We start from the raw sequence: 57,671 nt of genomic DNA on the forward strand, positions 1-57,671 counted from the left end.
TTTTTGCACTTTTATAAGACGCTTTCTTTGCTTTTCTGCTTCACGTTGTTCCTTTGCAAGCACTTGTTTTTCTTGTTTACGCAATTCATATGACAATTGAATTGCTTCTTGTGCTTTCGTAAGGCGAGAAGAGCTTATTTCCTTCGCTGCCTGTCTTATAATACGCTTTATATTTTTCGGACGCCTCTTCTCTCTAACCTCGACTCCGCACCGAGCAAAGGCTTGGAAATAAGATAACATCTCCTCATTTACAAACGAAATTATTTCTTCGTCTGATGGTTCAGCCCCAAAAATATATCGTGCTCCGTACAACTTTCCTTTTTCATCTTGTGTAATAATTCCTACAAAGTATTGTCCATCATGATATACTGTCAATTCCATGCGACAGCCCCTCCTGAAAAAAATTAGAAATACTGGACATCCCGGAGGGGAAGGTTACTGACATATTACTATGTGTCCGGACTACCAACCGGAGCTGTGTTTTTGCATTTCTACTACCAGTATACAATACATTTATTTGAATTTTATCATTTCTGCATATTCTGCAATCATTTTTTTATGTGATCCTACAATATAATCAGGTAACTCTGTTATCGGAAAGAATTTAAGCTGGACTGCCTCTTCTTTATTCACAGATAATAACCCCTCATACTCATTTGTGTAATAAGCGGTTGTTACAGATTGAAACTCATCACCATTGGCTAATTTTATAAAGTAATTTGCTCCAGAAAACACGTTAATGAGCTTTAAATGTTTTACATAGATTCCTGTCTCTTCATACACTTCCCTGCACGCTGTTTCTTCTGGTGATTCCCCAAGTTCCATTAGGCCGCCAGGTAAACCCCATTTCCCATACGGTTCTGTTCGTTGTTGCAACAAAACATGTCCATCTTCATTCAATACGAGAACAACAGCACCAACTAAAATTAAAGGGCGATGACCAACTACTTTCCGTAATTCTTCTACATATCCCATCGAAACAAACCCTTCTTTTTGTATTTCGTTGTCCACACCATTGTATCATATGCAAGAAATGGTAAAATGCTCATATTATTCATTTATTAATAATATATTAATTTTCTCATTTTCATCTATCGTTGCTAATTGTACCGATTCAATTAATATTTTCTTTGATAACTCTTCCTTTGCCCATGTTTCCGTTTTTCCTAATAAAGCGAGTACATCTTTCTGGATGTTCCCATTCTTCACAAGAATAAATGAAATTGGCGATTTTTTACCTCCTACTTTCATATCAAGCCGTGACACCGTTTCGTATTCTGGATATTGAAAGACTGAAATAACCCCACTTGCTTCCCACAATGCTAATTTGATCGTCTCAATATCGCTAATATTTTGCAAACGCAGTTCAGAAAATAAATACTCTACTGTAATTCTTGCTTTTTTCAAATTACTAAATTCTATTGAACCGTTATGTATAAGAATAATCGGCGCTGGTTCTAAAAAACGTCTCCAGCGATCCCATTTTAACATTAAAATTGAGCTTACAATATGAAAAACAACGAGCATAAATGTCGTAATCATCGATCCGAGCAAACCCACTTTTTCATCAGATAGCGCATTGGAAAGATTTCCACCTAACAATAGTACTAACACAACATCTAAAAAGCGAAGTTGTGCAATAGAACGTTGCCCCATAGCTTTGGCAACAAGAATTAAGAAAATATAAGCTATGATGGCCCGAATGATCCATTCTATATTAGAAAGATGGGGTGCCCCATCAAAAATATGCATATGCATGAATTTGCACTCCTTAATCATCACAAACTTTCTCATCTTAGTTTGTGATGATTACGAGCATCTATACAAAAAGCTGATTCGTATGCAAACGAATCAGCTTTTATATAAAAATCAACTAACTGAAAACATATACTTTTTATAAGTTTTCCGCACTGATAAAACGAGTCCCATCATCATCATATTCGAGAACAACGAACTTCCTCCATATGATAAAAACGGAAGAGCGATTCCTTTTACAGGCATTAATCCAACAATCATCCCAACATTTTGGAAAATTTGTACGGTTAACACACCAATTACTCCCGCGCATAATAACGTTCCAAATAAATTATCTGCTGAATAACCTATTATAATTGTGCGATATAGAAGGAGAAGGAACATAAATACAACAAAAGCAGCGATTAAAAATCCACCTTCTTCAGCAATGGTAGCAAAAATGAAATCCGTATGTTTTTCCGGGATATAGACGTTTCCATATCCAAATCCTTTTCCGTCCATTCCCCCACTACCTACTGCTAAAATAGATTGTTGCGTTTGATACCCTTGATCCGCATGTTCAAATGGATCTAACCACCCTAAAATACGTGATTGTTGATGGGGCTTTAACAGCGTAACTAACTTGTTAAAAAATATGCCTGGATATTTTACATATATAAAGATTAGCGTAGATAATACAGCCACAGGAATGACTGTACATAATGCAATTAATTTTTTTTGAATACCTGACATAAATAAAATACATGCAATGCCTGCAGCGTATAAGAAAACCATCCCCGTATCAGGCTGACTATATACAAGCAGAGCGGGTGGAATGGATACTAAACTCACTTTACCTACCAATATTAAATCTGTTTGGAAGGTTCGTGCCATATATTTTGCATTATGCTTCACTGCTAAACTGGCAATTAAAATTAGGAGCGCAATTTTAAAGAACTCTGACGGTTGAATTGCCCCAAGAACCGGAACCCTAAACCATCTTTTTGCCCCTAAAATTTCAGGCGTTAACGCTTTAAATGGCGAGATTTTAAGTATTATAATGGAAGCAAATCCAACAATATAAAAGGGCCACGCTAATTTTTGCAATTGATCTAAATCAATGCTTGCAACAAGTAATAATAACATAATACCAATTACATAGTTAATCCCCTGCTTCATTGCAAAATTTGAATCTCCATATTGTCCTGTTTGCTGACTACTATATATGGCGACTATACTCGTGACACATAATATACATAAAATCAATATTAACTTAACATCTAAACTCTTTAGAAACTCGGTACTTCTCTTCATGACATCCTCCTGAAACATTGTTACCGTAAGATAAAAAACCAGGAGTCAACATTCTTTATGTTTTGACGACTGATTGCACATTAATCGATAAAATACTTATATAGAATAACTTTATTTTTCAAACAATACAATACATTATAATGCAGTTTCATCAGTAAGATTTGCCAAAAAAGCATTCTTTTCTTATTGTATATCCATATACAATATAGCAGCAATGTATTTTTATAAATTCATAATACATTGTAGTCCATTGTCAGATTGCTGGAAAATATTTCATTGAAGGAAATAGAAGACTGTTCTTTTAGAGAATATAAAAAAAGCTCGCGTTTGCGAGCTTTTTTATTAATATACAGATGTATTATCCGCTGATACATTTTCAAGAATTTCTTTGACACGTCCTAAGAATTTACCACAAATTAAGCCATCCAATACACGATGGTCTAATGATAAACATAAGTTAACCATATCGCGTGCACCAAACATACCGTTATCCATAATCACTGGACGTTTTACAATAGATTCTACTTGTAAAATAGCTGCTTGTGGATGGTTAATAATACCCATCGATTGAACTGAACCAAACGATCCCGTGTTATTAATTGTGAATGTACCGCCCTGCATTTCGTCCGCTTTTAATGATTTTGTGCGTACTTTCCCTGCAAGTTCTGTAATTTCACGAGCGATTCCCTTAATTGTTTTCTCATCCGCTTGTTTAATAACTGGTACGAATAGTTCACTTTCTGTTGCAACAGCGATAGAAAGGTTAATATCTTTTTTCTGAACGATTTTATCGCCAGCCCACATGGAGTTAATTTGTGGGTATTCTTTTAATGCTTGTGCAACTGCTTTTACGAAGAATGCAAAGAACGTTAAGTTGAAGCCTTCACGTTTTTTGAACTCACCCTTAATTGAATTACGATATGATACAAGGTTTGTTACATCTACTTCAATCATCATCCATGCATGTGGTGCTTCATGTTTACTACGCAACATATTTGCAGCGATTGCTTTACGCACACCAGTCACTGGAATTTCGATATCTCCAGGTACAGTCGGTACAGATACTGGTTTTGCCGCTTCTGCTTTTGGCGCTGATGGTGCAGGTGCTGATTTTGGTGCTTCTTGTGGAGTCGGTACAGATACAACCGCTTCCTCTTTTTTCGCACCTACTTGCGGGATATGTCCAGATTCCACAAGTTTCAGGATATCTTTACGTGTAATACGGCCATTTGTCCCCGTACCTTCTACTGCATCTAAATCAATATTATGTTCACCTGCAAGTTTTAATACTGCTGGTGAGAAACGTGGTTTACCATCAGTTGGTTGCTTCACTTTTGGTGCTTTTTCAGCTGAAGCAGTTTCTACTTTTGGTTCCTCTTTTGTTTTCTCTTCTACAGTTGTCGCGGCTACTTCATCTGCGCCTTCTACTTGAATGACACAAACAACCTCACCTACAGCTAACGTATCACCTTCACCAGCGATTAACTCTTTCACAATACCAGTGAAAGACGATGGTACTTCGGCATTTACTTTATCAGTCATTACTTCTGCAAGCGGATCATATTTATTTACGTGATCGCCAACATTAACGAGCCATTTACTAATTGTACCCTCTGTAACGCTCTCCCCGAGCTGAGGCATTGTAATATTTTCTACAGCCATGTATAGTCCCCCCGATTAAAATTCCGCAAGTTCACGCATTGCTTTTTCAACTTTATCTGGATTTACCATAAAGAATTTTTCCATTGTTGGTGCGTATGGCATTGCTGGAACGTCTGGACCTGCAAGACGTGCAATTGGTGCATCTAAATCAAACAGACAGTTTTCAGCAATAATTGCTGCCACTTCACTCATAATGCTTCCTTCTTTATTGTCTTCTGTTACAAGAAGAACTTTACCAGTTTTTGAAGCAGCTTCAATGATTGCTTCTTTATCTAATGGATATACAGTACGTAAATCAAGAATGTGTGCAGAGATACCATCTTGCGCTAACTTCTCAGCTGCTTGAAGAGCAAAGTGAACACATAATCCGTACGTGATAACAGTAATATCATCACCTTCACGTTTTACATCTGCTTTTCCAATTGGTAATACGTAGTCATCTTCTGGCACTTCACCTTTAATTAAGCGATATGCACGTTTATGCTCAAAGAATAATACTGGATCTTCATCACGGATTGCTGCTTTTAATAAGCCTTTTGCATCATATGGTGTAGAAGGGATAACAATTTTTAAACCTGGTTGGTTTGCAAACATCGCTTCTACAGATTGCGAATGATACAATGCACCGTGAACACCGCCACCAAATGGCGCACGAATTGTAACTGGACAAGTCCAATCGTTGTTAGAACGATAACGAATTTTTGCTGCCTCAGAAACAATTTGGTTTACTGCTGGCATGATGAAATCAGCAAACTGCATTTCAGCGATTGGGCGCATACCATACATTGCCGCACCAATTGCTACCCCAGCAATTGCAGATTCTGCAAGCGGTGCATCAAGCGCACGATCTTCACCGAATTGATCGTACAAACCGTGTGTCGCTTTAAATACGCCACCTTTTTTACCAACATCTTCTCCTAAAACGAATACTTTCTCATCGCGTTCCATTTCTTCGCGCATTGCTAATGTAATAGCATCAATATAAGACATTACAGCCATGAAACGTTCCCCCCTATTCTGCGTATACGTGCTTCAATGCATCTTCAGGTGCTGCATACGGAGCATTTTCTGCATATTCTGTTGCTTCGTTTACGATATGCATAATTTCGTCTAACATTTGTTTTTCAAATTCCTCAGTTAACACGCCAACTTCTTTTAAATAAGCTGCAAATGTTATAATTGAATCTTTTTTCTTCGCTTCTTCTACTTCTTCTTTATCACGATAAACACGATCATCGTCATCACTAGAATGTGCTGTTAAACGATATGATACTGTTTCAATTAAAGTTGGCCCTTCACCACGACGACCGCGGTCTGCCGCTTCTTTTACAGCTTTATATACTGCAAGCGGATCGTTTCCGTCTATTGTATATCCAGGCATACCGTAACCAATTGCACGATCTGATACGTTTTTACATGCTAATTGTTTTTCAACTGGAATAGAGATTGCATATTTGTTATTTTCACACATGAAAATAACAGGTAGTTTGTGTACACCAGCAAAGTTTGCACCTTCATGGAAGTCACCTTGGTTTGAAGAACCTTCTCCAAATGTAACGAACGTTACTAAATCTTTCTTCTCCATTTTTCCAGCTAGTGCAATACCAACTGCATGTGGTACTTGTGTTGTTACTGGAGATGACCCTGTCACAATACGATTTTTCTTTTGACCGAAGTGACCAGGCATTTGACGACCACCAGAGTTTGGATCTCCAGCTTTCGCGAAAGCAGACAACATAAGTTCTTTAGCTGTCATACCAAACGCTAGTACAACACCCATATCTCGGTAGTATGGTAATGCATAATCTTTCTCTCTATCCAGAGCGAACGCCGCTCCAACTTGTGCAGCCTCTTGTCCTTGACAAGAAATTACGAATGGAATTTTACCTGCACGGTTTAATAACCACATACGTTCGTCTATTTTTCGCGCAAGTAACATCGTACGGTACATTTCTAATACTTGCTCATCACTTAAGCCAAGCTCTTCATGGCGCTTTTCTTTTACTTCTGCCATTTTTCATAACCTCCTAAATCCACATTTTTATGCGTGTAACGCTCTTCCATCTACAGCAAGTGCTGCTTCACCAATCGCCTCAGATAATGATGGATGCGGATGAATTGTATGTGCTACTTCCCAAGGTGTTGCATCAAGTACTCTTGCAAGACCCGCTTCAGAAATCATATCTGTCACATGTGGTCCAATCATATGAACACCAAGAATGTCATTTGTTTCTTCATCAACTACAAGTTTTACAAATCCATCTGATTCTCCGTATACAAGTGCTTTTCCAATGGCACGGAATGAGAACTTACCTACTTTTAACTTATAGCCTTTTTCTTTCGCTTCTTGTTCTGTTAAACCAACAGAAGCAACTTCTGGACTGCTATATACGCATTTTGATACCATAGAGTAATCAATTGGTGTAACTTCTTTCCCTGCAATATGTTCTACTGCAACAATTCCTTCATGAGAAGCAACATGAGCAAGTTGCAAGCCACCAATTACATCACCAATTGCGTAAATATGCGATTCTTTCGTTTGATAAAATTCATTTGTTTGAATGTATCCTTTTTCCACAATGATATCCGTATTCTCTAAACCGATATTTTGCGTATTGGCTTGTCTTCCTACAGATACAAGCATTTTTTCTGCTTTAAATTCTTTATTCTCACCGTTATGTTCAGCTTGAATTGTTACTCCATTATCTTTTACCAATGTTTCTGGTAATACTTTTGCACCAGTTACCACTTTAATACCTTTTTTCTTGAATAGACGTTGCATTTCTTTTGAAACGTCCTGATCTTCTAGTGGTAATATAGTTTTCGCATACTCTAGCACTGTAACTTCTACACCGAAGTCAGCAAGCATAGATGCCCACTCAATACCAATTACACCGCCACCAACGATAATAATTGAGCTAGGAAGCGTTTCCATTTTCAGAGCATGATCTGAAGACATTACGTACTCTCCGTCTAACTCTAATCCTGGTAATGAATTTGGACGAGAACCTGTTGCAACAAGTACATTTTTCGGAATCAACATTTCATTCTCTTCACCGCTTGCCAATTCGACTGAAATTGTTCCTGGCATTGGAGAGAAGATAGATGGTCCAAGAATCCGGCCGATACCTTCAAACACATCAATTTTACCTTGCTTCATTAAATGTTGAACGCCCTTGTGAAGCTGCGTTACAATCTTTTCTTTACGCTCTTGTACTTTTGCAAAGTTTAATTCTACATTGCTCGTTACAACGCCAAACTCTTCACTCTTTTTCGCAGTTGCATATACTTCTGCACTACGTAGCAATGCTTTACTAGGAATACACCCTTTGTGCAGGCAAGTACCGCCAAGATTATCTTTTTCAACAAGCGCTGTTTTTAGCCCTAATTGTGATGCGCGAATAGCAGCAACATATCCACCAGTACCGCCGCCGACGATGACTAAATCATATTCTTTTGCCATTATCTCAACCCCTAGCTACCGTTTCTTTTTCTCGTACAACATACTCTTTTGGATCTTCTTCTTCACGCAATACACGAAGCGCGCCTTCTGCTAATGCTTGCAATTCATCTTCTCCAGGATGTACAATCACATCTGCAATCCAATGAACACGATCTTTAATCTCATCAACAAGAATTTTGCTGTATGCAAGTCCTCCAGTTAAAACGATTGCATCGATTTTTCCATGAAGAACACTGCTTGCTCCGCCAATCTCTTTCGCCACTTGATACGCCATTGCTTTATAAATAAGAGTTGCCTCAGGGTCACCTTTTTCGACCATGTTTTCAACTTTAATTGCATCGTTTGTACCAATCAGACTCACTAATCCGCCTTGCCCAACAATCTTTTTCATCATTTCATCACGGTAATAGTCACCAGAGAAACACATTTCTATTAACTGACCAACCGGCACTGTTCCAGCACGCTCTGGACTAAATGGACCTTCTCCATTTAACCCATTATTTACGTCAATAACTTTCCCTTGCTTATGAGCGCCAACTGTAATTCCGCCGCCCATGTGTGCAATTAATAAGTTTAAATCTTCGTATTTACGGCCAAGTTCTGCTGCAACTTTACGCGCCACTGCTTTTTGGTTTAACGCATGAAAAATACTTTTTCTCTCCATGCCAGAAATTCCGCTAATGCGAGCGATTGGCTCCATTTCATCAACAACAACCGGATCAACAATGAAAGCTGGAATATTTAACCCAGAAGCAATTTCATACGCCAAAATGCCGCCAAGGTTGGAAGCGTGATGACCACTATATCCATTTTTCAAATCTTCTAACATATCTTCGTTTACTGTATACGTACCGCCTTCAATCGGACGAAGTAATCCTCCGCGTCCGCAAACAGCATTTAATTTTGAAATATTAATACCGTGCGAATGTAAAACCTCTAAAATTGTTTCTTTTCGAAATTCATATTGATCAATAATTCGTTTATATTCCCCGATTTTATCCACATCATGACGGATCGTTTCTTCTAAAACAGGTCGTTCATTATCAAAAACACCTATTTTCGTAGACGTACTACCAGGATTAATAACAAGGATTCGATTTAAGGACAATGTTGCTACCTCCACCTTTAAAAAATTCAAAAGGCAGTGGAGACCTCATAAGAGGTATCCACAGCTTTTGTAGAAGTTGTATATGATAGATTAGCGACGGCTAATAATGTCGTGACCGTTACGTAAGTATGTGCTGCGAGTATTTTTTAAACTTGCAATACGCTCTTCAGCTAGACGATCTGCTGCAACATAAGTTGGTACACCATCACGTTTTGAAATTTCAATTACTTTTGCAATTGTGTCATAAATAGACTCTACTCGTTTTAATGCACGTTCTCTATTGTATCCATATAATTCATCCGCTACGTTAATTACACCGCCCGCATTAATAACATAGTCTGGTGCATATACAATTCCCATTTCATGAACGATGTCACCGTGACGATCTTCTTTTAATTGGTTGTTTGCAGAACCTGCGATTACTTTCGCTTTAAGTTGTGGAATTGTTTCGTCATTTACTGTTGCACCTAGTGCACATGGTGCATAGATGTCACATTCTACACCGTAAATTTCATTTGGTTCAACTGCTGTTGCACCAAATTCTTCTACTGCACGTTGTACCGCTTCTTTATTAATATCTGTAACGATTAGTTGTGCTCCTTCAGCGTGTAAATGTTTGCATAAGTGATATGCTACGTTACCTACACCTTGAACAGCAATTACTTTACCTTCTAAGCTGTCTGTACCAAATGCTTCTTTTGCTGCTGCTTTCATACCACGATAAACACCATAAGCAGTAACAGGAGATGGGTTACCTGAAGAACCGAATGAAGGTGAAATACCTGTTACAAAGTCAGTTTCTTCATGGATAATATCCATATCATCAACAGTTGTACCAACATCTTCTGCAGTAATATAACGACCGTTTAATCCTTGAATGTAACGTCCTAGTGCGCGGAACATCGCTTCACTTTTATCTTTACGTGGGTCACCGATAATAACTGTTTTTGCACCACCTAAGTTTAAACCAGCTGCTGCATTTTTATATGTCATCCCTTTTGCAAGACGCAATGCATCTTCAATCGCCGCTTCTTCAGAATCATATGTCCACATTCTCGTTCCACCAAGAGCTGGTCCAAGTGTTGTATCATGAATTGCAATGATTGCTTTTAATCCAGATTCTTTATCTTGACAAAATACTACTTGCTCATAATCATATTTCTCTAAGTATTCGAAGATTTCTAATGTCATTGTCATTTCCCCCTAATTGTTTTACCCTTTTGGTTTATTTAGAAGCAGTCGCAACTGCTAAAGCTAATGAATATACTTTTGTTTCTGCTGAATCAGCACGAGATGTTAAAACAATCGGTGCTTTCGCGCCAGCAATCATCGCTCCTACCTTTGCATTTGCAAAATAGACAAGCGATTTATATAGCACGTTTCCAGCTTCAATCGTTGGGACGAGTAAAATGTCTGCCTTACCTGCTACATCACCTACTATGCCTTTATGCTCTGCTGCAATTTGTGATACAGCATTATCTAAAGCAAGCGGTCCATCGACGATACAACCTTTAATTTGTCCACGACGATTCATTTGCGTTAACATTGCTGCATCGATTGTCGCTTGCATCGCTGGATTAATAACTTCCACCGCTGCGATTGGAGCAACTTTCGGCAATTCGATTCCTATTGCCTGGGCAACTTCAACAGTATTTTGTATAATAGCAGCTTTTTGCTGCACATCAGGTGCAATATTCATCGCTGCATCTGTAACAAAAATAAAGCGATCATAATTTGGAACTTCAAACGCTGCAACATGCGATAACACACTGCCTTTTCGAAGCCCCCACTCTTTATTTAATACTGCTTTTAAAATATTTGCTGTTGGGATGTTTCCCTTCATAAGTACATCTGCTTCACCACTTCTTACAGCTTTCACAGAAAGTTCAGTGGCCTCAGCATTTGATGATGCCGAAATTACTTGAACATGTTCTGAAACTTGTAAGTCATGCTCTTGTAGCATACCCATAATTTTTTCTTGATTTCCATATAGACGAAATTGAGCTAGCTGTAATTGGATTGCTTTGGCTACAGCTTCAATTACTTCATGATCTTCAGCTACTGCTACAGCCACAGTTTTCTTAGGTTGTCCTGCCGCTTGATCAATTAGGTGTTTTAACTTCATATTTTGTAATCAACCCTTTCCGTCGTCCCTCGTATATTCTATAAGCAAATACCGTGCCAACTTTCAAAATTGGTCATACCAATTTTGAAAACGCATACAAAATGCAGTAAAATCAGTACTTTAGAAAATTACATAATATTCTGTCTTAAAATGTCGTTTTTTCGAAACCATGCAATAAATTGCATGGTGCGCAATTTATTGCATGCTATTTCTTGCATGGTCATACTTTTCTAACTTGTAATATAAATTTCGAACTGATATCCCTAACGCTTTTGCCGTCTTCGTTTTATTCCCATCAAATTTCTCTAAATATTCACTTATAATGTTCCCCTCAAACTCCATAACTAAATGTTCTAGCGACTTCTCTTCTAACTCAGGCAATAGATTCGTTCCTTTTAACTCCACTTGACCTTCCTTATGCAAAGGAGGTAAATGATGTACATCAATATACATTTCATTATAGTTCATAAAAATAATTGCCCGTCCCAAAATATTCTCAAGTTCCCTGACATTCCCCGGCCAATCGTACGATTGCAAATATTCAATAGCAGATTCCGTTAAACCTTCGATATTCCGGCCATAATCTTGATTAATTTTTTGAATCAATCGTTCCGATATAGCCGGAATATCTACCTTTCGTTGACGCAGAGATGGAATTTGAATCGGAATTTTATTTAGGCGATAATATAAATCTTCCCTGAATTCACCTTCCAAAATTGCTTTTTCTAAATTTACATGCGTCGCCGCAATTACCCGCACATTAATAGGAATCGCTTTCGTTCCTCCTACTTTCATAATTTCTTTTTCCTGCAAAACGCGTAATAATTTTGCTTGTGTATTCGCAGAAAGCTCTCCAATCTCATCTAAGAAAATACTCCCATTGTTCGCTTCTTCAAAGAAACCACGTTTACCGCCTCTTTTCGCACCAGAAAACGCACCTTCTTCATAACCAAACAATTCACTTTCTAATAACGTTTCTGAAATAGCTGCACAGTTCACTCGGACAAACTTATTATATTTCCGATTACTTCCATTGTGGATTGCATGCGCGAATAGCTCTTTCCCGGTCCCTGATTCCCCGCGCAGCAATACAGTTGCTGGTGTATTCGCTCCAAGCTTTGCTTGTTCAATTGCTGCCATCGTCTCATCAGACGTTCCTACAATATCCTCGAAAGAATATTTCGCTTCTAGCGTCCGAATAATTTGCCTCGCTCGGTTTAATTCATGAGTTAACTTTTGAATTTCGGATACGTCACGAATAACACCAACGCTTCCCTTCAATATCCCATCAACAATAATCGGCGCAACATTTACAATTACATCGCGTTTTTTCTGACCAATTTTCATATGAATCCCTCGTACCGCCCTACGCGTCCGAAGTACTTTCATATGCATACTCTCCCCTTCTACAATATCAGTCGTTGCAGGTTTTCCAATTATGTCATCCTCAGCAAGTCCTGTTAACTTCGTATAAGCAGGATTTATAACAAGGCCTCTTCCTTTCTCATCCACAACAGAAATCGCTTCCTCAGATGAATGAATGATTGCTTCTAATAATGTTTGAATTTCTTTTAGATCTGTAACTTCTTCCGCCAAGTCTACAACTTCTGTAATATCTTTGAAAATTGCAAATGCCCCTTGAACCTCTCCATCCTCTTTCAAAATAGGAATGCGCGTTGTAATAATCTTCTTCCCATTTCCTAATGTCAACTCATGATTCACTTCTATTTGTTTTGTTCGTATAATTCGAAGTAATTTACTAGTTGGGATTACTTCGAAAATGTATTTCCCCACTGCTTCCTCGGCTTTATAACCTGTTATACGTTCTGCACTTTTATTAAATAATTTCACATAACCTTCTGAATCAATGACAATCATTCCATCATGAGTAGAATTTAAAATTAAATTCCCTTGCTGCGTTTGTTCTTTCAATTTTCCGATTAAATCTTCTTTCTCATGAGCCAACTTCGTAACGATTTTCGCAATATCCCCTGGTATAAGTAGTGTAGTTGCTTGTTTTTTCGCTAAAAGAACCTTATGTAAATGATAATCACCACTCATATCAAAAATCACATCCACACCGACTGTAAGAAACGGATCTAACTCTTCTCCAACCGAAATACCCTGTTCTTTTGCGAACTGTAACCCTTTTGCCTTTGGGTTTATATCGATAACACCAATAACTTCAAATATATTAGAATATTGAAGCAAACCGAGAATTGTACTTCCACCTTCGCCCGCTCCAATAATTAACACTTTTTGTTTCACACTTTACACTTCCTTTCGAAGTATCTCTGCAAAATTTTTCACACCTTTATCTTACTCGTTCAGCAACTACTTGACAAATACCCTTTCCATATAACATCATTTAATATATACGAAATTATCTGAAAAGGAGCGTTACCTATGCAACGTTACCTCGCTCTTCTATTAGCACTCCTCCCTATTTCATTAGCAGTGCTAGGTATAAAATTAATGAGAGATACTGTATTCGGTATTCTTTTCTCTCCCATTCCGGTATTATGGCTACAATTTTTAATGGGTATATTCTGCTTTGCAATCGGTTTTTATCTCTTTGGCGGCTTCGTATTGTACCGTGATCGTAAGCGAAATAAAGTACAAACTCGTTTTCGCAGATAAGTAAACAAAAAATGAGACCTTCTCTAAAGGTCTCATTTTTTCACTTGCAATAAAGTTCTAGCCGTTTCCGGATAATCAGTAATGATCGCTGATATATCCATATCAAAATATTTACGCATGATAGTCTCCTCATTTATCGTATAAGGGCGAACTTCAACTCCACTTTCCATTGTTAACTCAGCGATCGCATCAGGAAGATAACGGTAATTCGGGTGAATTGCAGTAGCTCCCATCTTTTGCGCATAAGCCCATGGGCTATGTAAACCTTCGCGGTATAAAATCGCCGTTTGAATATCCGGAGCCATCATATGACATCTTTTCATACTGTAATGATTAAAAGAAGAAAAGATAACCCGATTTTCAAGACAAAATTTTCGTACAAGCGTTATAACTTCTTCTTCTAAGCCTCGATATGCAATTTTATTATTTTTAAATTCAATATTCAGCAGCAACTGATTAGATTGTAACCATTCTAACACTTCTTCTAACAAAGGAATCCGACAAAACCCTACCTTTTCTGAAAACTTGTAGCTAGCATCTAATTTTCGTAAGTCCTCGTATACATACTTACGAACGGCTCCCTTTCCATTCGTTGTACGATCGACAGTTTCATCATGAATCACAACGACTTTCCCGTCCTTCGTAAATTGAACATCTAATTCTATCCCATCTGCCCGAAACGATTCAGCAGCCTCAAACGAAATCATTGTATTTTCTGGATACGTCCCCGCTGCACCGCGGTGCGCAAATATAAGAGTCATCCTCACTCCCCCAATCTTATGCTATACTATACGAAAAAGGAGGTACTTCTATGAAACCATTACAAATTTCTCCAGACACTGCAATCCGACTTTCAAAAGCTCTTGGTGTTCCACTTGAGCAAATTATGCATATGCCACAACACATTTTAGTTCAAAAGTTAGTGGAATTAGAAAAACAAAATAAAGATAAAGAATAATATAGTCCTGTTTTACAGGGCTTTTTATTATCTCTATCCACCATACTTCCACCCATATCTTTCATAATATCATAAGCAGATTCTTATATAAACTTTAGAAATACACCAATAACAGCATCCATTTTAATAAAGTGAAACACCTTCATAGACTGCCCCCCTTGAATAACAAGACTTTTTAATCCCCCTCTTACAACTAGTCACGAAGAGCTCACTAACTAAAACAAGGAGGAGAGATACTATGAGTACCTCTCCTCCTTGTTTATTACTTTATTTTCAATAAACTATATCGTTATTATTTATCTTTTTTATGGTTTATTGATGTTTTGTTATGTTCTGTTTTCACCCATGTATGCTGCTGTTTCCATTTAATTAACCCAACAATTTGAGCATAGACAAACGTATATGCATAATAGAAAATCGAGAAACTCATTTGAATTAATTTATATTTTCGATTTGTATCTACCTTAACCGCATAATACATGCACACAACAAATTGATAAACAAATAGTACTAATGAAAGAATACTTGCTCCCAAAATCACCGCGACTAAACTTTGCCCAATACCAGGGATATCTTGATATGATTGCGTCGCAACCATATATCCCAAAGCAATTAAAAGCCCGATTAAAGTTATCGTCATTTGAACCGCACGTGTCATACCAAATAGATAAAACAACTGGTCAATAATTTTGACTTTACCTTTTTCGGTAAACAGCTTTTTCACCATCGGCTTAAAATTAGTGAAGGCTACATACCAATGCCCTTGGGACCAACGTGTACGTTGCTTAATACTAATTTTAAAGTTATCTGGTTTTTCATCGTATACACGAACAAAGTGATTCCACAATACTCTTCCGTTATCTTTAACAATTTCCATTTCTAATTCTAAATCTTCTGTTAAAGAATCAAAACGGAAACCACCATGTTTCATTAAATATTCCATTTTAACAATGAATCCAGTTCCACCAATAGCATTCGGTAAACCTACGCGATATTTTGCCAATTGGAAGAAACGGTTTGTTAAATAATAGCTCATCGCGTACCCCAATGATAAGTTGGTCGCTGAGTTTTTGGAATCTAAATAAATTTGAATTGCTTCAGGTTTATCCTTAGCGATGTACTGAGAATTTAATTCTTGTAAAACATTAGAATCCACGTGATTATCAGCATCTAGAATCATTAAACAGTCGTATTTTTCACTCAACTCTTCAAATCCTAAATAACGTAGTGCATATTGCAATCCTGCTGGTTTACCTACTCCCTCACGCGGAAATAGTTGTTCACTGGTATTTACATATTTCATGCCCTTTTCTTCACAAATATCACCAGTTCTGTCAGTACTATTATCATTTACAACATAAATATCGTATAAATCATCTCGATATTTAATTTTTCTCAAATTATCGATAGTCGAGCCAATTACCTTCTCTTCATTATGGGCTGCAACTAAAATTAAAAATTTTGTCTTATCTTCTATTAATTCGTAGTCTCGTTTTGCTTTACCGAATCCGAAAAGTGATAATATTACATAATATACAGTGTTAATATTAACGTATATTGTAATTATCGAAAATAAAGCTAATAAAACGGTAACCACTTTCCCACTCAAAAATTCCATATTCAGCCTCCTAAAAGCCTTTCAATACACAATATTATTATTATAAACGCTTCCACCATAATAATCTACCAAATTTAATATTTGGCGCAAGCATTTGCAATGAATAAACCTCTCTCACCGCAACAGAATCTATTTTATATAAAAAGAGTGCATATCTCAAGTCTATTGTTTTCTTGTTAATCGCCCTTTAGCTAACCACCAAATTCCACTAACTAACATAACATCTAAACAAACTGTGAATAAAAATAAGTGTTTAGCGAAATCTCCCTCACCACTTCCGATAAATGGTACAACATAAGAAACCATACCAATTACAGCTACAGCAGTAAGCAGGTCTGGAATAAGTCGCTCACCATGTGTCCTAGCTCGTCGATATTCTAATAAGATTCCTAACCCATATAAAATATACAGTAGTACAATCCATATAAACCCTTGAGGATGATATTGCTCTTTCACATGGCTCCATAATGAAAACGTTTCTACTTGAGCCGCAGGAGTTGGATTCTCTTGCTTTTCATAATTACCTAGAAAAGCAATTCCATCAACGGATGGACGAATCGTCCAAGCATATTCAGCCGTTGCTTCTAGTTTACTCCAAAGCCTTTGAGGATGAGTTAAATAAAACTTAGCGATATCTGGAAATTTTATTTTACTATATAACTCTTCATACAGTTTTGGATCTTCTTGTGGTATCACAGCATTAGACCAAAAATGCGTTCCAGCATTCACAGCAAGCTTTGGATCGACTCCAAGATCACGTAAGTCTTGTTCTGGGGTTGGAGAATCTTTCAGAACACCATAAAAGACTGTTTGATATATATTAATTTTATCAATCCAAGCGGGTGAACTTTTATAACAAATAAAAGATAAAATTAAAAGCAGCGCTGTCATTGATACAATTATACTTCTCCATATTGTATCCTTTCGCATAAACCATAATCTAATCGTAAGCAACGCTGCTATAAAACCCGCTGGCGTATATTGAGTTTTAGAACAAGCGAGCATAATTATCGAAATATAAAATAATATAACTACCCAAACAGAAGGGTGTTTCTGACGTGCCAGCTGGATCCCAAATGCGATTGTCAAAAATAGAAAAACATACGTAACCGCTTCTCCATACATAGAGTTGAAATATAATATATATCCAATATCAGCAAAAACAACTATTATTATCGCAACAAGTACACCATTAACAACTCTATTATTCGTTTTATTTAATTTAACAATTAAGTATAGAGCTAAAAGAAAAAGTACAATATATTCTACTGCTAGAACTCGTATATCAAACCAAGGGCCAGGCAGTATTTTCCCAATCCATAAGGCCGGTATCATAAGAATTAGCTGTGAAGAAACATAGTCACCTGACGCTGGATTAACATAAGCATATAGGTGATGAACAAATGAAAAATATCTATCTATCCTTGCTTCATTTGGATCCGGATACGCTAATCCAATTTGAACCATAATACGTTCAAAATCCCCATTATCAGCTAAACCAATAATTGGCTTAATAAGTAACAAACTTATCATCAATACCGCTGCGACAATTACCGCGATTACTTCCCATTTCAACCATTTCTTATACATTTCTTACCTCCTTTATACATGCTATATCTATTTATTATCAGATGAAAAACAAATTAAAGTGTATCTTTTCAACTTCTGTTAACTATAATTTATAGCTCCACTTATCAAGTTCGAATTTAGCCATCTGAATACAAAGATATTAATAACCAATAACTCCATATCTAAAAATCCATTTCAACTATACTCGAGCTTACAGGTCCAAGAAATTCAATCGAAATGACATAGTAGCTAACACCAAGGTCATATATAATCGACCAACTGCATTTTTAATAAACATCTACATAAACTCCCAAATTTTACTATATTATAATTTTCACAAAAATGATATAGGAGCACAAGTTCCCTCCTTCAATCGTTCTGACAAAAGCTCACTCTCTCCTTAAACTAACATATTTAAAAACAAAAAAGACCAATGAAACAGCCAATTCATTGATCTTCTTTATATATATTACCTTTAAGTTATTAATTCTAATCCTTATGCTAGATTTCACGAAAATTCTTCCTATATGATGAAACCTATTTCAGCTAGCCTTATGTTCAAGTCTCAGCTTATCCGCAACCATTGCGATGAACTCAGAATTCGTAGGTTTTGCTTTTGACATCGATACAGTATAGCCAAACAAGGACGAGATTGAATCAATATTCCCACGACTCCAAGCTACTTCGATTGCATGACGGATTGCGCGTTCCACACGGCTTGCTGTCGTATTATATTTTTTCGCAATATCTGGGTATAAAACTTTTGTAATAGAACCAAGAAGTTCAATATCGTTATATACCATAGAAATTGCCTCTCGCAAATACATATATCCTTTAATATGAGCCGGTACACCAATTTCGTGAATAATACTCGTAATACTCGCATCTAGATTCTTCGGTTTTCCATCTACTGTTGTTGCAGATCGGAAAGATGGTAGTGGACGTTTAATTGTAGCATTCGCTTTACCGCTAACTTGACGAATATTCCCCGTTAAATTTTCCATATCAAATGGCTTTAAGATAAAATAAGAAGCACCTAAATCAACTGCTTTTTTCGTTACATCTTCTTGTCCAAATGCTGTTAACATGATAACATTTGGCTGCTTTAGCCGTTCAATATGTCGCATTTTCTCTAATACAGCTAAGCCATCTAAATGGGGCATGATAATGTCTAAAACGAGTACATCTGGTTGTTTCTCTTTCAATAAATTCAAGCACTCTTGACCATTATAAGCTATTCCGATTACTTCCATATCATCTTGAGCAGCAACATAACTTTCTAACATTGATACCAGTTCCTTATTATCATCCACAAGACACACTTTAATTTTCTCCACAGCTTTTCCTCCCTTACCGAATCGATTCTCCCGACATGTGTAAGCTTCTAGGCTACATGAATTGTTCGACAATTGTGTGAAATTTCCCTTTTAAAGTTTCTTAATTTCCGATAAAATCACAAAAAAATATGTTTATCGTTCATTTATTTTCTTTCTTTACACATTCCATCATAGGATTACAACGAAACGTTCACTCTTTTCTTTTATTTTACAACAAAAAACAGCTCTTGCGGAACTTTTACAAAATTTCAACGAATTTCTCAAAAAAAGCAAGCTGATATAAGTCAGCTTGCTTTCTTCTCTTGCTCATAAATATTAATCCCTGCTTCATGAAGCATCCATTCAATATGAACACCATATCCTGAAGTTGGATCATTAACAAACACATGTGTAACAGCACCAATCATCTTTCCATTTTGAATAATCGGACTACCACTCATTCCTTGAACAATACCACCCGTTTTTGCCAACAAACGTTTGTCTGTAACTTTTACAACCATTCCTTTTGTAGCTGGAAACTTTTGTGGTACCGTACTTACGATTTCAATATCAAATGCCTCTACTTTATCTTGATCGATAACCGTTAATATTTTCGCTGGTCCTTCTTTCACTTGATGTGATAATGCGATTGGCATAGCTTCATCCATTATGCCATTTTTCACACCCGTATTTAACTTACCAAAAATACCAAACGGACTATTTATTGTAATATTACCAATCACTTCACGATCTGGTGAAAATCTTGCTAATTTTTCTCCTGGATTTCCATGACTACCACGTTCAATAGACGTAACTGTCGAACGAACAATCTGTCCATCCTCTACTTGAATTGGCTTTTTCGTGTCATTATCAGAAATAACATGACCAAGCGCTCCATATTTCATGGAATCCGCATGAACAAAAGTCATCGTTCCAATACCAGCAGCTGAATCACGAATATATAAACCAATACGATAAGATGACTCACCACTATCTTTTTCCGGTGTTAGTTTGGTACGAATATATTTACTATCTCGTAATAAAACGAGGTTAAGCGGCTCGCCTGTTTTTCCACTATCGTGAATGAAAGGTGCCACATCGCTCATTCTTTCAATTGTTTTCCCATTAATTTCAGTAATCATATCCCCAACCTGTACACCAGCTGCTTCTCCAGGCGATAATTTCCCTCTTTCTGTTTGAATTAAATGATGCCCAACAACAAGTACACCTTTTGTATTCAATTTCACTCCAATTGATTGCCCACCTGGAATTACTTTGAAATCTTTCAATACTTTAATATTTACCTTTTTTACTGGAAAGCCAGCAAGTTGAAAAACCATATCTGCTTCACCGTTTTGGTGCGAATTTACTACAAGTCCAGATTTCTGTTCTTTATTTGAACTTACTGTAAAAACATTATGATTTGTCGATGAAGCCTGAAAAACTGGAAACGATGCTATTTCTGATTGTTGTCCCTCAAAAATAACGAGTTGCTTTGGGGATGAAATAAACGTACGAAGCGGTTTAAAACATCCGATAAAAATTAATGAAACAAGGAGACAAAGACCTATTATTTTTCGGAATTGCTCTAATTTCAATTCGTTCACTCTCCTCGCTCCTACCCCACATTCAGCCTAACGACTTCACCTTTTAATCTCTCCTTGCAACGCTTTGTTTATAACCGGAAGAATTAAGAAATCATCATTTGAACAAAAAAGCTATCCATTATTGGATAGCCTCTGCTGTCTGTTTAAAATGATGCGCTTGCGTAAGTAACTCTTTTGCATGTTCCGTCGTTAAGTCGGTAATTTCCACGCCAGAAATCATTCGAGCAATCTCCGTTACTTTATCTTCTGTACTTAATACAGTAACTGATGTAATCGTCCGATCATTCGCTACTTGTTTACGGATAAATAAATGCGAATCCGCCATCGAAGCTACTTGAGGTAAGTGCGTAATACAAAGTACTTGCGAGTTTACAGATACACGATAAATTTTTTCTGCAATCGCTTGTGCCACTCGCCCACTCACTCCTGTATCTACTTCATCAAAAATAACAGATGCAACACCTTGATGCTTAGAAAAAATACTTTTCAGAGCTAAAATAATACGGGATAATTCTCCGCCAGAAGCTACTTTTGAAAGTGGCTTTAATGGTTCACCTGGATTTGTTGAAATGTAAAATTCCACATGATCATATCCATCTATTGTAAGCTTCACCGGCGTCCCATCAACAAGTGGATCATCCATGATTCCTGCTCTTTTCGCAATCCTCACTTCAAATTTTGTTTTTTCCATATATAGTTCTTTTAATTCTTGGTGGATTGCGTTCGTAAGATGATCTGCAAGCTGATGACGCATATCACTCAATAGCGTCGCTTCCTTCAAAATCACGCTTTCTAATTCTTTTAATTTCTTTTTCGTCGTTTCAATATGTACATCTTTATTTTCAATTGTAAAAATTTCTTGCTCTATTTTATCAGCATACGCTAAAATCTCTTCTACAGTATTTCCATACTTTCTCTTTAGCATACGAATTTCATTTAAACGTGTTTCAATTTCATCTAAACGATTCGGATCATACTCCATCATATCTAACTTTTCCCGAAGCTGATAGGCAACTTCTTCTAATAAGTAGTAGCTATTCGCAATCGAATCATGATTCGATTGATACGCCTCATCTAAATGCGTAATACTCTCCATTTGTCCCATTGCATTTCGTACATGGTCAAGTCCACTACCATCTTCGCTTAATGAACGATACGCATCACCAAGTGCTTTATAAATCTTTTCGAAATTTGAAATTTTTAATTTCTCTTCCGTCAATTCATTTTCTTCATCAGCTTTCAAATCTGCTTTACAGATTTCTTCATGCTGGAATTGAATTAAATCTAACCGATGCGCCATCTGTTGCTCATTCTCTGTTAAAGATTTAAGTTGTTTTTTTAACTGCTCATACTCACCATATACACCTTGATATATTTCTAATTGATTCGAAATACGATCTCCATCGAAATGATCAAGCATAAACAAATGCCGTTCCTCATTCATCAAATCTTGCGTTTCATGTTGTCCATGAATATCGACAAGCGTTTTCCCGATTTCTTTTAATAGACTCAATGTGACAAGCTTACCATTTACACGGCATACACTTTTTCCGTTCGCAGCAATGTCACGCTTTAAAATAATCATCCCATCTTCAATTTCAATATCCAGCTCTTCAGCCTTCGCAATACACGGATGTTTATCATCCTCTATATAAAATAAACCTTCAATTTCAGCTTTCTCTGTTCCATATCTAACAAACTCCGCTGAACCACGGCCACCAACAAGTAAGCTAATCGCATCAATAATAATTGATTTTCCGGCACCCGTTTCACCACTTAAGACTGTTAAACCTTTTTGAAAAGAAATATTTAATGATTCAATAATAGCAAAGTTTCTAATCGATAATTCCGATAACAATGCCCCATTCACCTCGTTATAAACTAATCCCCTACTAAGGGCTTTCACTGAGCATTTTTCACTCAAATAGTTATTGTTATATCATTTACTCTTCTAGCCCGCTCCATTGTACCAAACATTCGTTTTACGGGTCAATCCATCGATTTCCTCATTTCAATCTAAAAAATTACTATATCTCACTTCACATTCATCCATTTCTCCTAACAAAAAAATATCTTGTTTACTTTTTGCTTTTAGCAAAAAAGTAAACAAGATCCTTTTTACAACATATTTAAGAACCGATCTGATACAACACCTGTATCTTCTGGCGTACGGCAAATGATTAAGCAAGTATCGTCACCACAAATAGTTCCAATAATCTCGTCCCATTCTAAATGATCAATAAGTGCTCCAAGCGCGTGCGCGTTACCAGGTAATGTTTTTAACACAAGCATATGGCCTGCTGTGTCTAACTTTACAAACGAATCCACGAGATTGCGTTTTAATTTTTGCAACGGGTTAAACCGTTGATCTGCTGGTAAGCTATATTTATAGCGACCATCATGTAATGGCACTTTTACTAAGTGCAACTCTTTAATATCACGTGATACAGTTGCTTGCGTTACATTAAAGCCTTCATTACGTAAAATATCAACTAGTTCATCTTGTGTTTCAATTTCTTTATTCGCGATAATTTCTCTGATTTTAATATGGCGCTGACCTTTATTCATACATTTGCACCTCACACTATCTCTTACCATAGTTTAAACATTGGTATACTTCACTTATTTATGTTAACGTATAATCGTTTACTTGTACATAATTGTTTTTACAATCATTATACAATTCCAACAAAAAGAGGAACAACAACTGTTATTCCCCTTTCCCTTTTTGTTTTAAAACCTCATGAGCTTCTGCTACCACTTGTTTTGCAGAAACTAGAGAATGATTCTCACCACTCTCACGCTCACCATGCCATTTTAAATGAATTAAAAACTCAATATTTCCGTCCCCACCTGTAATTGGGGAGAATGTTAAGTTTTCAACATCATATCCTTCCTTTATTGCGAAATCAATAATCATTTCTACAACAGCTTCATGAACTTTACGATCACGAACAATGCCTTTATTCCCAACCTGCTCTCTCCCAGCTTCAAATTGTGGTTTAATTAAAGCCGCAACATCACCATTTGAAGTCAATATCGTTTTTAAGACTGGAAGAATTAATTTTAATGATATAAATGAAACATCAATGCTAGCAAACTGCGGCAATCCACGCTCTAAATCAGCGGGTGTTACATAACGAAAATTCGTCCGCTCCATAACAACAACGCGCTCATCTTGACGCAATTTCCAAGCAAGTTGATTGTATCCTACATCTAAAGCGTAAGACAACTTCGCACCATTTTGCAGCGCACAATCTGTAAAACCACCAGTTGATGAACCAATATCTAACATAGTTTTATCTTGTAAATCAAGATGGAAAGTCTCTAATGCCTTCTCTAACTTATAACCACCGCGGCTCACATAAGGCATAACCTGTCCTTTTACCGTAATCGGTGTATCTTGTGGGATTTTTTCCCCTGGCTTATCAAGTCTCATTTCATTTGCATACACAAGTCCCGCCATAACAGCGCGTTTTGCCTTTTCACGCGTTTCTATAAGCCCTCGTTCTACTAATAGTACATCTACTCTTTCTTTTTTTACACTCATTTGTTACGCCCTTTTTTGTTTTGATGGAATCATTGTATGAATACGGTCTACAACAGCATCTGTCGTTAAACCAATTTCTTCTAATAGCTTTGTTACACTACCATGCTCAATGAAATGATCCGGAATACCCATTCGTTCAATTAAAGCGCTATGATACCCATGGTCAGTAGCAAATTCAACTACGCCTGTTCCAAATCCACCAATTAAGCACGCTTCTTCAATTGTTAAAATCGGCATATTCTTACCTAAAAGTTCATGTAAATACGTTTCGTCCATCGGCTTAATAAAGCGAGCGTTTACTACTTTCACTGAAACGCCAGCTTTTTCAAGACGCTCTGCCGCTTCCATCGCCATCGGAATCGTTGTACCAAACGTTAAAATTGCCGCTTGTGTGCCTTCTTTTAACGTTTCCCATGTCCCAATTGGAATTGCTTTGAGCTCTTCATCCATTTGAACTCCAAGTCCATTTCCACGCGGATAACGCAAGGCAATTGGCCCATCTTCATATTGCATCGCTGTATACACTAAATGTTGACCTTCATTTTCATCTTTCGGCATCATGAGAACTATGTTCGGCAAGTGACGTAAAAACGCAATATCAAATACACCTTGATGCGTTTCGCCATCTGCTCCAACCAATCCCGCACGATCAATTCCAATGAAGACGTTTAAATTTTGACGGCATATATCATGAACAACTTGGTCATATGCACGTTGCAAGAATGTTGAATAAATCGCTAAGAATGGCTTCATTCCTTGCGTTGCCATCCCAGCCGCCATCGTCGTTGCATGTTGTTCAGCAATTCCCACATCGATCATACGATCAGGAAATTCTTGATGAAACTTTTCAAGTTTAGAGCCAACTGGCATTGCTGGTGTAATTGCAACAATGCGTTCATCAGTTCTTGCAAGCTTACGAACTGTCTCACTTACAACAGCACTCCATGCCGGTGCAATTTCTTTTGGTTTCACAAAATCACCAGATTCGATTTTATATGGACCTGTTCCATGCCAAGTTCCAATCACATCGCTCTCTGCTGGTTTATAGCCTTTTCCTTTTTTCGTAATTACATGAACAAGTACCGGTCCCTTTGTTTTCTTCGCATATTGAAGCGTTTCAAATAGGTTTTCATAACTATGTCCATCCACAGGACCTAAATATGTGAACCCTAACTCTTCAAAAAAGACACCTGATACAAGCAAATATTTCAAACTATCTTTTACTTTTTCAGCAGTTGCTGCAACTTTCCCGCCAACTGCTGGAATTTTCTTGAGTAAATACTCTAGTTCATCTTTCACCCATTGATATTTTCCAGCAGTACGCAAACGACCAAGGACGTTATGAAGAGCACCAACATTCGGAGCAATCGACATTTCATTATCATTTAAGATGACAATCATATCTGTTTTCTCATGTCCAATATGGTTTAATGCTTCTAAAGCCATTCCACCAGTTAAAGCACCATCCCCGATAATCGGTATAATGCACTCTTTCGTTTTCTTTAAATCGCGCGCTAAAGCCATGCCCATTGCAGCAGATAATGAAGTTGAACTATGACCTGTTTCCCATACATCATGTTCACTCTCACATCGTTTTGGGAAACCACATAGCCCTTTATATTGTCTTAATGTGCCAAACTCTTTTGCACGCCCTGTTAAAATCTTATGTACATAGGATTGATGTCCTACATCCCACAAAAATTTATCTTTTGGACTATCAAATAATTTATGCAGAGCAATTGTGAGTTCTACTACACCTAAGTTAGGAGCAATATGTCCACCTGTTTGAGAGAGCTCTTCAATTAAAAACTTCCGAATATCCTCACTCAATGCCTCTAGTTCACTGATAGACATATCTTTCAAAAAACTAGGGTTTTGAATTTGCGTTAGATCCACATGGATCACTCACTTTCGTTTCATAATCTGTCAACATGTCAAATACTATAAAAAATATTTGCCCAATACAAGAAATTCTTCAATATCTTTCTTATTACACTCTATTTCATCGTCACTGAACAAGACACTTCGCCCTCTTCTCCTACGTTCTTAGAAAGCGCAATATCTCATTCAAATAAGAAACCGGCAATTTGCATTGTTTCTCTATCCGATGAAAAAAGAGCCGCTAACACAAAGTGATAACGGCAACGTAATCTAGATATATTTTTGCCAATAACAAGAAAAGAAAAACCTTTTTCTACATTTATACCACAAAATGTTGAATGACTCAACAAATGAAAACGCTCTTACATTAGTTATTGCGCTTTGCGATTAAATCACAAATGGATAATAAATGCTCATCTTGTAATTGTAATGATGCGATTGCATCTTTCGCTTTGCCAATTGTTTCTTCTAAGATACATTTTGCCTCATCAATTGTAAATAATGTTGTATATGTACTTTTTTCATTGGAAGCATCACTACCAATAGGTTTCCCAATTTCTTCCTCTGTACCTTCAACATCTAAAATATCATCTCGAATTTGGAAAGCCAGGCCAATATATTTTGCAAATGCAAGTAGTTTTTCCTCTTGCTCCGGTGTTGCTCCCGCAAGTATAGCTCCTGCAAGCACCGCATATTCTAGTAATCGCCCCGTTTTATGCTTATGGATATATTCTAATTCCCTCAGTTCGAGTCGCTTTCCTTCTGCTTCCATATCCGCTACTTGTCCAGCAACCATCCCCTCTGGTCCAGCTGCTTTTGCAAGTTCAAGAGCAAGCCTTAGCTTTGTTTCTGCCTGAACGTCTTGATGATCGTATGCTGTCACTGCCTGAAATGCATATGTCAACAAGCCATCTCCTGCTAAAACAGCCATCGCTTCACCAAACACTTTATGATTTGTTGGCTTTCCTCGCCTTAAATCATCATCATCCATACATGGTAAATCATCATGAATTAATGAATACGTATGTATCATTTCAAGAGCACAAGCTGCTCCTATGCCCAATTCCCTTTCTTTTTCAAACGCTTGCAACGTTGCAAATAAAAGTAACGGACGGAGACGTTTTCCGCCCGCTTCCAATGAGTATATCATCGCTTCGCGAAGTACATTTGGACATTGTAATTGATTTGCATAGCGCACAAGCTGTTCTTCAACGAAAGCTTTACTTTCTTTCAAAAAGGCATCAAAAGCTACATATGTCACTATGCTTCATCTCCTACAGCAGTAAATGGTTTAAGTTCTCCATCCTCTCCAAGGATCACTGCCATTTGTTCTTGCACATCTTTCAATTTCTCATCACATAACTTAGACAACTCCATACCTTCTTTAAAATATGAAATCGCCTCTTCTAAAGGAACATCACCTTGTTCAAGCTTAGCAACAAGTTGTTCAAGTTGAGAAATCGCCTCTTCAAAGCTTACTTTATTTTCCATCGTTCAATTCACGCTCCTCTATGCCCGCTACATTACAATCCAACACTCCATCTTGTAATTGTACGGAAACACCATCACCAAGGCTAACACCTTTCACGCTTTTTAACACTTGCTTTTCCTCGCTATATACGAGCCCGTATCCCCTCATCATTATTTTAAGGGGGCTAAGTGCCTCTAGCTTCTGAGCGGCTCTCATAAATGCAAACTCTTTCGTTTGCATTAATGTTTGCATTTCACGCTGTATTTGTTTTTGCAGTATCTCTATCTTTGTCTTCGTTTGTAAAATCTTTTGAGATGGATGATGTTTCTCCAAATAAAATGAGAGCTGTTGCAACTGATTTACCTTTTTATCTATATAGCGCCCTTTCGCTAGCATAAGCTGTTCAAGAGCACGATCTAACTGCTCTTCTTTTTGCTCATACACTTGCCTTGGATAACGAAATGCGTACGATTTTTGGAGTGTTTGCAGTTGCTCTTGCCTTTTATGTACCATCTCTCGCATTGCTCTTTGCATGCGAAGTGTTCTTTGTAACACTTTCTCTTGTAATTCAAGTATATTAGGTGCTGCAAGTTCTGCTGCTGCTGTTGGAGTTGGTGCACGTAAATCTGCTACAAAATCTGCAATTGTAAAGTCTGTTTCATGTCCAACTGCTGAAATAATTGGAATTGCACTTGTGAAAATCGCCCGTGCAACACTTTCTTCATTAAAGGCCCATAATTCCTCAATTGAGCCACCACCACGCCCAACAATTAACACATCTATCTCATTCATCTCATTCGCCTTACGAATCGCTTGTACAATCGAGGGAGCCGCTGACTCCCCTTGTACAAGTACCGGAAATACAATAACATTCCCAATTGGATAACGGCGTTTAATCGTCGTTATAATATCTCGAATCGCAGCTCCTGTTGGAGATGTAATAACACCAATTGTTTTCGCATAGGCAGGGATGTGCTGTTTATAAACTTGAGAAAACAACCCTTCCTCTTCTAATCGAACTTTTAATTGTTCATAAGCTAAATGAAGATTTCCAATTCCATCAGGCTGCATATCTTGAATATAAATTTGATAGGAACCACTCGCCTCATAGACAGAGATTTTCCCTTTCACAAGCACTTTCATTCCATTTTCTGGTTTGAATTTTATATTGCGATTATGCCCCGCAAACATAACCGCCGCTATCCTTGCATTTTCATCTTTCAATGTGAAATACATATGACCACGGCTATGATATTTAAAGTTTGAAATTTCTCCTTTTAACCAAACAGACTGCAAATGCGGGTCATACTCTATTTTTGTTTTTATATAGCGTGTTAATGCTGTAACGGTTAAATATTGCTTTTCCATCTCTCTCTCCTCATAGCCGATTCAAATTATTTACAAACAACACCTGCTCGTTTGGCAGATTCAACTGTATTATGAAGGAGCATTGTAATTGTCATTGGACCGACTCCTTTTGGTACAGGTGTAATGTATCCTGCAATATCCAGCACATTATCAAAATCAACATCGCCGCATAGTTTTCCTGTTTCTAAGCGATTAACACCAACATCAATTACAACTGCACCTTCTTTTATATAGTCAGCTGTTACCATTTTTGGTCTCCCAATAGCTACAATTAAAATATCAGCTAGCTTCGCTAATTCTTTTATATTTTTCGTTTTGGAGTGGCAGTATGTTACAGTCGCATTTTCATTTAAAAATAGTTGTCCCACTGGTTTCCCAACAATATTGCTTCTTCCGATTACAACAACATGTTTTCCTGAAATATCAAGATTTGTTTCTTTTACTAATTCCACAATGCCATGTGGTGTACACGGAAGGAATGTATCTTGTCCCGTCATCATACGGCCAACGCTGATTGGATGGAATCCATCTACATCCTTTTCAGGTGAAATTCTTTCAATGATAGCTTTCTCTTCAATATGTTTCGGTAAAGGTAATTGCACCAATATCCCATTAATACGGTCATCCTCATTTAGGCGATCAATTTCAGCTAGCAAACGCTCTTCTGTAATTGTATCTGGAAGCTCAATTAGCTCTGAATAAATTCCAACTTGTTCACAGCCCTTTTCTTTTCCTTTTACATAAGAACGAGATGCTGGGTCTTCTCCAACTAAAATAACGGCTAATCCTGGTACAATCCCTTGCTCTTTCAACTTCACAACATCTTCTTTTAATTGTGCTCGTTTTTTCTCCGCAACTTCATTTCCTTTGATGATTACTGCTACCATTTTAAGATTCCCCCTTAAAGAAATTACAGTGTGTCTTTTATATTAGATAAAACGCCGTTTATAAAACGACGAGATTCCTCATCCCCAAATGTTTTTGCAATTTCAATTGCTTCGTTAATTGTTACGTTGTGTGGAATTTCTTCCATGTACTTCATTTCATACACAGCTAGACGTAAAATACTGCGATCCACAATACTAATACGTTCTAATTTCCACTTCTTTAAATTTTGACGAATTGCTTCATCAATTGCTTCTTTATGTTCTACAAAACCAACAACAAGTGACTCTAAAAACTCATTTGTTTCTTCGCCTTCTTCTAGCGTATTTTCCACCGCTACTTTCGGCTCTAATTCTCCAGTAATATCCATTTGATATAATGCTTGCATGGCTCTTTCTCTAGCCGTCCTACGTTTCATTGTAACTCTCCTTTATACTTCAAGTCTTTCCTTATGTTTTGTTATATTATTATAATTTATAAGCTGTCAATTTACTTACTCTTACAGTTTTCATTGATTTTGCAACCTTATAATACAATGATAATAACACAATTTATCATTTCATACACGGGTTACAAGGCTGAAAAATAATAAAAAGATTAACTTCAAGTTCCATACCCTATCACAATGTACGTTTTTTGGAAAAATGTATCATCCTTATTTATTTTTCTCATTTTTGAAAATAGTATAATAATTCGGAGGATTCATATGTGAAGTGGTGAAACGAGAAAAAAGGTGCCTATTGAACGAGGCACCTTTTCATTCTTAAACTGGCTCGATTTCTGTTTTTTGCGTTTCGAATGTTACACCAACGATGTGAACATTTACTTCTTTCGGCTCAAGACCTGTCATTGTAAAGAGCGCTTGGCGAATATTATCTTGAATTTTTTGTGCAACAACTGGAATAGCTACACCAAAATACATGACAACATAAACATCAACGATAATATCGTCATTTGCTAATTCAACCTTCACACCTTTACCGTGATTTTTCTTCCCTAACTTTTCAACAACATCTGTTGCAAAGTTACCACGCATTGCTGCTACACCATCTACTTCAACAGCAGCGATGCCTGCAATTACTTCAATTACTTCTGGTGCAATTTCTACTTTTCCAAGGGTTGTATCTTGACCCATATCTAACATATGTTCAGCCATGAAAAAAACCTCCTTTAAATGTATCACTGCGTCACAAGTTCATGCTCTTCCAAAAATTTCGTATTAAATTCCCCTTTTATAAAATCAGGATGATCTAGCAATTGTAAATGGAACGGGATTGTCGTATGTACACCTTCAATGACGAATTCACTAAGCGCTCGTTTCATTTTTGCAATTGCTTCTTCACGTGTTTTCCCGTGAACAATTAATTTTGCAATCATCGAATCATAAAAAGGTGGAATTGAATATCCAGGATAAACAGCTGAATCGACGCGAATACCAAATCCTCCTGGCGGTAAATACATTTCTACTTTACCTGGGGATGGCATAAAGTTTTTGGCAGGGTTTTCCGCATTAATTCGACATTCAATTGCCCAGCCATTAAATTGTACTTCTTCTTGCTGTAACGATAACTTTTCTCCAGAAGCAACACGAATCTGTTCTTTAATTAAATCCATCCCTGTTACCATTTCTGTAACCGGATGCTCTACTTGGATTCGCGTGTTCATCTCCATAAAGTAAAAGCTTTTTGTTTTATATTCATAAATAAACTCAACCGTACCAGCACCTGTATATTCAACCGCTACCGCTGCTTTTACTGCCGCTTCCCCCATCTGATTACGAATATCCGCATCTAGAGCTGGAGAAGGACTTTCTTCTAATAGTTTTTGCAAACGGCGCTGAATTGTACAATCACGCTCTCCTAAATGGATGGCATTACCATGTGCATCTGCCATAATTTGAATCTCAACATGGCGGAAATCTTCAACGTACTTTTCTAAGTATACACCAGGGTTACCAAAAGCGGTACTAGCTTCTTGCTGCGTAATTTGAATTCCCTTTACAAGCTCCTCTTCATGGCGTGCAACACGGATTCCTTTTCCGCCGCCGCCTGCAGTCGCTTTAATAATAACAGGATATTGAATTTGATTAGCAAGTTCAATCGCTTCTTCCGTACTTTTAATAATTCCTTGTGAACCGGGTACAATCGGAACCCCTGCGTCCTTCATTGTATCACGAGCAACGTCTTTTGTGCCCATCTTTGATATAGCTTCTGGACTTGGACCAATAAAAATCAAGTTACATTCACGGCATAACTCTGCAAAATCTGCATTTTCTGCTAAAAATCCATAACCAGGGTGAATCGCATCACAGCCTGTTAATTTTGCAACACTTATAATGTTCGTCAAATTCAAATAACTTTCTTTCGAAATTGTCGGTCCAACACAATACGCTTCATCTGCGATTTGCACATGAAGTGATTCTTTATCCGCTTCTGAATAAATAGCTACTGTTTCAATATTCATCTCTTTGCAAGCACGAATAATTCGTACAGCAATTTCCCCACGATTGGCTATTAATACTTTTTTTATCATCACAAAGACTCCCTTATTACGCTTTTACAAGAAATAGCGGTTGTCCATATTCAACAAGTTGTCCGTTGTTAACAAGAATTTCAACAATCTCTCCATTTACTTCTGCTTCAATTTCATTAAAAAGCTTCATTGCTTCGACAATGCAAACGACTGTACCTTCTGAAACACGATCACCGACACTTATGTATGCTGGTGTATCAGGTGAAGAAGAGGAATAAAATGTTCCAACCATCGGCGATATGATTTTGTGTAAATTCTCATCTTTAACACCTTTATTTTCTTCCTGTTTCGGTGCTTCTACCTGCGCAGCTGCTACCGCTGTTTCCGCTTCTACCACTTGTGTTTGTAATACTTGTTTCGCTACTGGAGCTGTCTGCACTGAAACAACTTCATTACCACGCTTTTTCATTTTGATTGTCGTACCATCTTTTTTGTATTCAAATTCATCAATATTAGAGCTATCAATTAACTTAATTAATTCACGAACTTCTTGAATTTTAAACATGTAAAATCCACTCCCATACACTTGTTTGTCTCGCTCTTACAGATATGAACATATAAAAACGAACGCTGTTGTCTGCAAAGATACGATTCATTCTATTAGAAAAATCATTCCTATAACATTTTCTAATAGAAACTTTTGCTACTCTCATTTTACGATAAATATTTTCAACATTCCAATTTATATTTCTTTACGATAAATCGAAATTCCTGTAAAAATATTATTTCACTAAAAAATTGTTACCTAGTAATAATACCAAGTTTCACTCAAAATTGGCAAGACCACTTCGTAAAAAACATATTTTTTCTTTCTTTGTTTTAATCTTGGGACAAGGCAGAAAAGGCTCTGATCGCTTCTATGCATAGACGGATTCTCTCTCCTCTCTAAAAAAGTTCCTTTCGCTTTTTCATTATATATATCCCTTCATTTGTTGCTTTATCAAAGTATATTTACCAAATATTATTTTTTTATTTACAAGCCGTTCATCCTTCCTTCACATACGAATAGTATGTTCAAAGTAAAGTATCTTATAGTGAGGTGCAAAAATATGATATGGCTTATCTTATTCGTACCAACCGTATTGATCTGGCTCATCATCGTCTTCACTCATATAAAGTATGGAAAAGGCAATCAACATTACCACGAGCCTTTAATTTTTCACTCTCAGCGCATGTCTCCTTTTCCTATAAAAAACATTACAACCACTCCAAAAGAAAAAACAGAAAAGAGCTATCGAAAACGATAGCTCTTTTTTATTCCCCTCACTATTCACGAGTAATAATCAGCGGGAGACGGAAAGCCCCCACTGATTAAATTTCCACTTTATTTTACTGGATCAAACTTGACACCTACATCTTTGGATCCTGCTTCAGTACGAACAAGTTGGATAATTTTATTTGCCTCTTTTGGAGAATGTTTTGTAGCTTTTACTGTGATTTTAATATCCGCTCCATCTGCTCTTACAAGCGCATCTTTGTAGCCACCTTGTGATTTAATTACTGTTTCAAGTAGCCCTTCCTTTGTTTCCAACTTATCAATTGCGTTTAATTGATCTTTCGCTTTACTTATTTCTTCAGCAGAAGATTTTGTTGATTTCATAACGTCTTGTAACTTTTCTTTCTCTGCACTGCGTTGATCTTCCATTTGCAAACGAAGCGCTGTAAAGTTTTCGTCGCTTGATTGAACCGTTATATTCCCTTCACTTTTCCCTGTTTCTTTTTTACTATTCTCTTTTTTCTCTGCTTCTTTACCTGATGTCTCTTTTGAAGTCACTTCTTTATTTGATGTTTCCTTTGTTGTTTCTTTCGTTACTTCATTTTCAATACCTTGCTTTCCTTGTCCAACTTTTTCACCCGTTGTCGGTGTAGCAGTATTCATTTTATCAGGTGTTGTGACATAGTATACAGACAACACGACTACTAAACTTAGCATTGTTAATAACCAAACTGTTTGTTTTTTTAACACTTTAGTTCCTCCCTAGCTCTTTTTTGGTAGTACTGCAACGCGGTGAGATGGTACATCAAGCATACGCGTCACCGCTTCTTTCACCATTGCTTTTATTTGTATATTATCCACTCCTTTTGCTACAACAAGAACACCTCGTACTTTCGGCTTTTCTGTTCGCAGTACAATCGGAGTTTCCTTATCACCTTCACGTATAATCACTGTTTTTTCATCAGTTGATTCATCTTCAACTTGCCTTTTGCCCCCTGTTTTATCTGTTTCACCAGTTGTTTGTGATCGCTTTACTATATTCTTTTCAAGTATCTTTTCTTCAGACGAATCCAAGTTCACTTCAATAGACACATCTTTGACCCCTGTTATATCCTCTAACGCTGCTTTCAATTCTTGTTCATACGCTTTTTCGTATTTTTCTACAGTTGACATATTATCACTACTTTTTTGTCCAAAAGTCGGTACATCTTTTCCAGCATCTTGACTTGTCTTTTCTTTAAACACAGGTATTTCTTCTTTTTTCGGCCCAAAGAAATTACTAGAAAACATAAGTAACATTCCAAGTATGAGTAGGACAAGCAAAAACTTCGGTGTTACCTTCTTTCCCTTCTCCTTATCTTCTTTGTCGTCCCCTTTCAATACGTTGCGAAAAAATGAGAATCTCGAATTTTTATCTTTATTGTCCATTTACGCTACCTGTCCTCCCTTCCATTTGAACTTGGATTTGTTTATCCTCTAGCTGCCATTTACTTGAGAAGAACTCTTTCATTTCTACATTTGTTTCTTGCGAAGTTTGTCTTGGTTCTTGCGTATTAATTTCAATTGGTTTTACCGTCTCAATTGCAGCGTTTTTCTTTGACTCCGTTTCTTTTAATGTCACAATAACAGATTGAATATCTTTTGCCGTTTTTACTTCTTCCTTAGTTTCTGCGGCAATTATTTGTATTTCAGATACTGTCACGCCATACTTTTTCTCAAACTCTTTTCCAACTTCTTTTTTCATTTTGACAGCCATCTCTTCTAAACTATATGCATGTGTTAGGGCTTGTATTTCTTTTTTCTTCTCATCAATTGAATTTTTTATTGATCCATCCGCTACATATTTTTCTTGATTAAAATTTGCGATTACTTCATTTACATCTGTTTGTAACAATTTAAATAGCGGCGTCAAGATTAATACGACTAGTAATAAGCTCACGACAAATTTGACATACTTTTGTAAATTCGAATTAGGAAGAATAAGATGCAGCATCGTCGCTAAGAGCAAAAATACGATAATATTTCGAATCCACTCTGTAACAAATTGCATACTCTTCACCTCCTATCGCATCATGAGAGTAATATTCCCTGCAGCAATAATAATGGTAATACTTAGAAAGAACATAAAGGATACGATAGCTAAACTGGCAAATACATAAATAATACTTCGTCCTATGATATCTAAACATTTAATAATAGCGCCTCCGCCAACTGGCTGTAGTACTGCTGCTGCGAATTTATAAATAAACCCGATACAAAAAATTTGAATCGCTGGAAAGGCAACAATTAAACATAAAATAACAAGCCCGATAATCCCGACTGTATTCTTTAGCAAACCAGAAGCGCTAATTACAGTATCCGCCGCTTCTGTAAACATCCGCCCTACTACAGGAATAAAATTCCCTGTTACAAACTTCGCTGTTTTAACGGCTATACCATCAGCAACTGCTGTCGCTGTCCCTTGAACGGATAGTACACCGAGAAAAATTGTTAAAAAGATACCAATAATCCCAACACTTACATTTTGCAGGAGCTTGGACAACTTCGTAACTTTGTATTGATCGCTCATTGTACTTACAATACTTAAAATGGTCGCCAGTAATAAAAGCGGAAGTACAATATAGTTCATAAGTAGCCCACTCGTATTCATTAAAAAAATGATAACCGGATGGAAGAAAGATACCGATACGACCCCTCCCCCTGTCGCTATGAGTGCTAGAAGAATTGGAAGGAGCGCTAATATGAAATCTACCATCGTTTGAATCGTTTCCCGTGCATACGTCATTACGACATAAAAGCTATTTAGAGCAAAAATAATTAACACCATATATACAACCGCATCTGCAATTTTACTAACGCTACTCTTTGAAAAAGCTGATTGCAGAGACTGTAATAGCGCACTAAAAATTGTGAGCATAATGAGCGTTCCAAGTAACTTTCCATTTGCAACAAGCTCATGAAATAAATATTTTAATAACCCCATCATCCATTCTTTTATGGAAATTTCCTTTTCACCCTTTACAAATTCCATAAAACTTCCCTTTTGACTCTCCGGCAAATAGCCTCCATATTTTGTAACAAGCCCGTCCCAAAACTGCTTCACATCTTCAATCCCTAATTTATCCAATTGCTGATCCACAACGCTTTGTTCTACAGGAGAAGCTTGTACAACAATTGGTAAAGAAAAGAAAAGGAAGCAAGCAAATAGTAGCTTAATTCCAACCCTTCGCAACATCCACTCCTCCTTATCCTGTAGGTAAAAAGCCGAGAATTGTTTCAATTACAACTGTTAAAATAGGAATCGCCATAACAAGAATTAAAATTTTTCCCGCCAGCTCAATTTTCGAAGCAATTGCGCCTTGACCAGCATCCTTTGTAATCTGCGCTCCAAACTCGGCAATGTACGCAATTCCAATGATTTTTAGCAGCGTCTCTACATAAACATTGCTCACTTTTGCCTCACTTGCAACTCTCTCAATCATTCTCAAAATGGAATGAATTTGATCGATTAGTAGCAGGAACATTACACTCGCAACAAATACAATAAACAAAGAAGTAATGCTAGATTTATGCTGATTTAGCACAGCTGCTAAAAATGTTGCAACGAGGCCCAATCCGACAATTTGCAAGATTTCGATTCGAACCGCCCCCTTTACTGGAAGAGAAAGACACTTTTAATCTTGTCAAACAAAGTATTAATCAAAAAAGCAACATGAAATAAAATAACGACAAAGCCAACAAGAATTACCCAATTTGCAATATCCTCCCGCTTTAACTCTTTTAGAACTGTATGAATGAAAGCTAAAACAATGCCGATTCCGGCGATTTGAAATATTAATCCAACATCGATGGACATCGCCTTTCTCCCCCCCTATAGCAGTAAAATTACGATAAGTAGTCCTGCTAATACCCCTAAACTCTTAATCATTTTTTCATACTGAATTTGTAGTGCTTTCGCTTCGCCCTCTTCTCTTTCTAAATGAGTAATACATAAACGAATATGCTTTTGCTGCGATTCTCGATCATGCTGCCCTAACGTTTCGCCAAATTGTTGTAAAATTTCATATTCGGTTTGTTTAAATGCAGTAAGTTTCCAGTTTTCTTGTAAACTATCAAGCCAAGCTTCTCTAACTGTTTGTTCACCGCTTTCTAAACGCCTCGAAAAACTTTCAAATATCCAATTTAAAGGCTTCGGCATTTGTTTTACTAAGCGTTCAGATGCTTCTGATAACGGTGTATGTCCATACATAATTTCAGCTTCTAGCGATTGAAGTGCTGCCTTTAAAAGCCTAAGTTGACGCGGACGTTCACTATACCTTTTCGCATACGAAAAACCAAAGAAAGTCGTCACCGCTACAATTAATACCGCACCAAATATTTTCACCATACACTTTGAGCCTTCCCTTGCCTTTGAACAGGCTTGCCATCCCCATCTTTCACTTGGACAACGGTTCCAGGTCCTTTTGCCTTTGATAGTTCAATAAAGCGATCAAACACCCCAAGTTCCATCACAGCCTTTAAAGATGGTCTTTTCATTACATCATCAAAAGAAAATCCATGAGCACTTATAAAAAGCTGAACACCTGCATGGACCGCCTCCATAATAGCCTCACTATCTTCCATACGCCCAATCTCATCCACTATTAATATATCCGGGCTCATAGAACGAATCATCATCATCATTCCTTCTGCTTTCGGACACGCATCTAGCACATCAACACGAGGGCCAAACTCATATTGCGGAATTCCTTTTACACATCCAGCAATTTCTGAGCGCTCATCAACAATCCCAACTTTACAAGAAGGAATTTCATGAGAATAAACTCCTTGGCTCATACAACGTGCAACATCCCTTAAAAGTGTTGTTTTCCCTGTTTGTGGTGGCCCAATCACCATCGTATTCAGCCAACGTGCACTATACAAATAAGGCAGAAGCGGCTCAGCAATTCCAATTTTTTGACGTGCAATCCGAATATTAAATGACGACACATCCCGAATCATTTTCACTGCACTTTTCTCAGTAATTACTTTTCCAGCTAAACCAATTCTGTGCCCACCGCGCAAAGTAACATATCCGCGCTTCAGCTCCTCTTCCATCGTATAAATGGAATATTGACTCAGCTTATTCAATAAGTAAATTGCATCCTCCGCTGTAACGACATAGTCATAAAAGAACACTTCTCCATGCGCAATACATTCAAGTGGTCTTCCGATTCGGACCCGAATTTCTTCTAACGTGTTATATTGTTCACAGCCTTCAATGAACTGTTTCATATGCTTTGGTAAAACTTCTAATACTTCTTTCATAAGCGTCTCCCCACTATGATTGATTTACTACTTCAGTACCGCGATAAAAATACAGCCAATTCCAAGGGTTAGAAAAAATAGTTTCAAAAAAGAAATTTCATTTGCAACGCTTGCAATACCAATTGTCATCGTTAGAATCAATACAGTCGGTCCGACGAATGCCAACATACCATTTATAAACAATGCTTTTTTTGCATCATTCACATAAAGCATAAGCAAAGCGGCGAATATCTCCGCGCTACCTGAAAACAACCGAAGCAATCCCATAACAAGCACGGATGTTTCCATTGCCGCCAGCCATTGTTTCATTTTCCCACCTTCTCTCCTTACCAATTACTTTTCAAGTAACTTCTTAGACTTACTGAATAAGCCTTACTCCAAAAAGCATATATTTGTACAACCATATGCAGAGGTTGTCTATTTCAGAAGTAAAAACATAATTTTCTAGTTTCACCATCAATTGAATCTGAATATTCACATTATTTATGTTATATTTAATACTAGGAAGGGGGAGGCATGTAACATTATTACCACTCGATTTACAATATGTAGATATCATTTTTACATTATCAAACGATCCACATGTGAAAGACACACTAGGGATAAAAGTAGAAACTGTAGAAGATACAAAAGCATTCATTCGTTTTGCAATGGAACAGGAACGAAAAAATCACTCTTTATTAAGAGTGATTGTAAATGAGGAGGGAAAATATGAAGATATTGAAAATTGGTTTAACAATTGTAGTAGAATTAGCTATTATTTATCTTTTTTCAAAAATGGTCAGTTGGTCATTTATGGAGAGCTTTTTCCTTGGCAGTTTAGCTATATTTGCACTTACATGGCTAATTATTATGAGTAACCATAGAAACAATATTACAGATCATGCAGTAAGTAAAACATTAACTGGCGTTGAGACTGGTGAAATACGCCCATTTCAAATTGTTTTGACCCCATATATTATGGGGACTCTTTCACTCGTCGTAGTTAGTTTCGTTATAACCGCGATTTACTATCTGCCCTATTTCCTATAAAAAAGCACTCGTGATGATCACGAGTGCTTTTTTATAACTATGCACGAGAAACGTATTTACCTTCACCTGTGTTGATGATAAGCATTTCGCCTTCGTTAATAAAGATCGGTACTTGTACAACAAGTCCAGTTTCTAATGTAGCTGGTTTTGTTACGTTAGAAGCTGTGTCACCTTTAATACCTGGCTCTGTTTCAACAACTTTTAACTCTACAGTATTTGGAAGTTCAACGCCAAGTACTTCGCCTTGGTATGTCATAATAGCTACTTCCATGTTTTCTTTTAAGAATTTTAGCTCGCGCTCGATTTGAGCTTCACCAAGTTCGATTTGCTCATAAGTTCCGTTATCCATAAATACGTGAGACTCTCCACTCGCATATAAGTATTGCATACGACGGTTTTCGATATGTGCTTTTTCTACTTTTTCACCAGCACGGAATGTTTTTTCTTGAACAGAACCTGTGCGAAGGTTACGTAGTTTAGAGCGAACGAACGCAGCACCTTTACCTGGCTTTACGTGTTGGAAATCTAGAACTTGCCAAAGGGCGTTGTCCACCGCAATTGTTAAACCTGTACGAAAATCGTTTACTGAAATCATGCAAAAAATCCTCCTGTGTATTACAAAATAATAAGTTCTTTTGGAGACTTCGTAATTACTTCATTACCTTCACTTGTTACAATAATATCATCTTCAATACGTACGCCGCCAACACCTGGAATATAAATACCTGGTTCTACTGTCACAGCCATACCTGGCTCAAGTACCGTTTCAGAGCGGAACGCTAAACCTGGTGCTTCATGAATCTCAAGACCCACTCCATGACCAGTAGAATGTCCGAAATATTCACCGTATCCTTTTTCTGTTATGTAGTCACGTGTTAATGCATCAGCTTCACGACCAGTTAAACCAGCTTTAATGCCGTTTACACCACGAAGCTGTGCTTCTAAAACGACATTGTAAATTTCTTTTAATTTATCAGATGGTTCGCCGACTGCAATCGTACGCGTAATATCAGAGCAATATCCTTTATAATAAGCACCGAAGTCTAATGTGACGAAATCTCCTTTTTCTATCACTTTTTCAGATGCCACACCATGCGGCAATGCTGAACGAAGTCCTGAAGCAACGATAATATCAAACGAAGAAGATGTTGCTCCTTGTTTTCTCATGAAAAATTCAAGTTCATTTGACACTTCAATTTCAGATACGCCTGGGCGAATGAATGATAGAATATGCTCAAAGGCAGCATCTGCAATCTGTGCAGCTTCCTTTAATATCTTAATCTCTGAATCAGTCTTAATCAAGCGTAAGTTTTCTACAAGCCCTGAAGTTGGAACAAATTCTGCTCCAATCGCTTCTTTATGTGCTGTATAAGAACTGTATGTAAGAGTATCTTGCTCAAAGCCAAGCTTTTGAATCCCCAAATTTTCCACTTGTTTCGCAACTTCATCAAGAATTAGTCCTGTATGTTGTACAATTTCATAAGCGATAGCTTGTTTACTAGCTTGCTCTACATAGCGGAAATCCGTAATAAATAGAGCGCGATCATTCGAAATAAGTACAACACCTGCTGTCCCTGTAAAGTTCGTCATATATCTACGGCTATATTCATTTGTTAATAAAACACCATCAATACCAGCTTCACCAAATGCACTTCTTAACTTCGTAATCTTTTCCATTCGTTTATGCCTCCCTAAGCTTCTCCACCAATGCAAATAACGCTAATTTATAACCATAAAAACCAAATCCAACAATTTGTCCTGCACTGACAGCGGCCGTTACAGATTCATGACGAAACGATTCACGCTGATGGATGTTGGAAATATGTACCTCAATCACTGGAATCGAGATACTTGCAATTGCATCCCGAATCGCATAGCTATAATGCGTAAATGCTCCTGGATTTAGAATGATTCCTTCATATATATCATCAGCCTCATGAATGATATCAATAAGAGCACCTTCATGATTGGATTGAAAACATTCTAACTCCACTCCCAATTTCTTCGCTTCTTGCTTCATTTCTGTTTCAAGTGTCGCTAACGTTCCTTTCCCGTATACATTCACCTCTCGAACACCAAGGCGATTTAGATTAGGACCGTTAACGAGGAGTACTTTCTTCATTTTGTAAAACTCCTTAATATAAAAATGTCTATACAACATTTTAACACAGGAGACACTTATTTGAATAGTTTGTCTACTCGCTTCCTTCTCCTTGATTCACATTGTTCGCTTCAAACGAAACAGAATACGTGATAAATACACCATATAAAATAAAAATACATATCGTTGTGACAATTGTTTCTTTCGGTAAATGGAGTGCATTTTTAATAACAGGCGCAATAGAACCGAGCCCTAAAAATAAAATACACCACCAAAAAAGACCATATAATATGCCGGGCAGTATCCCTTCAAATCTTTTGAAAAGAATCTTATAGAGAAATGCAACTAAAATAGAAAGAAGCCCCATACAAACAATACCTAATATATTTCCCCAAACTCCTTCTTTCCACGCTCCAAATGCAAACGGTAAAAGCAAATAGTTTGGCCCAGCTTCTGTAAATGAAAAAGCAGAAAGAAAATACCATATCCCCCCCCAAAACACACCGCCAAATAGACCAATCTGTACAAATTTCTTTGTTGTTGATTGTTCTTGCTTCACATCAACACCTCCGCTTACTAGTATGTCCGAAACTATTTTGAAGCATGTTTAAATCATGCAAAATTTGTCTATAAAAAGAATAAGAAATGTCTAGCTTCCGTAACATTTTTCCTTGTCAGCAGCTTGTGTTTGTCGATAAAATAAAGGAAACTCGGTGATTGTCAAATCTCACAATGACAGAACCAAGTGTGACAATTGCCTCTTTTCTACATAAGAGAGAAACAAATACAGGTTGGTGTTAACATGGCAGAGGAGACAAAACAAATATACGGTGGGCAAGCGGTCATAGAAGGAGTTATGTTTGGCGGTAGAGAATATACTGTTACAGCAGTTCGTCGTAAAGATAAATCAATCGAATTTTATCGACTACCACGTACACGTAATAAAATATCATCTGCACTAAAGAAAGTTCCATTTTTACGTGGTATTGCCGCTATCGTTGATGCAAGTGCGAATGGAGCAAAGCATTTAAACTTTGCTTCGGAACGATTTGATGTTCATCCTGAAGAAGATGAACACCTCGCAAACAAGAAAGACGAACAATCAAAATTAACAATGATATTAGGAGTAGCAGCAGTCGGAGTCCTATCGTTCATATTCGGAAAAGTTATTTTCACAGCAGTTCCCGCACTTTTAGCGGAATTGACAAGACCCATTTTCCCATCTCACACCGGGCAAATTATTGTCGAAAGCATTATTAAGCTTATCCTATTACTGAGCTATATATATATTGTGTCACTAACTCCGCTCATTAAGCGTGTATTCCAATATCACGGTGCGGAACATAAAGTTATCAACGCCTACGAAAACAACCTTCCACTGACTGTAGAAAATGTCCAAAAACAAACTCGCCTCCATTATCGCTGTGGCAGTAGTTTTATTATCTTTACAGTCATTATCGGCATGTTTGTTTACTTCCTTGTCCCTACTGATCCTCTTTGGGCCAGAGTAGTAAATCGAATTTTATTAATTCCAGTTGTTCTAGGTATTTCTTTTGAAGTGTTACAATTTACAAATCGATTACGAGATATTCCTGTTTTGCGAGCATTAGGATATCCAGGATTATGGCTGCAACTATTAACTACAAAAGAACCAGAAGATGATCAAGTTGAAGTTGCAATTGCATCTTTCGAAGAATTATTACGTTTAGAAGGAAAAGAACAATAATTTTTTTAAAATGGTACTCAACTCCTTTCCTTATCGCTAATATACTAATTTTAATATATGTTATTTAGGAGGTGTTCCCTATGAACGGTCGTTCGTTTACGTTCGCTTTAGTCATGCTTATTATTGGGTTAGCAATATTTGGTCTCGTGTCATCTGCAATTACAGATCCATACGGAATGGTCAAAAACATTGCCATTATGTTACTTGTTGTTGGTGTCTTTTATTTATTATATAAAATGTTTACAAGCTCCAGCGGTTCCGCCAATTCGCAAAACTCTTATAAGCGTGCTGCGAAACAATCGAACCGAAAATACGGAAAACAAAACGTAGCACCCCTAAGCAATTCTTTATTAAAACGAAATGCTTCTGATGACAAAGGTAAGAAAGGCAATACATCCGTATTAAAAAAGAAACGAAAACAATCTCATTTAACTGTGATTGAAGGTAAAAAAAATAAAAAGAAAGACCGCGCTTCCTTTTAGGAAATGCGGTTTTTCTTTTTTATTTGCTCTCTCTCACATATCGAAGTACTTCTGTTAAACTCTTTTCTTTCATACTTTCTAAGCGAAGATGGTGATTTTCAAACTGCAAAGCTTTTGTAACCTCATTAGGAACAACGACACATTTTAATCCCGCCGCAATCGCTGCTTCCAATCCATTTACTGAATCCTCAAATACAACCGCTTCTGAAGCATCAATCTTCAATTCCTCAAGAGCTGCCTGATACAGCGCTGGATCTGGTTTTACTTTCTCAACATCTTCCTTTGTTTTAATAACTTCAAAATACTCTCGAATTCCTAAATCCTCTAAGAACCCAACAACCCATTTTCTCGAAGAACTAGAAGCTAAACCAACCCTTACTCCAAGACGTTTTGCTTCTTCTAAGTATTCTTTCACACCATCGCGAGCCACTGGTATTTTCATTTTCTCTTGATGTAAAACTGAAACTTTTTCTTCTAGCAAGTTCCTATTAAATTGCTCTTTCAATTGTTGCTCAATATAGGCATAAAGCACTTCATCTGTTGTTCCAATACATTTTGCAAACTCTTCTAGAGGTAAATTTCCACCATATTCACGAATGACTTCCTGAAAAGATTGGAACCAAATTGTCTCTGTATCTACAATTAATCCATCAAAGTCAAAAATAATTGCTTTCATTCCAACCCCGTCCTTTACAAAAAGATATTTTTATATTTCAACTTACATAAAGTCAATTCCTCTTTCAAACAAAAAAAGGAAACGTCTCTCGCTCCCTTTACTTACCCTGCTCTTCATTTGCTTTTTGAACACCGCGAAGTTTTTCAATTCGAAGCTCATCTTGTTCAAAATATTGCACTAAATCACCAATGCGATCAATCGCTTCCCAACTTAAATGATGTTCAATTCCTTCTACATCATTATAAATCTTGTTTTCATCCACACCGATAATACGCATAAATTGTTCCAGTAATTCGTGACGATATACAAGACGCTCCCCGATTTTTTTCCCTTTTGATGTTAATACAAGCCCTCTATATTTTTCATAAATGAGATACTCATCTTTATCTAATTTTTGTACCATTTTCGTTACAGAGGATGGATGTACACTAAGCGCTTCAGCAATATCAGATACGCGGGCATATCCCTTTTCATCAATTAACAAATAAATTTGTTCAATATAATCTTCCATACTAGGGGTAGGCATCGGTTTCCTCCATCCAATTTCATTTTGCTTATTCCGTACGAAGCAATCAATAAAATGATACACCAGAAAGAATAACGTGACAAGGTGAAAACGAGCCTAAAAATAAAAAGTAGAAACAGAATCTGCATCCTAATACCCACTCTTTCATGTCAAATATTGCACTTCAAGCTACTTGCTTCCTACTTCTAGTCTAATCGAACTCCCCCCACCTTCACTTCGTTTAGAGGAGGGGGGTCTTCTCGGTTAAAATAATAAACTAAAGATTTACAACGTTATCTAAAGTTTTTCAATCCAGTAGCTTGCTACGCAAGTTACTGGATGTTATAATTCGGATAACAGCTATCTTGCACAACAAGTTACTAGAAAGTGGTGAACTCATGCATAGTCAAATGCTAAAAGGTGTGCTCGAAGGATGCATTTTATACATCATCTCCCGAGAAGAAGTGTATGGGTACGAACTAAGTACGAAATTAAACCAACATGGTTTTACATTCGTAAGCGAAGGGAGCATTTATCCCCTTTTATTACGAATGCAAAAAGAAAAACTTATTGCCGGCACATTAAAAACTTCAAGCCTTGGTCCAAAGCGAAAATATTACCATGTAACGGACAAAGGGTTCGAACAGCTAGAAGAGTTTAAAAAGAGCTGGGGGATGGTTTCGACGACGGTAAATAATTTATTATTACAAGGAGAGTGAGACGGATGAAAGCGAAAGACATGATTGAATTAAATAATAAAAAACGCGCATTGTTAACTAAAGAAAACGAGGCTGCTTATGGAGATATGTTAGTATACATCCGATTAGCTAATATTCCGGAGCAACAAGTAGAAGAACTGCTATTAGAGATTTTAGATCATTTGCTTGATGCACAAGAAGAAAATAAAAATGCTTATGATATTTTCGGAAATGACCTACAAGCTTACTGTGATGAAATTATCACTGCACTTCCAAAACAAAATAGTTGGCAACGTATAGCAACACCTGCATTTATGGGTAGTTACTTACTCGCTATATTTTTCGCTATCAATTCTCTCGCTGCTTTTATTCTGCCTTTTTTCTCTAACAACGAACGATTCCAATCTGTACATGTAAATCTTATCTTTATATTTGTAATCCTTATTGCAATACAACTTCTTATTCGTTTTGTATTTGATTTTATAAAAGGGGATTTATTTAACCACCACACGAGTAATTGGAAACGTATAAAGGGATTCATTTTCCAACAAAGCCCATGGTTTATACTTATTACTATTTCTTTATTCTTTATAGAGCATCCATTTTTTAATTATCAGCTTTCTCCTTGGATTGGGGCGTCCCTTGCCATCATATTGTATCTTTTTTATAAACTTTTTTATCGACGCGTAAACTTTTAACAGCCTCCAAAAGGGCTGTTTTTCTTTTGTCTAATTTTACAAATTGAAAAATTTCATAAAGAAAAAAAGAAAAATGCAAAATAATTAAAGTTAATTGTTGACGTGATGCTTTTATTATCGGTATCATAAATCTTCGTGAGCAATTATTTTTCGTTATACGATTTTTTTATATTACTGAATTTTTGAGAGGAGAAATTTGATGTCAGTTAAGAAGAAAACGCAAGTACGCACCGGCAAAATGGTACGTGAACTAATGTTAGCAGACGAAGATGTAAATGCTTCGCTAATTATGGTATATAGTGAAAACGGTGTAAACGCAGAAATTAAAATCGAGGGCTTAACGCCGAAATGTAACGAAGAATTATTTTTGAGCGGAAACGTGGATTGGAACAAGAGTGTTATTTATAAAATTGTTGATTTCACAGGTAACGCTGAAGTTGGTAAAGTTACATTAACAGCAATGAACAAAAATAATGTTTCTCTAGAAATTGAACGCGTTATGTGGAGTAAAGAAAATAAAGAAGCTACTGAGCAAGAAGAAACACCTGTAGAAGCCACGCCGAAAAAAGAAGTAGTTGTAGAAGCGCCAAAAGCAATTACCCCTGCTCCTAAGCCTGTTACGCGTGTGGAAACACCTGCTGTAGCACCTAAGCCTACTCCGGTACCGACACCGAAGCCAGTAAGTATAGAAGCAGCTGTGGAACTATCTACTCCAGCACCTATAAAAAAAGAAGTGCCAACTCCAGTTACAAAGCAAGAGGCAGCACCTGTTGCTCCTGCAAAACCGAAGCAGCCTGCTTTGACTGAAACAAACTCAAAACTACAAGAAAATTATGTTAAACTCGTGAAAAAAACAATTGAAGTTTGTCAGGATTACGAGCTTGGCATCGACATAGATGATTCTATTGAAAATTTAAAAGAAGAATTACAAAGCCAGGGTATTAGCGTTACTTTTGATAAAGAAATTATGGATGTTGTAGGTCGCCTTCGTTCTTTACAAGAAAAAGGAATTAAAGTTGAAAAAGTATTAAATTTACTATAAAACAAGGAGATGGCACATGCCATCTCCTTACTTTTTATAATTCCATTCATGACTTTCATACTTTTCTTTTGCTAACGTTTGCACTTCTTGAAGCTGTTCTTCTGTTAATTCATAGGGAACAAGCTCAACATCTAAACCTTTTTCAAATCCAGTATGGAACGCTCCAATTAACTGTTCAATTGTAAACGTACGATCTGTTAATGCATTAATCGCAACCGCTTTAGAAGAAAACATACTCTTCATACGTTCTTTTACTCGCTCATTCGGGAATAAAAACAAATCATACAGCTCATCTAAATCTATTTCTAGTGGGATTGAACCATGTTGCAAGATAACTCCTTTTTGGCGCGTTTGCGCGCTTCCAGCAATTTTTCTTCCTTCCACAACAATTTCATACCAAGACGGCGCATCAAAACATACACCTGAACGTGGATTTTTCAAATTTTCACGATCTGCCTCTGTTTTGGGAACCGCATAATATGCTTCTAACCCCAATGCCTTAAACCCGTCTAGTAACCCTTGCGAAATGACACGGTAAGCTTCCGTCACTGTTTTTGGCATATTGGGATGATCCTCAGATACAATCACACTGTATGTTAATTCCTTATCGTGTAATACGCCCCTACCACCTGTTTGACGGCGAACAAATCCATATTTTTTCTCTTTTACTACATCCATATTGATGTCTTTTTCTACCCGCTGAAAATACCCCACTGTTAATGTTGGCACTTCCCATTCATAAAAACGAATTGTTGGTGGCATTTTCTTTTCACTTTGCCAATTTAACAAACATTCATCTAACGCCATATTAAATGCTGGTGAACATTGACCAGAGTTAATATAACACCATTTTTCTTTTCCCATCCTGCACCTCATATAACCAATTATTTTTCACAATCTCTAGTCTAACAAATTCGACAAAATTTGTGAAAGAATACGAAATTTCTTCTCATAACGAAACGAACCTGTTGCATAAATACATACGAGCATTATAATATTGAAAGTAGGATTAGAAAAAAGGGAGCGATAGAATCGTGTCAACAAACTTAATTATTATACTAGCCGTAGTTCTAGCATTCATCGGCTACTCTGTATGGATGTTTTTCTATCAGAAGAAATTAATTAAAACACTTTCAGAAGAAGAATTTCGTGCTGGTTACCGTAAAGCACAGCTTATCGATATTCGTGAAGCAGATGAATTTAACGCTGGTCATATTTTAGGTGCTCGTAACATTCCATTATCACAAATTCGTATGCGCTACAAAGAACTACGTCAAGACCAACCTGTTTATTTGTACTGTCAAAGTGGATTCCGTACAGGACGCGCGGCTCAATATCTAAAAAAACAAGGTTATAAAGATTTCTACCAATTACAAGGCGGATTTAAATCTTGGACAGGAAAAATTAAAAAGAAATAATATTTTAAAGAACTAGCATGACTCATGCTAGTTCTTTTCTTCCATGTTGTTCGCAATATACAATAAATTTTGCTTTATTACTTCCTCATCCTTTGATTCTGCATTACGATATAACAATTGATATTCTATACCTTTTTCTTTCCATATGAGTGTCGCAAATTCTTCCCCATGCTCACCCTCATCCCTATTTTTAAAGTAAGCAGCTGAGCCATTATCCAACCTCATTTTTGCATGAAATCGATTTTGTTCCACAATGTAAGGAAAACTATAGGAAAAATTCGCAACTGTTAATTCCATATACTCCTTCCGCCCTTTTTCCTGTTGTTTATATTTCACCGTTACAACAGCATTCTTCTTACCAATTGTTCTTACCGATGCAGTCACATCATCATTCACTTCATATGGTAAAATTGTCGGTACTTTGAACGAAGTTGGAAAATATTTTTTTGCATTCTTTAACGATATAGAATCGAATACACGATCTAAAGCTCCATCCGTACCTTCCATGAATTGTTTTTCTTCTTTCACTGTTTGTTGGAATGAACATGAGCTAAGCAAAATACTAGAAAACACGAAACAAATGATTCTTTTTTTCAATTTGTTTCCGCCCTTTCATCGCTCCTTCTGCGAACAAAGCGTTACTATAGTTTTTCATATTCGCTTCATTCATTCACTCTCCCTTTGAAAACTTTCTCCTTTATTTTGACATACGGTACTTGTTTAGACAAAAAAAGACTTTTCTTTACTCTTACGCCCAAAACGGTCACGCGAATAAAGAAAAGACTTATTTATAACATAGTTTGTGAAAAGCTTTTCAGGTCAAGCCCTTTTCACTATTTTTCCATTCCTCTCTATTTGCCTTTATAATAAACGAAGAGGTGATACCTATGGCAAATATAAAACAGATTGCAAAAACCGCTGGCGTATCTATCACGACGGTTTCGCGCGTGCTAAATGACCATCCCTATGTCAGCGATGAAAAGCGAAAACGCGTTTTAGATGCGGTTGAAGAATTAAATTACGCAAAAAATATAAATGCAGTTCATTTACTAAGAGGAAAAACATTTACAGTGGGGGTCATGCTTCCTTTTATCAATTTACCTTACTTTAGTACCCTCATTGAAGGAATTGGAAACGAAGCATTAGCTGCTGGTTATCATATAAATCTATGTCAAACAAATTACGATAGTAAAGAGGAAATTCGCGTTTTAGAAATGATGAAAATGAAGCAATTTGATGGTATGATTATTTGCTCTCGAACAAGCTCATGGAAGCAAATTGAACCTTTTGCAACGTTTGCCCCTGTCATCTCATGTGAAAAAATGACACACCCTCTTATTTCATCTGTGTATGTCGATCATTATGAAGGGTTTCGCATTGGAACAGAATATTTATTGCATAAAGGGCATGAACGAATTGGAGTTTGTTTAGCAAGACAAAGTAGCGTAAATACAAAACAGCGTGAAAAAGCTTTTTTTGATACTCTTCACATAGCACAAAAAAGGGTTCAACGAGATTGGATGTTTTATCAATGCTACACAATACAAGATGGCGCAAATGTTTTGCATCGTATTTTAAATATGGAAGAACGTCCAACTGCCATCTTTGCTGCTAACGACCAAGTGGCAGCTGGCCTATTAACTGAAGCAAAGAAGCATGGAATACGCGTACCAGAAGATCTCGCTATTCTCGGTTTCGATAATCATGAGATTTCAAAAGCATTAGAGATTACAACAATTGAACATCCTGGATTAACGATGGGAGCTCGCGCTTTTTCTTTATTCCATACGCAAATACAGAACGAAAAAATTATAGGTAAGTCAGAAGAACTTCCCTTCCGATTACTCCAACGACAAACTGTGTAAAGAGCACAACATGCAGTGCTCTTTTTAGTCATTTCACTTATTGACTTTCATTTTATCATCTTTTATAATCAAACTAACGAACGGTAGGTAGGGGATGAAAATGACAGCAAACCGCATTAAAGCTGTAGCACTTTCTCATTTCGCACGCTACGGCTACGAAGGGACTTCATTAGCAAATATTGCTCAAGAGGTCGGGATTAAAAAACCATCGATTTACGCACACTTTAAAGGAAAAGAAGAATTATATTTCATCTGCTTAGAAGCAGCCTTGCAAAAAGACTTACAATGCTTTACAGATGATATGGAGAAGTTTTCAGAATCATCTACTGAAGCATTGCTTGTAAACTTATTGAAAGGTTACGCAAAGCGTTTTGGTGAAAGTGAAGAATCAATGTTTTGGTTACGCACTTCTTATTTTCCGCCTGATGCATTTCGCGAACAAATTATTGAAAAAGCAAATGCTCACATTGAAAACATCAGAGAGCTTTTATTTCCTGTATTCAAACGAGCAAACGAACAAGGTGAACTGCATAACATTGAAATAAAAGACGCTTTAGAGGCTTATTTATGCTTAATTGACGGTCTTATGGTTGAACTATTATTCGCTGGCTTAAATCGCTTTGAGACCCGTTTAAACGCTTCTTGGAAAGTATTTTGGCGCGGGCTTTCACAATGACGGATTGCAAATCGCAATGCGTCGTTTTTCAGCCCTTTACCTAACGACTGGTAGGAAGGAGAATTCATATATGGCATGGATTTATGTAATTTTAGCTGGTATTATTGAAATTTTTTGGGTGATTGGACTCAAACACGCGGAGGCACCACTTGAATGGATAGGTGTCGCTTTATTAATTGGGATTAGTTTCGTTTTATTATTTAGAGCTTATAAAGATTTACCTGTTGGCACCGTGTACGCTGTATTTACAGGTATCGGAGCAGGTGGCATCGTTCTTACCGAAATTTTCATTTTCGGAGAAACTTTCTCTATCGTAAAAGTTTTATTAATTGGTTTAATCTTCTTCGGAGTAATCGGCTTAAAGCGAGTAACAGAAGAAAAAGAAGCGAAGGAGGCTGCATAACATGGCTTGGGTATTTTTAATTCTAGCTGGTATTTGTGAAATTATTGGTGTACTCTTTATGAAAGTAGCCACTGAAAAGAAAGGCTGGGCACCAAAAGTTATTTTAATCGCTAATTTCGGCGTAAGTTTCTTCTTCTTATCACTTGCAATGGACACATTACCGATGGGAACAGCTTATGCAATTTGGACTGGAATCGGAACTGCTGGAAGTGCACTTCTAGGTATTCTTATTTTCCGCGAATCTGCTGATTGGCGTCGCCTTGCCTTTTTAAGCTGCATTCTGTGCGGTGCAGTCGGCTTAAAACTATTAAGCTAATGTGAGGTGAATGTCATGTGGAAAGAGAAAGGAAAACAAATATTAACATGGATCACACTTGGGATCGCCATTCTATTGCAAATGAGTTTTCATATAATAGAATGGCTGTTTCATAAAGTATTATCCATTCTTACATTCCTTCCTAACATGGCACTTGAAATTGCATCTATCGCTTGGTCGATTATCGCTTCCATTATGATTGTAATGATATGGAGCATCGCCAAGCTTTGGAACAAAGTATTTAAAAAGGACAGTTATTCTGAAAAGAAGTAACTGTCCTTTTTATTTACCCTTCTTTGTTTCTTGGTGCCCGAAAGAAATTAGATACAATCAAACATAATACTCCCAAAATAAAGACGCTAACTCCAGCAAGTTTATTTGTATGTCCAAACAAATTAAGATCACTGTAAAATCCCATTAACATAAGACCTAAAGAAAAGAAAATTACTCCAACTCCATATAGCATTTTTCTTACAGATTTCCGTTTTCTCATCATTTCATCACTCTCCCATTTTTTGAGATTTATTCATATTTCCAAAGCTGTTGGACATACTATCCCCAAGGAGCTGGTTATATGCAAAATTCCATACATAAACATATTCTATTGTTATTCTTCTTATTTCTTTTCTTTGTACTATGTTTTAGCCTAATTTTACATGCACCAAAAGATATGCCAAGCACCGTTTCTGTTTATAAATTACTCCTTTGTTATTTTCCTCATTGAAAAAGGTGTCTTGTGATGAGACACCTTTTTCAATGTAAGTCTTTTCCCCTTTTCAGGTCATAAAACCCTTCGAACACCAAACATGTATGTACTAATATAGATGAAAGCATGACATGTAATGCTATTCTGTCGCCCTTTTTATAAATCTCTTCGTTCATACAATTTCGTACAAACCAACATCGATAACAACAGCACACAAATTGTCCCCATAAATAAAAAACCACTATTAAAGCTGACCTGCTTGATATTTACTTTAAAGAACACCTCAAGAATAAATATTGGCGCTATTAAAAGAAAGAGGGTCATAATAAACGTTTTTTGATAACCTAACATAAAATACATTGGCAACATGAAACTAAAAATAATGAAACTAATACTCATACTAGGTACAACTGTCATCTTTATGAAATCTACTGTTTCCATTCTTAATTGAATACCTACTGTAAAGTAAGCAATAATGACACTTATCATTAAAATAGTTAGAGCAAACACATACTTTGCCTGTATCATTTGTTTTCTACATATCGGCAGACTATTCAACATCTTTTCACTTTCATTTCTTTCATCACTATAAAACGTCCTTATGACTATCATAACTGGAATAATAACTGTCGTAAGTGTGAATGTACTATGGTTATCGTGCGTTGCCATATAGAATAAAAAAGGATACATGATATACCAAATGAACAAATTCCTTTGTACAATAAGATCTTTCATAAGCAGTTGTTTCATATGTATCCCCCTTCCTGTTTTTATAAATCACGTGCTTCATAAATTTTAATCGTAATAAACATAGAAGCGATATATACACTAGCTAATATAATCACTCCAACTATAAATACGCCAATATGTGAAGGGGTCATAATCCAATCAATAAATGAAGGTACATTTTCATCCAGCCCATCTCCCAGAAAAAGCCAAGCAATTCCACCAACTGCCATTGATGCTCCTGTCACTATACTTCGGGCCACCTTTGATTTTGTACCGTAATAACTAGGGAAAAATGCCGCAACAAACACCAATGAATTAATAGCTCCACTTACGACCGCATACCATGAGATTTCAATATACAAATTAGAATGGTATGCACCGATATCACTAATGACAGCGATGCCTCTTATAAGAAAAACAACTACCATAGTTGAAATCATGCCGCCTACAATGAATATTCCAGAGGAAATATATCTAGCAATAACGATATCCTTTCGGTTTAGCGGTAAACTATTTATAATAATGTCACTTTTATTCCTTTCATCCATTACAATTACTACCATAACCGAGGAAAGAGTAATATATAGACAACTCATCGGAAATAATATTTCACCACTTGCATCAAATAAAAAGAACAACAGAGGCATAATTAGATAAACTAACCACATCACTCGAAAAAAGAATAAATCTTTATATACGAGCTGACGCATAAGCACCCCTCCCCTTCGCCGTATACACAACAATATCATCTAAAGTTGGTTTCTCCAGTACAACTTCACTCCCAAACCAATCTTCAATCGCTTGCTTATCCTTCGCTAAACCTTCGAAACCAAACTTATTTTTTCGTAATCCAACAAATAATTCTTTTCCTTCTCGATCTAATAAATCATTACTTCCTTTAACAATCACATGTTTTTCTAATATTTCGTCTTTTTCTCCCGTAAAGATAATTTCACCTTCGTGAATAAATGTAATATAATCAGCAATTCGCTCTAAATCAGCTGTAATATGCGTGGAGAATAGTACGGATACTTCTTCTTCCATTACAATCTCTTGCAAAATATCAAGCAGTTCACTGCGAACAACTGGATCTAATCCTGATGTTGGTTCATCCATAATGATAAGCTTTGCATGATGCGATAGCGCCATCGCAATTGCAAATTTCATTTTCATCCCCTTTGATAACTGCTTAATCTTCTTATCGTTCGGAACTTGTAATCTCTCCATATATGTTTGATATTGCACTTCATCCCAATTCTTATATAAAGGTGCAATAATACGCTTCATTTGCTCACATGTTAACTCTTCATAATAGTGATTTTCATCATACACAAATCCGATATTTTGTTTAATTTCCTTCTCTGCTTTTTGATTGTCTTTCCCAAAAATCATAATATCCCCACTATTTTGTTTTACTAAGTTCATTATCATTTTAATGGTCGTACTTTTCCCAGCTCCATTCGGTCCAACAAATCCCATAATATATCCACGGGGCAATGTAAAGCTTATATTTTTCACTGAGAAATCTTGATAACTTTTACAAACGCTTTTTAGCTCTAACATCATTCTTATTCCCCCTCATATAAAAACGCAATCATCTGCTGTAAATCTTCAAGTGAAAGCTGCAACACTTTACTTTCATTTACAATCTCTTCAACTTTACTTTCCAATAGACGTAGCCGCTGTTCTTTTAATCGTTCATTATTTTTACGTGAAACGTAAGTCCCCTTCCCAGCGACAGTTTCTATATACCCTTCTTTTTCAAGCTCCTCGTACGCACGCTTCGTCGTAATTACACTAATTTGTAATTCCTTCGCTAATACGCGAATAGACGGTAATTGGTCCCCCCCCTTTAAACGACCATTTAAAATAAGTTGCCTTAACTGCTTACTAATTTGTTCATAAATTGGATCTGGGGATGAATTTGAAATGATAATATCCATTTTTCCCTCCACTGTGTATATACTGTATATATCTTATATGTACAGTATATACAAAAAAACCTATTTTCGGCAAGAAAAAAAGACCAACATTTTCCTGTTGGTCTTTCGTATATGTATCACTTCTCAAAGCGATCTAACATTTCATCTCTCATCCCAAAACTAACAACCGCAATTCCTACATACATAAAAATAAGAAATGCCGGATGTACCGCATTGTACCAGCTGCTATCAACAATTAAATATACCGTTAATGCCGCAACAAGTACAAACGCTAAAATAAACATATAAAAGTGTCTTGTACTACCCATGATAAACTCCTCTCTTCTCACTTCACCATTCAACAGTATATTTTATCGAATAATTCGATATGACTCAAGGTTAACTTTCTTTTATATAATCGAGTTCTACTTTTACAATGTCATCGCAAGCTATTGAAATAATTGTTCCTTGCTTATCAATTGCTGTCACTTCTACGTTATCCATTACACGATGTGCTACACGCTCTAACATTTTCCCATGATCCCGATAACAAAATTCTTTTATATCCTTAATCGTTTTACCGTTTTCTAAATGATACACCATCCTGTAACACTTATAGCCCATTCTCTCACCCCAAATTGTTCGTTTTTTCACATATACATAAAAATGAGTTAACTCTCCCTCATTACACCCTCTTAATTTCAATAAAATTCTAACAAAAATACACAATTTTATCAAACCGACTTTTTCAACAAAAAAGCCTAAAAATCAGCTTTCTTCCCTACTATTACATAAAATATAAAAATTATTTACATGATTTTCATAACCTCTACACAAATTCTCCACAAAAAAAGAACCCGCGGATAGCGAGTTCTTTTTATTTCATATCCAATCAAACTTGTACAGGCGCTGGCTTTTGGTAACGTAAAACTGGTTTACGAGCAGCCATCGTTTCATCAAGACGTTTAATTACCGTTGTATGTGGCGCTTCTTGCACAACCTCTGGGTTTTCTTCTGCTTCTTTTGCAATTTGGATCATCTTATCAATGAAGCCATCTAATGTTTCTTTTGATTCTGTTTCTGTTGGCTCAATCATAATACATTCTTCCACGTTTAATGGGAAGTAAATTGTTGGTGGATGGTAGCCAAAATCAAGGAGACGTTTTGCGATATCTAATGTACGTACACCAAGTTTCTTTTGACGACGACCGGATAATACAAATTCATGCTTACAATGTCTATCAAATGGAAGATCATAGAAAGGAGCTAATCTTCTCATCATATAGTTTGCATTTAATACAGCATATTCCGTTACTGCACGCAGTCCATCTGGACCCATAGAACGAATATAC

68 protein-coding genes and 1 pseudogene (2 of these 69 cut by a window edge) are annotated in these 57,671 nt (G+C 36.7%); 15 read left to right on the top strand and 54 right to left on the bottom strand.

All coding sequences use genetic code 11. From position 1 onward, the window contains the following. From CN373_RS05595 to CN373_RS05655, 12 genes are all read right to left on the bottom strand, one after another. Positions 1-381: the 5' portion of a YjdF family protein gene (locus CN373_RS05595; protein ID WP_098358925.1), read on the bottom strand. Its footprint begins 27 nt before the window's first position; 381 of the gene's 408 nt are visible here — the first part of the coding sequence; the start codon lies at positions 379-381; its stop codon lies off the left edge, out of view. A 132-nt stretch (positions 382-513) separates the two neighbouring features. After that, positions 514-975 (bottom strand): NUDIX hydrolase, encoded by a 462-nt coding sequence (locus CN373_RS05600; protein WP_000542558.1) that lies wholly within the window; start codon positions 973-975, stop codon positions 514-516. A 75-nt stretch (positions 976-1,050) separates the two neighbouring features. Beyond that, positions 1,051-1,758, bottom strand: a complete 708-nt coding sequence (locus tag CN373_RS05605) for a DUF421 domain-containing protein (RefSeq protein ID WP_000550948.1) — start codon at positions 1,756-1,758, stop codon at positions 1,051-1,053. A 111-nt stretch (positions 1,759-1,869) separates the two neighbouring features. Beyond that, the gene (locus CN373_RS05610) at positions 1,870-3,048 is read right to left on the bottom strand and encodes an FtsW/RodA/SpoVE family cell cycle protein (RefSeq protein WP_000831189.1); all 1,179 of its coding nucleotides are present in this window, start codon (positions 3,046-3,048) and stop codon (positions 1,870-1,872) included. A gap of 342 nt (positions 3,049-3,390) precedes the next feature. Further along, positions 3,391-4,710, bottom strand: coding sequence for a dihydrolipoamide acetyltransferase family protein (locus tag CN373_RS05615; protein ID WP_098358926.1), 1,320 nt, complete (start codon positions 4,708-4,710; stop codon positions 3,391-3,393). A gap of 15 nt (positions 4,711-4,725) precedes the next feature. After that, the gene (bfmBAB, locus tag CN373_RS05620) at positions 4,726-5,709 is read right to left on the bottom strand and encodes a 3-methyl-2-oxobutanoate dehydrogenase subunit beta (RefSeq protein ID WP_000290071.1); all 984 of its coding nucleotides are present in this window, start codon (positions 5,707-5,709) and stop codon (positions 4,726-4,728) included. A 13-nt stretch (positions 5,710-5,722) separates the two neighbouring features. Next, positions 5,723-6,724 (bottom strand): 3-methyl-2-oxobutanoate dehydrogenase subunit alpha, encoded by a 1,002-nt coding sequence (gene bfmBAA, locus CN373_RS05625; protein ID WP_000852558.1) that lies wholly within the window; start codon positions 6,722-6,724, stop codon positions 5,723-5,725. Positions 6,725-6,751: 27 nt separating this feature from the next. Further along, positions 6,752-8,173, bottom strand: a complete 1,422-nt coding sequence (gene lpdA / locus CN373_RS05630) for a dihydrolipoyl dehydrogenase (protein WP_001051282.1) — start codon at positions 8,171-8,173, stop codon at positions 6,752-6,754. Between the two features lie 4 nt (positions 8,174-8,177). Continuing rightward, a complete protein-coding gene (gene buk / locus CN373_RS05635; protein WP_000056198.1) occupies positions 8,178-9,281 on the bottom strand; it encodes a butyrate kinase in 1,104 nt (367 codons plus the stop codon). A 90-nt stretch (positions 9,282-9,371) separates the two neighbouring features. Continuing rightward, a complete protein-coding gene (locus CN373_RS05640; RefSeq protein WP_000171364.1) occupies positions 9,372-10,472 on the bottom strand; it encodes a leucine dehydrogenase in 1,101 nt (366 codons plus the stop codon). A gap of 34 nt (positions 10,473-10,506) precedes the next feature. Further along, positions 10,507-11,406, bottom strand: a complete 900-nt coding sequence (gene yqiS / locus CN373_RS05645; RefSeq protein ID WP_098358927.1) for a phosphate butyryltransferase — start codon at positions 11,404-11,406, stop codon at positions 10,507-10,509. Positions 11,407-11,601: 195 nt separating this feature from the next. After that, complete coding sequence (locus CN373_RS05655) at positions 11,602-13,674, bottom strand: sigma-54 interaction domain-containing protein (RefSeq protein ID WP_098358928.1); 2,073 nt, start codon at positions 13,672-13,674, stop codon at positions 11,602-11,604. Positions 13,675-13,812: 138 nt separating this feature from the next. Between CN373_RS05655 and CN373_RS05660 the strand changes: the two genes are divergently transcribed. Further along, positions 13,813-14,046 carry a DUF2627 domain-containing protein gene (locus CN373_RS05660; protein ID WP_098358929.1) on the top strand — a complete coding sequence of 78 codons (234 nt, stop codon included), beginning with the start codon at positions 13,813-13,815 and terminating at the stop codon, positions 14,044-14,046. Between the two features lie 32 nt (positions 14,047-14,078). Here CN373_RS05660 and CN373_RS05665 read toward each other — a convergent pair whose 3' ends face one another. After that, positions 14,079-14,807: a glycerophosphodiester phosphodiesterase gene (locus CN373_RS05665; RefSeq protein WP_000172567.1), complete on the bottom strand. Its 729-nt coding sequence runs from the start codon at positions 14,805-14,807 to the stop codon at positions 14,079-14,081. 50 nt (positions 14,808-14,857) lie between these two features. Here CN373_RS05665 and CN373_RS05670 point away from each other — a divergent pair, with 50 nt between their 5' ends. Then, on the top strand, positions 14,858-15,004 hold the full coding sequence (locus CN373_RS05670; protein WP_000803574.1) for a YycC family protein: 147 nt from the start codon (positions 14,858-14,860) through the stop codon (positions 15,002-15,004). Between the two features lie 292 nt (positions 15,005-15,296). Here the strand turns inward: CN373_RS05670 and CN373_RS05675 are convergent, their stop codons facing one another. The 25 genes from CN373_RS05675 to CN373_RS05805 form a co-directional block, all read right to left on the bottom strand. Further along, on the bottom strand, positions 15,297-16,622 hold the full coding sequence (locus CN373_RS05675) for a glycosyltransferase family 2 protein (protein ID WP_000395076.1): 1,326 nt from the start codon (positions 16,620-16,622) through the stop codon (positions 15,297-15,299). Between the two features lie 162 nt (positions 16,623-16,784). Beyond that, positions 16,785-18,212, bottom strand: coding sequence for a hypothetical protein (locus CN373_RS05680; protein ID WP_000277222.1), 1,428 nt, complete (start codon positions 18,210-18,212; stop codon positions 16,785-16,787). A gap of 521 nt (positions 18,213-18,733) precedes the next feature. Next, on the bottom strand, positions 18,734-19,528 hold the full coding sequence (gene spo0A, locus CN373_RS05685; RefSeq protein ID WP_000411415.1) for a sporulation transcription factor Spo0A: 795 nt from the start codon (positions 19,526-19,528) through the stop codon (positions 18,734-18,736). Between the two features lie 284 nt (positions 19,529-19,812). After that, on the bottom strand, positions 19,813-21,114 hold the full coding sequence (gene spoIVB, locus CN373_RS05695; protein WP_001004188.1) for a SpoIVB peptidase: 1,302 nt from the start codon (positions 21,112-21,114) through the stop codon (positions 19,813-19,815). A 118-nt stretch (positions 21,115-21,232) separates the two neighbouring features. Further along, the gene (recN, locus tag CN373_RS05700; protein WP_000947771.1) at positions 21,233-22,972 is read right to left on the bottom strand and encodes a DNA repair protein RecN; all 1,740 of its coding nucleotides are present in this window, start codon (positions 22,970-22,972) and stop codon (positions 21,233-21,235) included. Positions 22,973-23,232: 260 nt separating this feature from the next. Continuing rightward, the gene (gene argR, locus CN373_RS05705) at positions 23,233-23,682 is read right to left on the bottom strand and encodes an arginine repressor ArgR (protein ID WP_001032579.1); all 450 of its coding nucleotides are present in this window, start codon (positions 23,680-23,682) and stop codon (positions 23,233-23,235) included. A 142-nt stretch (positions 23,683-23,824) separates the two neighbouring features. Then, positions 23,825-24,664 carry a TlyA family RNA methyltransferase gene (locus CN373_RS05710; protein ID WP_000111879.1) on the bottom strand — a complete coding sequence of 280 codons (840 nt, stop codon included), beginning with the start codon at positions 24,662-24,664 and terminating at the stop codon, positions 23,825-23,827. Between the two features lie 3 nt (positions 24,665-24,667). Beyond that, entirely contained in the window at positions 24,668-26,560 is a 1,893-nt protein-coding gene (dxs, locus tag CN373_RS05715) for a 1-deoxy-D-xylulose-5-phosphate synthase (RefSeq protein WP_000366439.1), read from the bottom strand. Positions 26,561-26,912: 352 nt separating this feature from the next. Then, positions 26,913-27,806: a polyprenyl synthetase family protein gene (locus CN373_RS05720; RefSeq protein ID WP_098358930.1), complete on the bottom strand. Its 894-nt coding sequence runs from the start codon at positions 27,804-27,806 to the stop codon at positions 26,913-26,915. Next, positions 27,806-28,036, bottom strand: coding sequence for an exodeoxyribonuclease VII small subunit (locus CN373_RS05725; protein ID WP_000428978.1), 231 nt, complete (start codon positions 28,034-28,036; stop codon positions 27,806-27,808). The genes CN373_RS05720 and CN373_RS05725 overlap by 1 nt, the downstream gene beginning before the upstream one ends. Next, positions 28,026-29,384 (bottom strand): exodeoxyribonuclease VII large subunit, encoded by a 1,359-nt coding sequence (xseA, locus tag CN373_RS05730; RefSeq protein WP_098358931.1) that lies wholly within the window; start codon positions 29,382-29,384, stop codon positions 28,026-28,028. Before xseA ends, CN373_RS05725 begins: the two co-directional genes overlap by 11 nt. Positions 29,385-29,410: 26 nt before the next feature. Beyond that, positions 29,411-30,271 (bottom strand): bifunctional methylenetetrahydrofolate dehydrogenase/methenyltetrahydrofolate cyclohydrolase FolD, encoded by an 861-nt coding sequence (gene folD / locus CN373_RS05735; protein WP_000226718.1) that lies wholly within the window; start codon positions 30,269-30,271, stop codon positions 29,411-29,413. Positions 30,272-30,294: 23 nt separating this feature from the next. Beyond that, a complete protein-coding gene (gene nusB, locus CN373_RS05740) occupies positions 30,295-30,687 on the bottom strand; it encodes a N utilization substance protein NusB (RefSeq protein ID WP_026589988.1) in 393 nt (130 codons plus the stop codon). Between the two features lie 345 nt (positions 30,688-31,032). Beyond that, positions 31,033-31,425, bottom strand: coding sequence for an Asp23/Gls24 family envelope stress response protein (locus tag CN373_RS05745; protein ID WP_000807632.1), 393 nt, complete (start codon positions 31,423-31,425; stop codon positions 31,033-31,035). A 23-nt stretch (positions 31,426-31,448) separates the two neighbouring features. Next, positions 31,449-32,801, bottom strand: a complete 1,353-nt coding sequence (gene accC / locus CN373_RS05750; RefSeq protein ID WP_000592885.1) for an acetyl-CoA carboxylase biotin carboxylase subunit — start codon at positions 32,799-32,801, stop codon at positions 31,449-31,451. 16 nt (positions 32,802-32,817) lie between these two features. Beyond that, a complete protein-coding gene (gene accB, locus CN373_RS05755) occupies positions 32,818-33,306 on the bottom strand; it encodes an acetyl-CoA carboxylase biotin carboxyl carrier protein (protein ID WP_000472876.1) in 489 nt (162 codons plus the stop codon). Positions 33,307-34,125: 819 nt separating this feature from the next. Continuing rightward, on the bottom strand, positions 34,126-34,767 hold the full coding sequence (locus CN373_RS05765; RefSeq protein ID WP_000914725.1) for a SpoIIIAH-like family protein: 642 nt from the start codon (positions 34,765-34,767) through the stop codon (positions 34,126-34,128). Between the two features lie 12 nt (positions 34,768-34,779). Beyond that, complete coding sequence (gene spoIIIAG, locus CN373_RS05770; RefSeq protein WP_000368893.1) at positions 34,780-35,445, bottom strand: stage III sporulation protein AG; 666 nt, start codon at positions 35,443-35,445, stop codon at positions 34,780-34,782. Further along, entirely contained in the window at positions 35,435-36,067 is a 633-nt protein-coding gene (gene spoIIIAF, locus CN373_RS05775) for a stage III sporulation protein AF (RefSeq protein ID WP_001161057.1), read from the bottom strand. The genes spoIIIAG and spoIIIAF overlap by 11 nt, the downstream gene beginning before the upstream one ends. Positions 36,068-36,079: 12 nt before the next feature. Beyond that, positions 36,080-37,252: a stage III sporulation protein AE gene (spoIIIAE, locus tag CN373_RS05780; protein WP_098358932.1), complete on the bottom strand. Its 1,173-nt coding sequence runs from the start codon at positions 37,250-37,252 to the stop codon at positions 36,080-36,082. Positions 37,253-37,262: 10 nt separating this feature from the next. Continuing rightward, on the bottom strand, positions 37,263-37,646 hold the full coding sequence (gene spoIIIAD, locus CN373_RS05785) for a stage III sporulation protein AD (protein WP_001167588.1): 384 nt from the start codon (positions 37,644-37,646) through the stop codon (positions 37,263-37,265). Between the two features lie 23 nt (positions 37,647-37,669). After that, the gene (gene spoIIIAC / locus CN373_RS05790) at positions 37,670-37,873 is read right to left on the bottom strand and encodes a stage III sporulation protein AC (RefSeq protein ID WP_000020914.1); all 204 of its coding nucleotides are present in this window, start codon (positions 37,871-37,873) and stop codon (positions 37,670-37,672) included. Between the two features lie 15 nt (positions 37,874-37,888). Next, positions 37,889-38,404, bottom strand: a complete 516-nt coding sequence (gene spoIIIAB / locus CN373_RS05795) for a stage III sporulation protein SpoIIIAB (protein WP_000238705.1) — start codon at positions 38,402-38,404, stop codon at positions 37,889-37,891. Then, the gene (spoIIIAA, locus tag CN373_RS05800; RefSeq protein WP_098358933.1) at positions 38,398-39,324 is read right to left on the bottom strand and encodes a stage III sporulation protein AA; all 927 of its coding nucleotides are present in this window, start codon (positions 39,322-39,324) and stop codon (positions 38,398-38,400) included. Before spoIIIAA ends, spoIIIAB begins: the two co-directional genes overlap by 7 nt. Before the next feature lie 27 nt (positions 39,325-39,351). Further along, positions 39,352-39,633, bottom strand: a complete 282-nt coding sequence (locus tag CN373_RS05805) for a YqhV family protein (RefSeq protein ID WP_017150874.1) — start codon at positions 39,631-39,633, stop codon at positions 39,352-39,354. A 176-nt stretch (positions 39,634-39,809) separates the two neighbouring features. On the opposite strand from CN373_RS05805, the pseudogene CN373_RS25795 reads away from it, so the two are divergent. Both CN373_RS25795 and CN373_RS05815 read left to right on the top strand, forming a co-directional pair. Next, positions 39,810-40,034 (top strand): annotated as a pseudogene (locus tag CN373_RS25795) (GNAT family N-acetyltransferase); the annotation flags it as partial. A 1-nt stretch (position 40,035) separates the two neighbouring features. Then, a complete protein-coding gene (locus CN373_RS05815; RefSeq protein ID WP_098358934.1) occupies positions 40,036-40,356 on the top strand; it encodes a hypothetical protein in 321 nt (106 codons plus the stop codon). 37 nt (positions 40,357-40,393) lie between these two features. Here the strand turns inward: CN373_RS05815 and efp are convergent, their stop codons facing one another. From efp to CN373_RS05835, 4 genes are all read right to left on the bottom strand, one after another. Further along, positions 40,394-40,951 carry an elongation factor P gene (gene efp, locus CN373_RS05820; protein WP_000626506.1) on the bottom strand — a complete coding sequence of 186 codons (558 nt, stop codon included), beginning with the start codon at positions 40,949-40,951 and terminating at the stop codon, positions 40,394-40,396. 20 nt (positions 40,952-40,971) lie between these two features. Continuing rightward, on the bottom strand, positions 40,972-42,033 hold the full coding sequence (gene pepQ, locus CN373_RS05825; RefSeq protein ID WP_098358935.1) for a Xaa-Pro dipeptidase: 1,062 nt from the start codon (positions 42,031-42,033) through the stop codon (positions 40,972-40,974). A gap of 4 nt (positions 42,034-42,037) precedes the next feature. Further along, a complete protein-coding gene (gene aroQ, locus CN373_RS05830; protein WP_000757090.1) occupies positions 42,038-42,478 on the bottom strand; it encodes a type II 3-dehydroquinate dehydratase in 441 nt (146 codons plus the stop codon). A 73-nt stretch (positions 42,479-42,551) separates the two neighbouring features. Next, complete coding sequence (locus CN373_RS05835; RefSeq protein WP_098358936.1) at positions 42,552-43,016, bottom strand: YqhR family membrane protein; 465 nt, start codon at positions 43,014-43,016, stop codon at positions 42,552-42,554. 243 nt (positions 43,017-43,259) lie between these two features. Here CN373_RS05835 and CN373_RS05840 point away from each other — a divergent pair, with 243 nt between their 5' ends. Beyond that, entirely contained in the window at positions 43,260-44,183 is a 924-nt protein-coding gene (locus CN373_RS05840) for a DUF1385 domain-containing protein (protein WP_098358937.1), read from the top strand. Between the two features lie 80 nt (positions 44,184-44,263). Then, positions 44,264-44,665, top strand: coding sequence for an SA1362 family protein (locus tag CN373_RS05845; RefSeq protein WP_001014470.1), 402 nt, complete (start codon positions 44,264-44,266; stop codon positions 44,663-44,665). Positions 44,666-44,684: 19 nt separating this feature from the next. Here the strand turns inward: CN373_RS05845 and CN373_RS05850 are convergent, their stop codons facing one another. Continuing rightward, positions 44,685-45,341: an HAD family hydrolase gene (locus CN373_RS05850; RefSeq protein ID WP_098358938.1), complete on the bottom strand. Its 657-nt coding sequence runs from the start codon at positions 45,339-45,341 to the stop codon at positions 44,685-44,687. Positions 45,342-45,438: 97 nt separating this feature from the next. Continuing rightward, complete coding sequence (gene mntR / locus CN373_RS05855; protein WP_001143074.1) at positions 45,439-45,867, bottom strand: transcriptional regulator MntR; 429 nt, start codon at positions 45,865-45,867, stop codon at positions 45,439-45,441. 377 nt (positions 45,868-46,244) lie between these two features. On the opposite strand from mntR, the gene CN373_RS05860 reads away from it, so the two are divergent. From CN373_RS05860 to CN373_RS05870, 3 genes are all read left to right on the top strand, one after another. Then, a complete protein-coding gene (locus CN373_RS05860) occupies positions 46,245-46,565 on the top strand; it encodes a PadR family transcriptional regulator (protein ID WP_098358939.1) in 321 nt (106 codons plus the stop codon). Between the two features lie 5 nt (positions 46,566-46,570). Continuing rightward, positions 46,571-47,242 (top strand): DUF1129 family protein, encoded by a 672-nt coding sequence (locus CN373_RS05865; RefSeq protein ID WP_000644725.1) that lies wholly within the window; start codon positions 46,571-46,573, stop codon positions 47,240-47,242. Between the two features lie 199 nt (positions 47,243-47,441). Next, positions 47,442-48,284 (top strand): hypothetical protein, encoded by an 843-nt coding sequence (locus CN373_RS05870; RefSeq protein WP_000111922.1) that lies wholly within the window; start codon positions 47,442-47,444, stop codon positions 48,282-48,284. A gap of 27 nt (positions 48,285-48,311) precedes the next feature. Here the strand turns inward: CN373_RS05870 and CN373_RS05875 are convergent, their stop codons facing one another. Further along, a complete protein-coding gene (locus tag CN373_RS05875) occupies positions 48,312-49,148 on the bottom strand; it encodes a lipoate--protein ligase family protein (protein ID WP_000514068.1) in 837 nt (278 codons plus the stop codon). Between the two features lie 170 nt (positions 49,149-49,318). Here CN373_RS05875 and CN373_RS05880 point away from each other — a divergent pair, with 170 nt between their 5' ends. After that, positions 49,319-49,702, top strand: coding sequence for a rhodanese-like domain-containing protein (locus CN373_RS05880; protein WP_000106210.1), 384 nt, complete (start codon positions 49,319-49,321; stop codon positions 49,700-49,702). A gap of 27 nt (positions 49,703-49,729) precedes the next feature. Here CN373_RS05880 and CN373_RS05885 read toward each other — a convergent pair whose 3' ends face one another. Then, positions 49,730-50,275, bottom strand: coding sequence for a DNA polymerase III subunit delta (locus tag CN373_RS05885; protein WP_111901823.1), 546 nt, complete (start codon positions 50,273-50,275; stop codon positions 49,730-49,732). 314 nt (positions 50,276-50,589) lie between these two features. On the opposite strand from CN373_RS05885, the gene CN373_RS05890 reads away from it, so the two are divergent. The 5 genes from CN373_RS05890 to CN373_RS05910 all read left to right on the top strand — a co-directional run bounded on the left by CN373_RS05890 (position 50,590) and on the right by CN373_RS05910 (position 53,235). After that, a complete protein-coding gene (locus CN373_RS05890) occupies positions 50,590-51,567 on the top strand; it encodes a LacI family DNA-binding transcriptional regulator (RefSeq protein WP_001273994.1) in 978 nt (325 codons plus the stop codon). Positions 51,568-51,661: 94 nt separating this feature from the next. Next, complete coding sequence (locus CN373_RS05895; protein ID WP_002057734.1) at positions 51,662-52,243, top strand: TetR/AcrR family transcriptional regulator; 582 nt, start codon at positions 51,662-51,664, stop codon at positions 52,241-52,243. Positions 52,244-52,313: 70 nt separating this feature from the next. Next, on the top strand, positions 52,314-52,646 hold the full coding sequence (locus tag CN373_RS05900) for a DMT family transporter (RefSeq protein WP_098358941.1): 333 nt from the start codon (positions 52,314-52,316) through the stop codon (positions 52,644-52,646). Between the two features lies 1 nt (position 52,647). Beyond that, positions 52,648-52,962, top strand: a complete 315-nt coding sequence (locus tag CN373_RS05905) for a DMT family transporter (RefSeq protein ID WP_000312621.1) — start codon at positions 52,648-52,650, stop codon at positions 52,960-52,962. A 15-nt stretch (positions 52,963-52,977) separates the two neighbouring features. Next, positions 52,978-53,235: a DUF3975 family protein gene (locus tag CN373_RS05910; protein WP_098358942.1), complete on the top strand. Its 258-nt coding sequence runs from the start codon at positions 52,978-52,980 to the stop codon at positions 53,233-53,235. 13 nt (positions 53,236-53,248) lie between these two features. Here CN373_RS05910 and CN373_RS05915 read toward each other — a convergent pair whose 3' ends face one another. The 8 genes from CN373_RS05915 to gcvPB form a co-directional block, all read right to left on the bottom strand. After that, entirely contained in the window at positions 53,249-53,458 is a 210-nt protein-coding gene (locus CN373_RS05915; RefSeq protein ID WP_098358943.1) for a hypothetical protein, read from the bottom strand. Positions 53,459-53,824: 366 nt separating this feature from the next. Then, positions 53,825-54,418, bottom strand: coding sequence for an ABC-2 transporter permease (locus CN373_RS05925; protein WP_098358944.1), 594 nt, complete (start codon positions 54,416-54,418; stop codon positions 53,825-53,827). Positions 54,419-54,438: 20 nt separating this feature from the next. After that, positions 54,439-55,107 (bottom strand): ABC-2 transporter permease, encoded by a 669-nt coding sequence (locus tag CN373_RS05930; protein WP_001249569.1) that lies wholly within the window; start codon positions 55,105-55,107, stop codon positions 54,439-54,441. Beyond that, positions 55,088-55,960, bottom strand: a complete 873-nt coding sequence (locus CN373_RS05935; RefSeq protein WP_098358962.1) for an ABC transporter ATP-binding protein — start codon at positions 55,958-55,960, stop codon at positions 55,088-55,090. The genes CN373_RS05930 and CN373_RS05935 overlap by 20 nt, the downstream gene beginning before the upstream one ends. A gap of 5 nt (positions 55,961-55,965) precedes the next feature. Beyond that, a complete protein-coding gene (locus CN373_RS05940; protein WP_098358945.1) occupies positions 55,966-56,340 on the bottom strand; it encodes a GntR family transcriptional regulator in 375 nt (124 codons plus the stop codon). Between the two features lie 116 nt (positions 56,341-56,456). Next, the gene (locus CN373_RS05945) at positions 56,457-56,648 is read right to left on the bottom strand and encodes a hypothetical protein (protein ID WP_000535932.1); all 192 of its coding nucleotides are present in this window, start codon (positions 56,646-56,648) and stop codon (positions 56,457-56,459) included. A gap of 70 nt (positions 56,649-56,718) precedes the next feature. After that, on the bottom strand, positions 56,719-56,943 hold the full coding sequence (locus tag CN373_RS05950) for a DUF3929 family protein (RefSeq protein ID WP_098358946.1): 225 nt from the start codon (positions 56,941-56,943) through the stop codon (positions 56,719-56,721). A 268-nt stretch (positions 56,944-57,211) separates the two neighbouring features. Next, positions 57,212-57,671, bottom strand: partial view of an aminomethyl-transferring glycine dehydrogenase subunit 2 gene (gene gcvPB / locus CN373_RS05955; RefSeq protein ID WP_000795707.1) — the 3' end only. It continues 1,016 nt past the right edge of the window; 460 of the gene's 1,476 nt are visible here — the last part of the coding sequence; its start codon lies off the right edge, out of view; its stop codon occupies positions 57,212-57,214.

Origin of the sequence: Bacillus cereus (assembly GCF_002561295.1) — a bacterium.
GTDB lineage: Bacteria > Bacillota > Bacilli > Bacillales > Bacillaceae_G > Bacillus_A > Bacillus_A cereus_S.

What these genes read in the sequence shown, in the direction of transcription:
- argR (WP_001032579.1), bottom strand. Translation starts at nt 23,682, where the DNA reads ATGAATAAAGGTCAGCGCCATATTAAAATCAGAGAAATTATCGCGAAT.
- accC (WP_000592885.1), bottom strand. Translation starts at nt 32,801, where the DNA reads ATGATAAAAAAAGTATTAATAGCCAATCGTGGGGAAATTGCTGTACGA.
- CN373_RS05860 (WP_098358939.1), top strand. Translation starts at nt 46,245, where the DNA reads ATGCATAGTCAAATGCTAAAAGGTGTGCTCGAAGGATGCATTTTATAC.
- CN373_RS05805 (WP_017150874.1), bottom strand. Translation starts at nt 39,633, where the DNA reads ATGAAACAATGGCTGGCGGCAATGGAAACATCCGTGCTTGTTATGGGA.
- CN373_RS05610 (WP_000831189.1), bottom strand. Translation starts at nt 3,048, where the DNA reads ATGAAGAGAAGTACCGAGTTTCTAAAGAGTTTAGATGTTAAGTTAATA.
- CN373_RS05905 (WP_000312621.1), top strand. Translation starts at nt 52,648, where the DNA reads ATGGCTTGGGTATTTTTAATTCTAGCTGGTATTTGTGAAATTATTGGT.
- CN373_RS05605 (WP_000550948.1), bottom strand. Translation starts at nt 1,758, where the DNA reads ATGCATATGCATATTTTTGATGGGGCACCCCATCTTTCTAATATAGAA.
- CN373_RS05850 (WP_098358938.1), bottom strand. Translation starts at nt 45,341, where the DNA reads ATGAAAGCAATTATTTTTGACTTTGATGGATTAATTGTAGATACAGAG.
- bfmBAA (WP_000852558.1), bottom strand. Translation starts at nt 6,724, where the DNA reads ATGGCAGAAGTAAAAGAAAAGCGCCATGAAGAGCTTGGCTTAAGTGAT.
- CN373_RS05745 (WP_000807632.1), bottom strand. Translation starts at nt 31,425, where the DNA reads ATGGCTGAACATATGTTAGATATGGGTCAAGATACAACCCTTGGAAAA.
- CN373_RS05665 (WP_000172567.1), bottom strand. Translation starts at nt 14,807, where the DNA reads ATGACTCTTATATTTGCGCACCGCGGTGCAGCGGGGACGTATCCAGAA.
- spoIIIAF (WP_001161057.1), bottom strand. Translation starts at nt 36,067, where the DNA reads ATGCAATTTGTTACAGAGTGGATTCGAAATATTATCGTATTTTTGCTC.
- CN373_RS05660 (WP_098358929.1), top strand. Translation starts at nt 13,813, where the DNA reads ATGCAACGTTACCTCGCTCTTCTATTAGCACTCCTCCCTATTTCATTA.
- nusB (WP_026589988.1), bottom strand. Translation starts at nt 30,687, where the DNA reads ATGAAACGTAGGACGGCTAGAGAAAGAGCCATGCAAGCATTATATCAA.
- CN373_RS05845 (WP_001014470.1), top strand. Translation starts at nt 44,264, where the DNA reads ATGAACGGTCGTTCGTTTACGTTCGCTTTAGTCATGCTTATTATTGGG.
- CN373_RS05895 (WP_002057734.1), top strand. Translation starts at nt 51,662, where the DNA reads ATGAAAATGACAGCAAACCGCATTAAAGCTGTAGCACTTTCTCATTTC.
- CN373_RS05840 (WP_098358937.1), top strand. Translation starts at nt 43,260, where the DNA reads ATGGCAGAGGAGACAAAACAAATATACGGTGGGCAAGCGGTCATAGAA.
- yqiS (WP_098358927.1), bottom strand. Translation starts at nt 11,406, where the DNA reads ATGAAGTTAAAACACCTAATTGATCAAGCGGCAGGACAACCTAAGAAA.
- CN373_RS05910 (WP_098358942.1), top strand. Translation starts at nt 52,978, where the DNA reads ATGTGGAAAGAGAAAGGAAAACAAATATTAACATGGATCACACTTGGG.
- CN373_RS05900 (WP_098358941.1), top strand. Translation starts at nt 52,314, where the DNA reads ATGGCATGGATTTATGTAATTTTAGCTGGTATTATTGAAATTTTTTGG.
- CN373_RS05890 (WP_001273994.1), top strand. Translation starts at nt 50,590, where the DNA reads ATGGCAAATATAAAACAGATTGCAAAAACCGCTGGCGTATCTATCACG.
- CN373_RS05615 (WP_098358926.1), bottom strand. Translation starts at nt 4,710, where the DNA reads ATGGCTGTAGAAAATATTACAATGCCTCAGCTCGGGGAGAGCGTTACA.
- folD (WP_000226718.1), bottom strand. Translation starts at nt 30,271, where the DNA reads ATGGTAGCAGTAATCATCAAAGGAAATGAAGTTGCGGAGAAAAAACGA.
- CN373_RS05945 (WP_000535932.1), bottom strand. Translation starts at nt 56,648, where the DNA reads ATGGGTAGTACAAGACACTTTTATATGTTTATTTTAGCGTTTGTACTT.
- CN373_RS05680 (WP_000277222.1), bottom strand. Translation starts at nt 18,212, where the DNA reads ATGTATAAGAAATGGTTGAAATGGGAAGTAATCGCGGTAATTGTCGCA.
- lpdA (WP_001051282.1), bottom strand. Translation starts at nt 8,173, where the DNA reads ATGGCAAAAGAATATGATTTAGTCATCGTCGGCGGCGGTACTGGTGGA.
- xseA (WP_098358931.1), bottom strand. Translation starts at nt 29,384, where the DNA reads ATGGAAAAGCAATATTTAACCGTTACAGCATTAACACGCTATATAAAA.
- CN373_RS05815 (WP_098358934.1), top strand. Translation starts at nt 40,036, where the DNA reads ATGAAGATATTGAAAATTGGTTTAACAATTGTAGTAGAATTAGCTATT.
- aroQ (WP_000757090.1), bottom strand. Translation starts at nt 42,478, where the DNA reads ATGAAGAAAGTACTCCTCGTTAACGGTCCTAATCTAAATCGCCTTGGT.
- CN373_RS05670 (WP_000803574.1), top strand. Translation starts at nt 14,858, where the DNA reads ATGAAACCATTACAAATTTCTCCAGACACTGCAATCCGACTTTCAAAA.
- pepQ (WP_098358935.1), bottom strand. Translation starts at nt 42,033, where the DNA reads ATGGAAAAGATTACGAAGTTAAGAAGTGCATTTGGTGAAGCTGGTATT.
- CN373_RS05930 (WP_001249569.1), bottom strand. Translation starts at nt 55,107, where the DNA reads ATGCGTCAGCTCGTATATAAAGATTTATTCTTTTTTCGAGTGATGTGG.
- CN373_RS05600 (WP_000542558.1), bottom strand. Translation starts at nt 975, where the DNA reads ATGGGATATGTAGAAGAATTACGGAAAGTAGTTGGTCATCGCCCTTTA.
- CN373_RS05710 (WP_000111879.1), bottom strand. Translation starts at nt 24,664, where the DNA reads ATGAGTGTAAAAAAAGAAAGAGTAGATGTACTATTAGTAGAACGAGGG.
- efp (WP_000626506.1), bottom strand. Translation starts at nt 40,951, where the DNA reads ATGATTTCAGTAAACGATTTTCGTACAGGTTTAACAATTGCGGTGGAC.
- CN373_RS05935 (WP_098358962.1), bottom strand. Translation starts at nt 55,960, where the DNA reads ATGTTAGAGCTAAAAAGCGTTTGTAAAAGTTATCAAGATTTCTCAGTG.
- accB (WP_000472876.1), bottom strand. Translation starts at nt 33,306, where the DNA reads ATGTTTAAAATTCAAGAAGTTCGTGAATTAATTAAGTTAATTGATAGC.
- spoIIIAB (WP_000238705.1), bottom strand. Translation starts at nt 38,404, where the DNA reads ATGGTGAAAATATTTGGTGCGGTATTAATTGTAGCGGTGACGACTTTC.
- spoIIIAE (WP_098358932.1), bottom strand. Translation starts at nt 37,252, where the DNA reads ATGTTGCGAAGGGTTGGAATTAAGCTACTATTTGCTTGCTTCCTTTTC.
- spoIIIAC (WP_000020914.1), bottom strand. Translation starts at nt 37,873, where the DNA reads ATGTCCATCGATGTTGGATTAATATTTCAAATCGCCGGAATCGGCATT.
- CN373_RS05725 (WP_000428978.1), bottom strand. Translation starts at nt 28,036, where the DNA reads ATGGAAAATAAAGTAAGCTTTGAAGAGGCGATTTCTCAACTTGAACAA.
- CN373_RS05870 (WP_000111922.1), top strand. Translation starts at nt 47,442, where the DNA reads ATGTCAGTTAAGAAGAAAACGCAAGTACGCACCGGCAAAATGGTACGT.
- CN373_RS05875 (WP_000514068.1), bottom strand. Translation starts at nt 49,148, where the DNA reads ATGGGAAAAGAAAAATGGTGTTATATTAACTCTGGTCAATGTTCACCA.
- spoIIIAG (WP_000368893.1), bottom strand. Translation starts at nt 35,445, where the DNA reads ATGGACAATAAAGATAAAAATTCGAGATTCTCATTTTTTCGCAACGTA.
- CN373_RS05675 (WP_000395076.1), bottom strand. Translation starts at nt 16,622, where the DNA reads ATGGAATTTTTGAGTGGGAAAGTGGTTACCGTTTTATTAGCTTTATTT.
- mntR (WP_001143074.1), bottom strand. Translation starts at nt 45,867, where the DNA reads ATGCCTACCCCTAGTATGGAAGATTATATTGAACAAATTTATTTGTTA.
- CN373_RS05950 (WP_098358946.1), bottom strand. Translation starts at nt 56,943, where the DNA reads ATGGGCTATAAGTGTTACAGGATGGTGTATCATTTAGAAAACGGTAAA.
- CN373_RS05925 (WP_098358944.1), bottom strand. Translation starts at nt 54,418, where the DNA reads ATGAAACAACTGCTTATGAAAGATCTTATTGTACAAAGGAATTTGTTC.
- bfmBAB (WP_000290071.1), bottom strand. Translation starts at nt 5,709, where the DNA reads ATGGCTGTAATGTCTTATATTGATGCTATTACATTAGCAATGCGCGAA.
- CN373_RS05640 (WP_000171364.1), bottom strand. Translation starts at nt 10,472, where the DNA reads ATGACATTAGAAATCTTCGAATACTTAGAGAAATATGATTATGAGCAA.
- CN373_RS05865 (WP_000644725.1), top strand. Translation starts at nt 46,571, where the DNA reads ATGAAAGCGAAAGACATGATTGAATTAAATAATAAAAAACGCGCATTG.
- spoIIIAA (WP_098358933.1), bottom strand. Translation starts at nt 39,324, where the DNA reads ATGAAAGAAGTATTAGAAGTTTTACCAAAGCATATGAAACAGTTCATT.
- CN373_RS05915 (WP_098358943.1), bottom strand. Translation starts at nt 53,458, where the DNA reads ATGATGAGAAAACGGAAATCTGTAAGAAAAATGCTATATGGAGTTGGA.
- CN373_RS05940 (WP_098358945.1), bottom strand. Translation starts at nt 56,340, where the DNA reads ATGGATATTATCATTTCAAATTCATCCCCAGATCCAATTTATGAACAA.